Annotated in this window: 47 protein-coding genes; 12 read left to right on the top strand and 35 right to left on the bottom strand. The window is 40.9% G+C overall.

Annotated features, from left to right (window positions below; all coding sequences use genetic code 11):
- Positions 1–558 precede the first annotated feature (558 nt).
- From ACJMMI_RS09435 to ACJMMI_RS09400, 8 genes are all read right to left on the bottom strand, one after another.
- A complete protein-coding gene (locus tag ACJMMI_RS09435) occupies positions 559–1,305 on the bottom strand; it encodes a hypothetical protein (protein ID WP_405355216.1) in 747 nt (248 codons plus the stop codon).
- 113 nt (positions 1,306–1,418) lie between these two features.
- Entirely contained in the window at positions 1,419–2,609 is a 1,191-nt protein-coding gene (locus ACJMMI_RS09430; protein WP_405355215.1) for a hypothetical protein, read from the bottom strand.
- A 141-nt stretch (positions 2,610–2,750) separates the two neighbouring features.
- Complete coding sequence (mfd, locus tag ACJMMI_RS09425) at positions 2,751–6,197, bottom strand: transcription-repair coupling factor (protein ID WP_405355213.1); 3,447 nt, start codon at positions 6,195–6,197, stop codon at positions 2,751–2,753.
- A 160-nt stretch (positions 6,198–6,357) separates the two neighbouring features.
- Positions 6,358–6,954: an aminoacyl-tRNA hydrolase gene (gene pth / locus ACJMMI_RS09420; protein WP_405355211.1), complete on the bottom strand. Its 597-nt coding sequence runs from the start codon at positions 6,952–6,954 to the stop codon at positions 6,358–6,360.
- Positions 6,955–6,973: 19 nt separating this feature from the next.
- Positions 6,974–8,248 (bottom strand): hypothetical protein, encoded by a 1,275-nt coding sequence (locus ACJMMI_RS09415; RefSeq protein WP_405355208.1) that lies wholly within the window; start codon positions 8,246–8,248, stop codon positions 6,974–6,976.
- Between the two features lie 629 nt (positions 8,249–8,877).
- On the bottom strand, positions 8,878–10,167 hold the full coding sequence (locus ACJMMI_RS09410) for a hypothetical protein (protein ID WP_405355207.1): 1,290 nt from the start codon (positions 10,165–10,167) through the stop codon (positions 8,878–8,880).
- Positions 10,168–10,927: 760 nt separating this feature from the next.
- Entirely contained in the window at positions 10,928–11,887 is a 960-nt protein-coding gene (locus tag ACJMMI_RS09405; protein ID WP_405355205.1) for a ribose-phosphate diphosphokinase, read from the bottom strand.
- A gap of 45 nt (positions 11,888–11,932) precedes the next feature.
- Positions 11,933–12,685, bottom strand: coding sequence for a sugar phosphate nucleotidyltransferase (locus ACJMMI_RS09400; protein ID WP_405355203.1), 753 nt, complete (start codon positions 12,683–12,685; stop codon positions 11,933–11,935).
- A 317-nt stretch (positions 12,686–13,002) separates the two neighbouring features.
- Between ACJMMI_RS09400 and ppdK the strand changes: the two genes are divergently transcribed.
- Positions 13,003–15,630 (top strand): pyruvate, phosphate dikinase, encoded by a 2,628-nt coding sequence (gene ppdK, locus ACJMMI_RS09395; protein ID WP_405355201.1) that lies wholly within the window; start codon positions 13,003–13,005, stop codon positions 15,628–15,630.
- A gap of 544 nt (positions 15,631–16,174) precedes the next feature.
- Here the strand turns inward: ppdK and ACJMMI_RS09390 are convergent.
- The 6 genes from ACJMMI_RS09390 to ACJMMI_RS09365 all read right to left on the bottom strand — a co-directional run bounded on the left by ACJMMI_RS09390 (position 16,175) and on the right by ACJMMI_RS09365 (position 22,035).
- The gene (locus ACJMMI_RS09390; RefSeq protein WP_405355197.1) at positions 16,175–16,798 is read right to left on the bottom strand and encodes a hypothetical protein; all 624 of its coding nucleotides are present in this window, start codon (positions 16,796–16,798) and stop codon (positions 16,175–16,177) included.
- Between the two features lie 825 nt (positions 16,799–17,623).
- Positions 17,624–18,040 (bottom strand): hypothetical protein, encoded by a 417-nt coding sequence (locus ACJMMI_RS09385; protein WP_405355195.1) that lies wholly within the window; start codon positions 18,038–18,040, stop codon positions 17,624–17,626.
- A 45-nt stretch (positions 18,041–18,085) separates the two neighbouring features.
- Positions 18,086–19,273, bottom strand: coding sequence for a hypothetical protein (locus tag ACJMMI_RS09380; RefSeq protein WP_405355193.1), 1,188 nt, complete (start codon positions 19,271–19,273; stop codon positions 18,086–18,088).
- A gap of 28 nt (positions 19,274–19,301) precedes the next feature.
- Positions 19,302–20,531 (bottom strand): hypothetical protein, encoded by a 1,230-nt coding sequence (locus tag ACJMMI_RS09375; protein ID WP_405355191.1) that lies wholly within the window; start codon positions 20,529–20,531, stop codon positions 19,302–19,304.
- Between the two features lie 363 nt (positions 20,532–20,894).
- Positions 20,895–21,230 (bottom strand): hypothetical protein, encoded by a 336-nt coding sequence (locus tag ACJMMI_RS09370; protein WP_405355189.1) that lies wholly within the window; start codon positions 21,228–21,230, stop codon positions 20,895–20,897.
- 190 nt (positions 21,231–21,420) lie between these two features.
- Entirely contained in the window at positions 21,421–22,035 is a 615-nt protein-coding gene (locus ACJMMI_RS09365; RefSeq protein ID WP_405355187.1) for a hypothetical protein, read from the bottom strand.
- A gap of 150 nt (positions 22,036–22,185) precedes the next feature.
- Here ACJMMI_RS09365 and ACJMMI_RS09360 point away from each other — a divergent pair, with 150 nt between their 5' ends.
- The gene (locus ACJMMI_RS09360) at positions 22,186–22,884 is read left to right on the top strand and encodes a CpXC domain-containing protein (protein WP_405355185.1); all 699 of its coding nucleotides are present in this window, start codon (positions 22,186–22,188) and stop codon (positions 22,882–22,884) included.
- Positions 22,885–22,940: 56 nt separating this feature from the next.
- Here the strand turns inward: ACJMMI_RS09360 and ACJMMI_RS09355 are convergent, their stop codons facing one another.
- The 18 genes from ACJMMI_RS09355 to ACJMMI_RS09270 are packed head-to-tail and all read right to left on the bottom strand — an operon-like array spanning position 22,941 to position 33,270.
- On the bottom strand, positions 22,941–23,585 hold the full coding sequence (locus ACJMMI_RS09355) for a hypothetical protein (protein ID WP_405355183.1): 645 nt from the start codon (positions 23,583–23,585) through the stop codon (positions 22,941–22,943).
- On the bottom strand, positions 23,578–24,138 hold the full coding sequence (locus tag ACJMMI_RS09350) for an RNA polymerase sigma factor (RefSeq protein WP_405355182.1): 561 nt from the start codon (positions 24,136–24,138) through the stop codon (positions 23,578–23,580). The genes ACJMMI_RS09355 and ACJMMI_RS09350 overlap by 8 nt, the downstream gene beginning before the upstream one ends.
- Before the next feature lie 2 nt (positions 24,139–24,140).
- Entirely contained in the window at positions 24,141–24,326 is a 186-nt protein-coding gene (locus ACJMMI_RS09345) for a hypothetical protein (RefSeq protein ID WP_405355180.1), read from the bottom strand.
- On the bottom strand, positions 24,310–24,651 hold the full coding sequence (locus ACJMMI_RS09340) for a hypothetical protein (RefSeq protein ID WP_405355179.1): 342 nt from the start codon (positions 24,649–24,651) through the stop codon (positions 24,310–24,312). The genes ACJMMI_RS09345 and ACJMMI_RS09340 overlap by 17 nt, the downstream gene beginning before the upstream one ends.
- Before the next feature lies 1 nt (position 24,652).
- Positions 24,653–24,991 (bottom strand): hypothetical protein, encoded by a 339-nt coding sequence (locus ACJMMI_RS09335; protein ID WP_405355177.1) that lies wholly within the window; start codon positions 24,989–24,991, stop codon positions 24,653–24,655.
- Position 24,992: 1 nt separating this feature from the next.
- Positions 24,993–25,916 carry a hypothetical protein gene (locus ACJMMI_RS09330; RefSeq protein WP_405355175.1) on the bottom strand — a complete coding sequence of 308 codons (924 nt, stop codon included), beginning with the start codon at positions 25,914–25,916 and terminating at the stop codon, positions 24,993–24,995.
- Positions 25,910–26,428, bottom strand: coding sequence for a DNA circularization N-terminal domain-containing protein (locus ACJMMI_RS09325; RefSeq protein ID WP_405355172.1), 519 nt, complete (start codon positions 26,426–26,428; stop codon positions 25,910–25,912). Before ACJMMI_RS09325 ends, ACJMMI_RS09330 begins: the two co-directional genes overlap by 7 nt.
- Positions 26,425–26,553, bottom strand: coding sequence for a hypothetical protein (locus ACJMMI_RS09320; RefSeq protein ID WP_405355168.1), 129 nt, complete (start codon positions 26,551–26,553; stop codon positions 26,425–26,427). Before ACJMMI_RS09320 ends, ACJMMI_RS09325 begins: the two co-directional genes overlap by 4 nt.
- Entirely contained in the window at positions 26,553–26,912 is a 360-nt protein-coding gene (locus ACJMMI_RS09315; protein WP_405355167.1) for a hypothetical protein, read from the bottom strand. The genes ACJMMI_RS09320 and ACJMMI_RS09315 overlap by 1 nt, the downstream gene beginning before the upstream one ends.
- Before the next feature lie 3 nt (positions 26,913–26,915).
- Positions 26,916–27,347, bottom strand: a complete 432-nt coding sequence (locus ACJMMI_RS09310) for a hypothetical protein (protein ID WP_405355165.1) — start codon at positions 27,345–27,347, stop codon at positions 26,916–26,918.
- Positions 27,322–27,678, bottom strand: a complete 357-nt coding sequence (locus ACJMMI_RS09305) for a hypothetical protein (RefSeq protein ID WP_405355163.1) — start codon at positions 27,676–27,678, stop codon at positions 27,322–27,324. Before ACJMMI_RS09305 ends, ACJMMI_RS09310 begins: the two co-directional genes overlap by 26 nt.
- The gene (locus ACJMMI_RS09300; protein ID WP_405355161.1) at positions 27,675–28,034 is read right to left on the bottom strand and encodes a hypothetical protein; all 360 of its coding nucleotides are present in this window, start codon (positions 28,032–28,034) and stop codon (positions 27,675–27,677) included. The genes ACJMMI_RS09305 and ACJMMI_RS09300 overlap by 4 nt, the downstream gene beginning before the upstream one ends.
- A 12-nt stretch (positions 28,035–28,046) precedes the next feature.
- Positions 28,047–29,057 (bottom strand): phage major capsid protein, encoded by a 1,011-nt coding sequence (locus tag ACJMMI_RS09295; protein ID WP_405355159.1) that lies wholly within the window; start codon positions 29,055–29,057, stop codon positions 28,047–28,049.
- A gap of 13 nt (positions 29,058–29,070) precedes the next feature.
- A complete protein-coding gene (locus ACJMMI_RS09290; protein ID WP_405355157.1) occupies positions 29,071–29,403 on the bottom strand; it encodes a hypothetical protein in 333 nt (110 codons plus the stop codon).
- 14 nt (positions 29,404–29,417) lie between these two features.
- Complete coding sequence (locus ACJMMI_RS09285) at positions 29,418–30,395, bottom strand: hypothetical protein (protein WP_405355155.1); 978 nt, start codon at positions 30,393–30,395, stop codon at positions 29,418–29,420.
- On the bottom strand, positions 30,379–31,530 hold the full coding sequence (locus tag ACJMMI_RS09280; RefSeq protein WP_405355153.1) for a serine/threonine protein phosphatase: 1,152 nt from the start codon (positions 31,528–31,530) through the stop codon (positions 30,379–30,381). The genes ACJMMI_RS09285 and ACJMMI_RS09280 overlap by 17 nt, the downstream gene beginning before the upstream one ends.
- An 11-nt stretch (positions 31,531–31,541) precedes the next feature.
- Positions 31,542–32,789 (bottom strand): PBSX family phage terminase large subunit, encoded by a 1,248-nt coding sequence (locus tag ACJMMI_RS09275; protein ID WP_405355151.1) that lies wholly within the window; start codon positions 32,787–32,789, stop codon positions 31,542–31,544.
- Positions 32,779–33,270 carry a terminase small subunit gene (locus ACJMMI_RS09270; protein ID WP_405355148.1) on the bottom strand — a complete coding sequence of 164 codons (492 nt, stop codon included), beginning with the start codon at positions 33,268–33,270 and terminating at the stop codon, positions 32,779–32,781. Before ACJMMI_RS09270 ends, ACJMMI_RS09275 begins: the two co-directional genes overlap by 11 nt.
- A gap of 214 nt (positions 33,271–33,484) precedes the next feature.
- On the opposite strand from ACJMMI_RS09270, the gene ACJMMI_RS09265 reads away from it, so the two are divergent.
- The 5 genes from ACJMMI_RS09265 (at position 33,485) to rpe (ending at position 39,817) form a co-directional block, all read left to right on the top strand.
- The gene (locus ACJMMI_RS09265) at positions 33,485–34,882 is read left to right on the top strand and encodes a spore germination protein (RefSeq protein WP_405355146.1); all 1,398 of its coding nucleotides are present in this window, start codon (positions 33,485–33,487) and stop codon (positions 34,880–34,882) included.
- A gap of 49 nt (positions 34,883–34,931) precedes the next feature.
- Positions 34,932–35,522, top strand: coding sequence for a DUF6512 family protein (locus ACJMMI_RS09260; protein WP_405355145.1), 591 nt, complete (start codon positions 34,932–34,934; stop codon positions 35,520–35,522).
- Between the two features lie 110 nt (positions 35,523–35,632).
- On the top strand, positions 35,633–36,388 hold the full coding sequence (gene rlmB / locus ACJMMI_RS09255; RefSeq protein ID WP_405355144.1) for a 23S rRNA (guanosine(2251)-2'-O)-methyltransferase RlmB: 756 nt from the start codon (positions 35,633–35,635) through the stop codon (positions 36,386–36,388).
- Between the two features lie 27 nt (positions 36,389–36,415).
- Positions 36,416–39,145 carry a hypothetical protein gene (locus ACJMMI_RS09250; protein ID WP_405355142.1) on the top strand — a complete coding sequence of 910 codons (2,730 nt, stop codon included), beginning with the start codon at positions 36,416–36,418 and terminating at the stop codon, positions 39,143–39,145.
- 18 nt (positions 39,146–39,163) lie between these two features.
- On the top strand, positions 39,164–39,817 hold the full coding sequence (rpe, locus tag ACJMMI_RS09245; RefSeq protein WP_405355140.1) for a ribulose-phosphate 3-epimerase: 654 nt from the start codon (positions 39,164–39,166) through the stop codon (positions 39,815–39,817).
- A 597-nt stretch (positions 39,818–40,414) separates the two neighbouring features.
- Here the strand turns inward: rpe and ACJMMI_RS09240 are convergent.
- Positions 40,415–41,002: a sugar O-acetyltransferase gene (locus tag ACJMMI_RS09240; RefSeq protein WP_405355138.1), complete on the bottom strand. Its 588-nt coding sequence runs from the start codon at positions 41,000–41,002 to the stop codon at positions 40,415–40,417.
- Positions 41,003–41,167: 165 nt separating this feature from the next.
- Between ACJMMI_RS09240 and ACJMMI_RS09235 the strand changes: the two genes are divergently transcribed.
- Positions 41,168–42,037 carry a hypothetical protein gene (locus ACJMMI_RS09235; RefSeq protein ID WP_405355137.1) on the top strand — a complete coding sequence of 290 codons (870 nt, stop codon included), beginning with the start codon at positions 41,168–41,170 and terminating at the stop codon, positions 42,035–42,037.
- A gap of 45 nt (positions 42,038–42,082) precedes the next feature.
- On the opposite strand, the gene ACJMMI_RS09230 is transcribed toward ACJMMI_RS09235, so the two are convergent.
- Positions 42,083–42,295 carry a hypothetical protein gene (locus ACJMMI_RS09230; protein ID WP_405355135.1) on the bottom strand — a complete coding sequence of 71 codons (213 nt, stop codon included), beginning with the start codon at positions 42,293–42,295 and terminating at the stop codon, positions 42,083–42,085.
- Between the two features lie 11 nt (positions 42,296–42,306).
- A complete protein-coding gene (locus ACJMMI_RS09225) occupies positions 42,307–43,320 on the bottom strand; it encodes a hypothetical protein (RefSeq protein WP_405355134.1) in 1,014 nt (337 codons plus the stop codon).
- A gap of 147 nt (positions 43,321–43,467) precedes the next feature.
- Between ACJMMI_RS09225 and ACJMMI_RS09220 the strand changes: the two genes are divergently transcribed.
- From ACJMMI_RS09220 to ACJMMI_RS09205, 4 genes are all read left to right on the top strand, one after another.
- On the top strand, positions 43,468–44,724 hold the full coding sequence (locus ACJMMI_RS09220; RefSeq protein ID WP_405355132.1) for a transglutaminase domain-containing protein: 1,257 nt from the start codon (positions 43,468–43,470) through the stop codon (positions 44,722–44,724).
- 30 nt (positions 44,725–44,754) lie between these two features.
- On the top strand, positions 44,755–45,507 hold the full coding sequence (locus tag ACJMMI_RS09215; protein WP_405355130.1) for a dihydroorotate dehydrogenase electron transfer subunit: 753 nt from the start codon (positions 44,755–44,757) through the stop codon (positions 45,505–45,507).
- Complete coding sequence (locus tag ACJMMI_RS09210) at positions 45,507–46,418, top strand: dihydroorotate dehydrogenase (protein WP_405355129.1); 912 nt, start codon at positions 45,507–45,509, stop codon at positions 46,416–46,418. The genes ACJMMI_RS09215 and ACJMMI_RS09210 overlap by 1 nt, the downstream gene beginning before the upstream one ends.
- Positions 46,419–46,842: 424 nt before the next feature.
- Positions 46,843–47,547, top strand: a complete 705-nt coding sequence (locus ACJMMI_RS09205; protein ID WP_405355128.1) for a DUF421 domain-containing protein — start codon at positions 46,843–46,845, stop codon at positions 47,545–47,547.
- Positions 47,548–47,931: the final 384 nt, after the last annotated feature.

The following is a 47,931-nucleotide window of genomic DNA, read 5'->3' as shown; positions in this document are numbered from 1 at the left end:
AACTTTGCCTCAGCACACAAACAGCGACGCTGTTTGTGCCTTGCAAATTGCAATGAAAACAACTGTTCTTGGGCGTTGCCCAAACCCACGAGCCTTTAAAAAGGCTCGACCTAAATTTTATATTATTTATCCGAAGTTTTCTTTGAATTATCACTGACTTTATACTCGGACATAAAAATTTGGTCAACCTTTTTCAAAGGTTGTGGGTGTGGGCAAAGCCCACAATATTTTAGATTACGCAAAATTATGATAGCCAAATAGCTTGCTGTTTGGCGGCTTAATCACAATGGTGAAAGCCTTATAATTGCGATAGCAACATAAAAAAACATTATTATTTACTAATGAAATATTTCTTTTAAAGGACTGTCGCCTGTTTTGTCAAACTTTGCCTCAGCACACAAACAGCGACGCTGTTTGTGCCTTGCAAATTGCAATGAAAACAACTGTTCTTGGGCGTTGCCCAAACCCACGAGCCTTTAAAAAGGCTCGACCTAAATTTTTTATCCGAGCAAAAAGCCGATACCGCTGAAAAGCAGTATCGGCTTTAGTTTGCAATAATTAATGTTTAAATCTTGTACCGCCCTTTGATGAAGTGGTGTGCTTTGGAAGCTCTACATCTGCGGTGTCAAATTTTCTTTTCTTTTCCTTAGGTGCTTTGCCTGTATTGGTAGCAAACTTATATCTGCCACGGCTCTGTACTGTTGCTACAATGAAATACACAATGCCTGCAATGCCTAATACTAAGCAAGCAATGCCCACATAGAGCATCCAATGTCCGTTATCTGACTTGCTCTCGTTCTTTTTGATAAAGCTAAAGTCATCACCGTCGCTGTCTGTAAGAGAAGCATTTTTGAGGTTTGCTGAAATATCGTTCCAGTCACTCTTTGAAAGAGTTTTATCATCAATAGTATCACGACTTACAGAATACATCTGAGCAGGCGGTGCGGTTGTTTCCGGTACAGTATAGGTTGACTGTCCGCCGCCTACATAAACCTCGCCGTCATCATTGCTGTAATACGGCTTATCGCCTGAATCCGAATTATCATATGTTGGCTCAACATACGGCTCAGTCGGGTCAGGCTCAGGATAATATGTCGGCTCAGGGTCAGGGTAATATGTTGGTTCCGGTTCCGGCTCATAGGTCGGCTCCGGTTCAGGTTCGTAGGTAGGTTCCGGGTCCGGAGCAGGCTCGGTTTCAATAATTTCGCCACCGCTTTCTTCGCCCTCAACTGCACTTACCGAAAAGGCAAAAGCTGAAAAGCTGAGTGCAAATACAGAAATTAATGCAATTATTTTTCTTTTCATAACTATGGACTCCTTCCTTTGACTTAAAGAAGCGTATATACCGCAAAATTTGCAGTCTGAATATTAGCACTAAATGCCACACAAAGGCTGTGTGGCATTTTTAGTTTTAAATCTTAATTTGAAGAAGATGAACTTGATGAACTTGAGCTTGATGAACTTGCAGAGCTTTCAGGCTTTACAAAGTAAAGCTCCGGCTTGTACTGGTCAAGAACAGACTGGTTCTTTTCGCACTCTGTGTTCTTTGCAAGGTCGTCAACATACTTTGCATATTCGTCTTTCTTCATTGCAGCAAGGAGATTTGCACGCTGTGTTGCATCGTAAACATAGCTTTCAACATCTGAGTTGATGTCGCCTTTATAAATAAGGTAATACACTGCTGTGTTGCCTGTGCCAACCTTAACGGTTTTACCCTCATTTGCTTTCATCTCGTTAAGAGCAGCCTTAAGCTCATCACCGAGTGAGCTGTTAGAAAGCTCCTCTACAGCTGATGTTGTAGGGTCATCTGTAATAGAATTTGCAGTTTTGTACTTATTTACAACATCGTCAAAAGATGTGCCGTTGTTAAGATCTCTTGCATAGCTGTCAAATTCGTCTGTAATCTTCTTAGCATCCTCGTCTGAAAGTGCAACATCTGTGCTCTGGTTAGATTCATCGGTTGTTGACTCGTAAAGGTTTGCCTTGATGTATTTATAGTCTGTGTAGTTCTCTGTAAAGAATGAAATAAACTCATCATCCTTTACTTCCTTAGAACCGCCCTCACCGTAAAGCTTGTCAAAAATTGCAGAATACTTTGTGTTGTAAAGTGTTGTGCAATACTCAAAGCTTTCAAAAGAAACACCGTAAGGCTCATATTCGTCCTTATATGGCATATAATAGCCATATGAAGCGTAAGGACCTACTGTCCAGTATTCTTCGGCAGACTTCTTAGCCTGATCGGCAGTTGCACCGCTCATATCAATGCCAAGCTCCTCTACAAGGTTGTCAACAGCAATGTAGTTTAAGCACATTGTATCTGCCTCGTTTTTAATCCACTCTCTTGCAACAGCCTTGTCGCCGTCATCGTCTGTAATCTCAAGGTCGAGCCATGAATCAGAAGCCTCATCATAAGAAGCAAGCTTTGAAGCATAGTTTTTAGCCTGTGAATAGGCTGTTTTAAGTGAGTAGCTGTAAACACCGATTGGCAACTCTACTTTATCTGTTTTGTAAGCCCATTCTGCATTGAGGCTGATTGGGGTGCAGCCAACTGCTGCAACGGCAATGATCAATGCAAGTAATAATGAACCGATCTTTGCATATGGTTTCATAATATTTACCGTCCTTAAAATATTCTATTTCACCCATAAATTCGACAGGGTGCGTACTTTATGATTATACACAAAAAATTTTGCATTGTCCATATATTTTCTAAAATTTATTGCTTTTTTCGCAAAATTTTCAGACATCTATCAGATTTTAAATACCTTTTTAAGCATTTCAAGCGAAGAACCGCCGCCACATCTTATTGTAATATACGGTTTGTTGCCTGCCGAGAGCATTGCTCTGCCGTTAAGCCTTGAAAGCAAATCAATAATCTGCGGTGACTTTATCTCTTTGACAAAGAGTAAAACATTGGTGTCGGTCTGTCTGATTTCGTAAATTCCCATTGCATTTGCACAGTTTCGTATAAGTGCAATGTCAATAAGTCCGAGCACAGCCTCAGGGATTTCGCCAAAACGATCTCTGAGCTCATCCTTAACATCAAGGCTGTCCTCCTTGTTGCGTATGTCGGCAATTCGGCGGTACACATCAAGGCGTAGTGTAAGGCTTTCAACATAGCTTTCGGGAATGTGGGCATTAACAGAAATATCAATAAGACAATCAAGGTCTGCCGACTGAGTAACCTCTCCTTTTTCTTCGCTGACTGCTTCACCGAGCAATTTAAGATACATATCATAGCCGACCGATTCCATATGTCCATGCTGCTGAGCACCCATAATATTGCCCGCACCTCGCAGTTCAAGGTCACGCATTGCAATTTTAAAACCGCTGCCAAACTCTGTATATTCTCTGATTGCGGCAAGTCGCTTTTGCTGAATTTCCGTAAGCACCTTGTTTTTGCGGAAAGTAAGGTAAGCGTAGGCTCGGCGGCTGCTTCTGCCTACTCTTCCTCTTAGCTGATGCAGCTGAGAAAGTCCCATTCTGTCGGCATTTTCTATGATAAGCGTGTTGGCGTTCGGCAAATCTACACCGGTTTCAATAATAGTTGTGCAGACAAGAACATTTACCTCCTGCTCAAGCATCATTCGCCACACTTCGCTCAGTTCGTGCTCCTTCATCTTGCCGTGACCTATTGCTATCTTAGCCTCCGGTACAGCTTCAAGAATTCGTGATGCACACGATTCAATGCTTGCAACATCGTTATGCAGATAAAATACCTGTCCGCCTCGTCTTAATTCCTTGCGGATTGCCTCGTTGATTACCGCATCGTCATGTTCAAGCACATAGGTTTGTACAGGCTGGCGGTTTCGTGGAGCTTCCTCAATTACACTCATATCCCTGAGTCCGCTCATTGCCATATTTAGTGTTCGTGGAATAGGTGTAGCCGAAAGCGTGAGCACATCTACATTTTTGCAAAGCTCCTTAAAGCGTTCCTTTTGTGCCACACCAAAACGCTGTTCCTCGTCTATGATTGCAAGTCCGAGATCACGGAACTCTACATCCTTTTGTACAAGGCGATGAGTGCCAACCACCATATCAACCTCACCACGCTTGAGCTTTTCAAGGGTTTCTTTCTGCTGTTTTGTCGTTCTGAATCTCGAAAGCAGCTCTATTCGCACAGGGTAACCCTCAAAGCGTTTGCACACCGTCTGGTAATGCTGCCATGCAAGAATTGTTGTAGGGCAAAGCAAAGCACATTGCTTTGAGTCGGCAACGCACTTGAATGCGGCTCTGAGTGCTACCTCGGTTTTGCCAAAACCAACATCACCGCACAAAAGTCTGTCCATTGGCGAGGTTTTTTCCATATCTTTTTTTATTTCATCACAGCACCTTAGTTGGTCCGGAGTTTCATCATACTCAAACTTTGCCTCAAAATCGTGCTGCCATTCGTTATCATGCGAAAAAGCATAGCCCTTTGCTTTCATTCTTGCCGAATAAAGTGCAATAAGCTCCTTTGCTATGTCCTTTACAGACGCCTTTACCCTTGACTTCGCTTTCTGCCAATCCTGCGAGCCAAGCTTGCTGAGCCTTACCCTGCTGTTTTCTGACGGGCCAATGTACTTTGCAACCATATCAAGCTGAGTTACAGGCACATAAAGCACATCACCCTTTGCGTACTCAATCTTGATGTAGTCCTTTACAATGCCATGTGTGTCAATTTTGCGGATACCTCCGAAAATACCGATACCGTGAACGCTGTGAACCACATAATCACCCTGTGAAAGCTCGGCAAGACTGTAAACCGCCTGACTGTCCTTCGGAGTTTTTTTGCGTGCCTTCTTTTTAGGCACATAGGAAATATGTCCCTGTGTGATTACAAAGAATTTTTCAAGCGGATATTCAAAGCCCGCACTAAGTGTGCCGGGAATTACGAACAGAGCATTTCTCTTGATTTCTGTAAGATTTTCTGCATACTGAGCGAGAATACCGTCATTTCTGAGTGAATCGCAAAGATTTTTTGCCGCCTTGTCTGTGCCGGCAAGTACCACACCACAGCTTTCGGCGGTAAGCATACCGCTTAAGTCCTCCTCAAGCTGTTTGTAAGAACCATTCCATACAGAAAGCTGCTTTGTTGAGAATGACACAATCTTACGGAGCGGAATTTTGGTTGAGCCATGCACAAAACCCTCAAGCATTACAATGCCACGAGAAGTCATTATATCCACACATTCGGCAAAAATGAGCGAATACTTGTCAAGACCTCGGCAAAGCACACCATCCTCAAAGGCGGCCTTTACAGTTTCTTCATTTCTGAAATCCATTGCCCTGCCACGCTCAGATATATTATTGTACTCAGAAGTAAAAATCAAAGCGTCCTTGTCGATATAATCAAATAGGGTTTCCGGCTTGTCGTAAATCAGCGGAATAAACTTGTCTATATTAGAAAGCATTGCACCGCCCCTTATGCTCTCAGCCTCGGAAAGCAGGGTTTCTTTTACCTGCGGTGCTTTTTTGCCACGAACAGTTTTTGCAAGCTGTTCTATTTTGTCTGCAAGTGCCGTTTTATCCTCAATAATTACCTCCGCAGACGGAGAAAGACGGATTTCGCCGGCTTTGCCGCCTCTACGCTGAGTATCAATATCAAAGAAAGAGAGGTCGGAGATTTCATCGCCCCAAAACTCTGCACGAACCGGATTTTCAGCATCAGGCATAAAGAAATCGAGAATACCGCCCCTTACCGAAAATTGTCCGCTGCCCTCAACTGCATCAAAGCGTTCATAGCCGAGCAGGGTAAGGGTTCTAACAGCTTTTTCAAGGCTGATTTCGAGTCCCTCTTTAAGAGTTAAAACACAGTCGGATAAAAACTCCTTTGGTACGGTAAGCTGAGAGGCGGCATCAATACAGCTGACAACCACATCACATTCACCGTCAATGAGCTTTAAGAGGACTTTAAGCCTTGCGTGTTCGTACTCTCTGGAAGCACTCTGCATATCTCTGAAATTAAAATCACGCTCAGGATAAAAGTAAGCTTTAAGTCCCATACTTGCAAGGTCATTGCAAATGGTCTGAGCCTCTCTTTCATCTGATGCAATGCAAAAAGCTGTGGTACGCTTACGGCAACACAGCGAGTAAATTATATGTGCCTTGTGAACGGCAGAAAGACCTGTAGCACAAACACTGCCGCCACGCACAATGGCTTTTTCGAGCGAGTTAAAAACCTCGCTGTTTTTAAAAACATCAACTAAAAATTTCATAATTCATCTTGCTTTAATTTATTATAGAAAACAATTTTGTGTATTTGTAAAGTAAAAACTTTTTTCGGGCAAAATTCTTTCAATCTTCAAGCATAATTACCCGACCGTAATTTTTGCTTTGTTAAAGTTTTCAACATTTTTCTCTCAGAATGTTAATAACTTAATTAAACAAATTCATTGCTCTGTCAATTTTTCCGTCTGCCATAAGCTCAACGGCTTTCGCAGAATTTTCAAATACCTGTGCAAGCTTTTTCTGCTCGTCATCAGAAAATCTTGAGAGCACCCAATCAGCCAAATCCCATTCCGGTGTAGGCTTTGCTCCAATGCCAATCTTTATGCGTGGGAACATATCACTGCCACTTAAATATATAATACTCTTCATTCCTCTCTGTCCGCCGTCACTGCCCTTTGAACGAATACGCATTTTGCCGACATCAAGGGATATATCATCAAATAATACTATCACATTTTCAGGTGAAATTTTGTAGAAATTCATCGCCTCTACTACCGCCTGACCGCTGTTGTTCATATATGTGGTAGGCTTCATAAGCATTGCTTTTCTGCCTGCTATGGTACATTCGCCCACATAGCTTTTGAATTTTACTCTGTCAACCTTGCAATCAAGGCTCTCGGCTATTGCATCAATCGCAAGCCAACCTGCGTTATGACGAGTATTTTCGTACTTTTTATCAGGATTACCAAGTCCCACTACTAAAAGCTCAACGCCACCGCCAAAGCTCTTTTTCTTACCAAACATAAATACCTTCCTTTATAAATTATTCTTTTCTAAAATCAATAACAACCCAATCGTCATTGCCAAGGTGATACGGAGTACCGCAATATGGGCAGTTATGTTCTCTTGTAGCGTCAAAACTGCCGCCACAGCTTTTACAGCTTACCTTTTTAACAGAAAAGCCTGCATTTGTTGTTGCATAAATATTTTTACACACTACCATTCTGAAATCCTCGTTTTCTTTAACTATATTGCCACAGTTAAATTTCAATACCTTGGTATATACAGTAATATCAACATAGCAATAAGCACCCTTTATATTGAACGAGTTCAGTTTTACAGTTGAGTCATAATTTACATCAATTATATCTTTAAACTGATTTTGCATAGGTCTGCCGTCATATACAGCAAGATTTGTATAATCATCGCTGAAAATCATAAGCTTCATAAGATTATATATCTTGCCTAAAAAATATTCATACGAAAAATTACGGTCAAACTGTCGCATTAGCTTTGGGAGATTTGATTTTGCCTTTACATTGGAGCTAAACAAAAATACTCCTCTTACAGAGCCAAAAAGCTGGTAAAGAATCATACCGGTAATCCACAAAAGTAGACCGCAAACAGAACCGCCTACTATGCCAACCATAAAACATTCGACCCAGTAAAACAAAAAGTCTTCGTGACTTGGTGAAAGAGTTCCTAACAGACCGTTTAACAAAAACATAAAAGTTGTGAGGAAAAGCGAATTACCCGCCATCGCAGCATATTGCGTTTTTTTCACGAAATCTTCTCCGCCGGCGATAGTATTTATTGTATAAAAATTAGTTATAATCGGGTACAAATCTTCAACTATAAATCTTGTACCGCAGTTTTTACAACCGTTAAGTAAATCTGTCACCTCGCTGACAGCACCGCAGTTAGGACATTCTGCAACACCCTTTGCGTTATGATTTATAAGTCTTGTAATTGTAACATAAAAATTCTGCCAGCGTGTTGTCTTTATCTTCTGAATGTTATTTACAAAATAGGTTTCGGTGATTTTGTAGTCTTTGCAGGAAACATCACTTTGATAATCGCCTTTGTCAATAATTGTAAAGTTTTTCAATGCTCGCTTATGCGTTTTATCAGAAGCAAACTCCATTTCTTTTCTGATGTTATACTTTTCAAGTCTTCTTTGTAAATCAAGCACATTATCTACATCAATAGAAGTCATAGCAGGATATTTTTCCCTTTTATGCCACTTTACATATTGCTTTACGAAAGTATCGACAATCTCAGTGTTTTTCTCATTATCATATTGCAAATTAATATTCATTCGTTATTAACCTCACAATTTTTAGGTTCTGCTTTAAATGTTGGGGTAATATTGATAAATTATTGTTTATGCTACGGTCGGGAAATTTTTGCTTGAATTATTGCAGACTTTATACTCGAAAATAAAAATTTGGTCAACCTTTTTCAAAGGTTGTGGGTGTGGGCAAAGCCCACAATACTTTAGCTAACGCAAAGCTTTGATAGCCAAACAGCCAACTGTTTGGCGGCTTGAACACAATAGCTAAAGCTTTATAACTGCGACAGCAACACAAAACAGAAATGATATTCTTTTTATTTTTATAAATCATTTCTTATTAAAAGGCTGTCGCCTGTTTTTTCAAACTTTGCTTTAGCACACAAACAGCGTTGCTGTTTGTGCCTGAAAATTTGCAATAAAAACAGCTTTTCTTGGGCGTTGCCCAAACCCACGAGCCTTTAAAAAGGCTCGACCTAAATTTCTTTGTCCGAGCAGAAAGCATAGTCAATCTTAATACTTTTAATTCCCGACCATTACTAAGTTATTGTCGGGAACAAGAAAATTATTAGTTTGCAAACTGTCTTCTCGTAATAAAAACCATAATTTACCTCAACCATGAAAAAGAACCAATTTTTATAAATCTTGCTTTATAATCAAGCCTTTTTAAAGTCAATAACAACCCAATCGTCATTGCCAAGGTGATACGGATTGCCGCAATACGGGCAGTTATGTTCTCTGGTGGCGTCAAAGCTGCCGCCACAGCTTTTACAGCTTACCTTCTTAATAGAAAAGCCTGCGTCAGCTATTGCGTTAATATTTTTGCAAACTACAACTCTAAATTTTTGCTTTGCTTTTTTGACATCTCCGCAATCAATCTTAAGAACTGTTGCAAACACTGTAATGTCAACATAGCAATAAGGGCCGTTTATTTTAAAGCCGTTAAATTTAATGGTTGAGTCGTATTTTACATCAATTATATCTCTGAATTTATTCTGCATCGGCTTACCGTCATAGGCAGCAAGGTTTGTGTAATCATCACTGAAAATCATAAGCTTCATAAGATTTATAACCTTGCCGACAAAAAATTCATACGAAAAATTTGGGTCAATCTGTCGCATAAGCTTTGGCAGCTTTGTTTTTGCTTTTATGTGAGGGCCAAGCAAAAACAGACTTTTTATTGAGCCAAATATAAGGTACATAAACATACAAAAGCCCCACAAAAAGTATCCGCCCAGCGCACCGCCTATAAATCCGTATAAAGTGCAGATTATAATGTTCATTATGAAATCGCTGTTTTCGGGCGAAAGATTGCCGTTTTTGTAGTTTATAAAAAACATACTGCCGGCAAATGCAAGCATAGTAATCAAAACAACGGCTATAGCGGAATTTTTAATTACTTTTTTACCGCCTGCAACCTCTTTGATTGCGTAAAAATTGGTAACTTTAGGGAACAAATCGTTTAAAATAAATCTTGTGCCACAGCTTTTACAGCCTGTCAGAAGCTCTTTTATACTGCTGACAGCACCGCAGTTAGGGCAGGCTATCGCACCGTCTGCATTCTGGTTTAAAAGCCTTGTAATTGCAACATAGAAATTCTGCATCACCTTGGATTTTCTTTTCTTTTTATTGTTGACATAAACTGTTTCGATAACTTTATAATTCTTGCAGCCGATAACAGTTTTATAGTCACCCTTATCGGGAACAGTAAAACAGCGTACCGCACCGTCCTTAAAGTCACTATTCTTGGTATCAAATGTAGTTTCTATTCTTGCGTTATGCTCCTCAAGTCTTTTTTTCTGAAGTTCAAAAGCATAGTTTACATCAAGCGAACCTATTTCGGGTTCTTTTCCTGTTGTGGTCCACTCTGAATACTCATCTACAAATTTATCTATAATTATATTGCTTTCATCGTTTTTATCAAATGTTAAATTAAAAATACTCATTTTTCTTTTTATACCTCAACAGTCCAAATTACTGTTATAATTTATTATAATATACTTAGTATTGTTTTTGTTCAAAAGCCAAGTCTAAAAATTTCGGTTCTGTTTTAAATGTTGGGGTAATATTGATAAATTATGGTTTAGCAACGGTCGGGAAATTTTGTTTGAATTAGCACAGACTTTATACTCGAAAATAAAAATTTGGTCAACCTTTTTCAAAGGTTGTGGATGTGGGCAAAGCCCACAACACTTTAAGTTTATGCAAAGTTTTGATAGCCAAACAGCCCGCTGTTTGGCGGCTTGAATACAACAGCGTGAGCCTTTTGCCTGCGACAGCAACAAGAAAAAACATTCATTATATAATGAAAAATTCATTATTCCTTTTAAAAGGCTACCGCCTGTTTTGTCAAATTTTGCTTTAGCACACAAACAGCGTTGCTGTTTGTGCCTTATAAATTGTAATAATTACAACCTTTCTTGGGCGTTGCCCAAACCCACGAGCCTTTAAAAAGGCTCGACCTAAATTTCTTTGTCCGAGCAGAAAGCATAGAAAATCTTAATACTTTTAATTCCCGACCGTTACTAAGTTATTGTCGGGAACAAGAAAATTATTATTTTGCAAACTATCTTCTCGTAATAAAAACCATAATTTACCCCAACTATTGAAAAGAAGCAACATTTCTTGTTTTCAAAACCTTTTTAAAGGCGAAATGGCGGGTTATTGAAAACCCGCCTGTATAATCGCTATTTTATTTTCAATTCATTAACCAAATGCAGGTGTAAATGGCTTGTCATTGTAAATTCTTGCAATAGCCTCTGCAAATGTTGGAGCAACAGGAAGAATTGTGAACTTATCAATCATCTTCTCCTGTGGTACAGGAATTGTATCAAGAAGAACAACTTCCTTGATTGCACTATTCTGGATTCTCTCAATAGCTGGGCCTGAGAGAACTGCATGAGTAGCACAAGCGTAAACCTCAGTAGCACCGCCCTTTTCAACGATAGCATTTGCTGCGTTACAAAGTGTGCCTGCTGTGTCGATCATATCGTCAACAAGGATAACCTTCTTGCCTCTTGCATCACCGATAATGTTCATAACCTCGCAAACATTAGCCTTCGGTCTTCTCTTATCAATAATAGCAAGACCTGTGCCGATTTTTGATGCAAAGTTTCTTGAACGGGTAACTGAACCAAGGTCAGGAGAAACAACGATATACTCATCAAAGTTACCGCCGATCTTCTCTCTCATATAGTTTGCAAGGATAGGAGAACCATAGAGGTGGTCAACCGGAATGTTGAAGAAGCCCTGAATCTGGTTTGCGTGAAGATCCATTGTAAGAACACGGTCAGCACCTGCTGTTGTGATGATGTCTGCACAAAGCTTTGCTGAAATCGGATCTCTTGCCTTAGCTTTTCTGTCCTGTCTTGCATAGCCGAAGTAAGGCATAACTGCTGTGATTCTTGCAGCAGACGCACGCTTCATAGCATCAATCATAATGAGCATTTCCATTAAATTGTCATTTACTGGAGTGCAAGTTGACTGAACGATAAAGCAGTCGCTGCCTCTTACAGATTCCTGAAGAGAAACAGCAATTTCACCGTCAGAAAACTGAGTACATTCGCTCTTACCAAGCGGAACTCCAAGGCTGCCTGCAATTCCTTTGGCTACATTTACATTTGAGCTTCCGGTAAAGATTTTAATGTCTTTTCCGTGAAAATTCATTGTAATCGCTCCTTTTTACTCTATAGTTTTGTATTCTCTATTTACTTAACAGGTATATCCCCTGTCTTTTGCAATGTTGTTAAGCTCCTCAAGCTGCTGAGGGTCATTTGCACCGAGCACAGTATCACTGCACTCTGCTGTGTATGCCGAAACCTTACAGCCGTCTAAAAGCAAAAGCTTTAATGCGTCAGGCAAATAATATTCCTTAGCATTGTTGTTAGCTGAAATTCTGCCGAGTACCGACAAAAGCTTTTCTGCGTCAAACCAAAAACCGCCTGAGTTTACTTCCTTAATTTTAAGAATTTCCTCACTGCCGTCTTTCTGCTCTACAATTGACTTTACATCGCCGTTTTCGTCACGAACAATTCTGCCGTAGCCTGTCGGGTCGTCAACCATAGCGGAAATTACAGTCGCACTTGAATTTGTGCTTGTGTGCTGAGCAAGCGACTTTTCAATAGTCTTGCTGTCCATAAACGGAGCGTCACCGTTTAAGATTACCACGCTGTCGCCCTTGTGAGCCTCAAGGAAGTCCTTAGCCATCATAACTGCATGACCTGTACCGAGTCGCTCAGCCTGATAAACTGTCTGAACATTAAAATCAAGAGTTGACACAAATTCGTCAATACATTCCTTTTTATATCCCTTTACAATGCAAATGTCGCTGACACCTGCTTTTCTGAGTGAAGAAATAACCCACTCAAGCATTGGCTTGCCAAGTACAAGTGAAAGAGTTTTTGGCTTGTCACTCTTCATACGCTTGCCCTCGCCGCCCGCAAGAATAATCGCACAATTACTCATATGTAATCTCCTTGTTATTCTGTTATTAGGTGTGCGTATCATTAATATACACGCACAACAAGACATATTAATATTATCGCATAAAAAATACAAAATTCAAGAGTATTTTACAAAAAAACAACATTAGGACTAAATTTAAACGATTTATACAATATTAATGGAATAAAAAATTGAATTTTATAGGAAAAAATTTTTAAAAATCTATAGCTATTTTAAACAAACTTTGCTATAATTATGTGTAGGCTTATACAAGCGGGCGAATTTTGCTTAATTTTCGCCACAGCCGTATAAATTATTATTTTAGGAGGATTACCAAAATGGCAAACAAATGGGTATACCTTTTCTCAGAAGGTAATGCTAACATGCGTGAGCTTCTTGGCGGTAAGGGTGCTAACCTTGCAGAAATGACAAGCTTAGGACTTCCTGTACCACAGGGCTTTACAATTACAACAGAGGCTTGTACTCAGTACTATGAGGACGGCAGAGAGATCAACGAAGAAATTCAGGGTCAGATCAATGAGTACATCGGTAAGATGGAAGAGATCACCGGCAAAAAGTTCGGCGACTTAGAGAACCCACTTCTCGTTTCAGTTCGTTCAGGTGCTAGAGCATCAATGCCCGGTATGATGGATACAATCCTCAACCTTGGTCTTAACGAAGAAGTTGTAGAAGTTATTGCAAAGAAGTCTAACAATCCTCGTTGGGCTTGGGACTGCTACAGAAGATTTATTCAGATGTATTCTGATGTAGTTATGGAAGTTGGTAAGAAGTACTTTGAAGAGCTTATCGACGAAATGAAGGCTAAGAAGGGCGTTACTCAGGACGTAGAGCTTGACGCTGACGACCTCAAGGAGCTTGCTTCACAGTTCAAGGCAGAGTACAAGGCTAAGATCGGCGTTGACTTCCCTGACGATCCTAAGGAGCAGCTTATGGGTGCTATCAAGGCTGTATTCCGTTCATGGGATAACCCAAGAGCTAACGTATATCGCCGTGATAACGATATTCCATATTCATGGGGTACTGCTGTAAACGTACAGTCAATGGCATTCGGTAACATGGGTGACGATTGCGGTACCGGTGTTGCATTTACAAGAGATCCTGCTACCGGTGAGAAGAAGCTCATGGGTGAGTTCCTTACAAACGCACAGGGCGAAGACGTAGTTGCAGGTGTTCGTACACCAATGCCAATCGCTCAGATGGCTGAAACATTCCCGGAGGCATTTGCTCAGTTCCAGACTGTATGCAAGACTCTTGAGGATCACTACAGAGATATGCAGGATATGGAGTTCACAGTTGAGAACAAGAAGCTCTATATGCTCCAGACAAGAAACGGTAAGAGAACAGCTCAGGCTGCTCTTAAGATTGCTTGTGACCTCGTTGATGAGGGCATGAGAACAGAGGCAGAGGCAGTTGCTATGATCGACCCTCGTAACCTCGACACACTTCTCCACCCACAGTTTGATGCTACTGCTCTTAAGGCTGCTACACCAATCGGCAAGGGTCTTGGTGCTTCACCTGGTGCTGCTTGCGGTAAGGTTGTATTCACAGCTGAGGACGCTGAGGCTTGGAATGCAAACGGTGAGAAGGTTGTTCTCGTTCGTCTTGAAACTTCACCTGAGGACATCACAGGTATGAAGGCTTCACAGGGTATCCTCACAGTTCGTGGTGGTATGACATCTCACGCAGCCGTAGTTGCTCGTGGTATGGGTACTTGCTGCGTATCAGGTTGTGGCGACATCAACATGGATGAAGCTAACAAGAAGTTTACACTCGCTGGCAAAGAGTTCCACGAGGGTGACTACATTTCAATCGACGGTTCAACAGGTAATATCTATGACGGTGTTATTCCAACTGTTGATGCTACTATCGCTGGTGAGTTCGGCAGAATCATGAGCTGGGCTGACAAGTACAGAAAGCTTAAGGTTAGAACAAACGCTGATACACCTGCTGACGCTAAAAAGGCTCGTGAGCTTGGTGCTGAGGGTATTGGTCTTTGCCGTACAGAGCATATGTTCTTTGAAGAGGACAGAATCGCTGCATTCAGAGAGATGATCTGCTCAGATACAGTAGAAGAGAGAGAAGCTGCTCTTGAGAAGATTCTTCCATATCAGCAGGGCGACTTTGAGGCTCTTTATGAGGCACTTGAAGGCAACCCAGTTACAATCAGATTCCTTGATCCACCACTTCACGAGTTCGTTCCTACAGAGGAAGCTGATATTGAGAAGCTTGCTGCTGCTCAGGGCAAGAGCGTTGACACAATCAAGGCTATCATTGCTTCACTCCACGAGTTCAACCCAATGATGGGTCACCGTGGCTGCCGTCTTGCAGTAACATATCCTGAAATTGCAAAGATGCAGACAAAGGCTGTTATCCGTGCAGCTATCAATGTTAAGAAGGCTCATCCGGATTGGACAGTTAAGCCTGAAATTATGATTCCACTCGTATGCGAGGTTAAGGAACTTAAGTATGTTAAGAAGATGGTTGTTGAAACAGCTGACGCTGAAATCGCAGCTGCAGGCATCGAGCTTGAGTACGAAGTTGGTACAATGATCGAGATCCCAAGAGCTGCTCTTACAGCTGACGAGATTGCTACAGAGGCTGACTTCTTCTGCTTCGGTACAAACGACCTTACACAGATGACATTTGGTTTCTCAAGAGATGACGCCGGTAAGTTCCTCAACGCTTACTATGATGCTAAGATCTTCGAGAACGATCCATTTGCTAAGCTCGACCAGACAGGTGTTGGCAAGCTTATGGAAACAGCTATTAAGCTTGGTAAGCCAGTAAACAACAAGCTCCACGTAGGTATCTGCGGTGAGCACGGCGGTGACCCATCATCAGTTGAGTTCTGTCACAAGATTGGTCTTGACTATGTATCATGCTCACCATTCCGTGTGCCAATCGCAAGACTTGCTGCTGCTCAGGCTGCTATTGCTGAGATGTAATTTAGTCATTAGTGTACTAATTATATAGCATAAATATTTTGGGCTGTCCCGTTTTGGGACAGCCCTTTTGTTGTAAAAATTTATGTGAAACATTAGTAACGGTCGGGAAATTTTGCTTGAATTATCACAGACTTTATACCCGAAAATAAAATTTAGGTCGAGCCTTTTTAAAGGCTCGTGGGTTTGGGCAACGCCCAAGAAAAGTTGTTTTTATTACAAATTTTCAGGCACAAACAGCGTCGCTGTTTGTGCGGTAAAGCAAGGTTTGTCAAAACAGGCGACAGCCTTTTAAAAAGTAATGATTTAATAAAGAATAATAACGGATTTTTTGGTATTGCTATCGCAATTATAAGTCTTTCCCCATTGTGTTCAAGCCGCCAAACAGCAAGCTGTTTGGCTATCAGAAATTTGCGTTAGCTAAAGTATTGTGGGCTTTGCCCACACCCACAACCTTTAAAAAGGTTGACCAAATTTTTATGTCCGTGCATAATGTATGTACTAATTCAAGCAAAAATTTCAAACATTCTATTACACAACCATAGCCTTACAAAGTTATTTCTCCGGCAAAATTTGAATTATACTTTGCCATCAAATCTTTATTAAGCGTTTTTGAATAGTATTTTGTTTTGCCCGATACAATTTTTTTGCCCGGCTCAAAAGCACAGGTTACATAACCATACATACCAAACAGCACAGCAAGCTTTGCCGAATATTCATCAACAGCATAAATTCGGTAATTATGTAAATCATAATAAACAATGCTTTCGGTATCAATCTGAGCAAGCAGACTGCTACCGCTATATATCTGCTCTTTTCCGCCTTCTTTGCCAAAACCAAACGAAAAGCAGTCATATGTCATTCCTTTATACTGCATCTGTTTAAAACTATAGCTTTTTAATCCGCCGCCCGATTCAGTGTGATATACTACACCCGATTCAACTCCGTTGCACAATATAATGTACGGTCTGAACGGCTTTTTGACATTAAGTATATCTATGTTTTTGTGTCCGATCGCAATGTTATCGGTCAAAAATTTTCCGCCGACATCAGCCTCTATCGAAACCATACTACCCTGCACCGAAAAACCGCCGACTGCATTTTGCCCTCTGTATACAGTAAACTCCGCTGAATACAGTTCCTTTATATCTTGCCTTATATCAATTATCATTAACTATTCCTCACAGTCATATTGCAATAAACCGCCTGAGTCCTATTTCGACAAATATTACGGTAAAACGGACTCATAAATACACCTTATCATTTTAACATAGCTATAATTTGCTTTCAAGATGTACTGAATTTAAATTTATTTTGAAAAATGCAAAAAATCTAAGTTTATTGATTTAAAATAATTAATAAGCTAAATTGGTTATGTTTTAAATGTTGGGGAAACATTGGTAAATTATTGTTTAGCAACGATCGGGAATTTTCTTTGAATTATCACTGACTTTATACTCGGAAATAAAAATTTCGTCAACCTTTTTCAAAGGTTGTGTGTGTGGGCAAAGCCCACAAATACTTTAAGTTTATGAAAAATTCTGGTAGCCAAACAGCTTGCTGTTTGGCGGCTTGAACACAATGGCGAATGCCTTATAATTGCGATAGCAACACCAAAAGCCATTATTCTTTATATTTATTAATTAAGTACTTCTTTTAAAGGGCTACCTCCTGTTTTGACAAACCTTGCTTTAGCACACAAATAGCGTTGCTGTTTGTGCCTGAAAATTTGCAATAAAAACAACCTTTCTTGGGCGTTGCCCAAACCCACCACCCTTTAAAAAGGGTGGACCTAAATTTTATTTTTCGAGCAGAAAGTCTTTAATAATTCAGGCAAAAATTTCCCGACCGTTACAAAGCATAATAACCCCAACCTTTGACATTACCTCACTACAAACAAACTAAATTTAAAGACCGACTCGGTATTACACCAAAGTCGGTCTTTTTTAGGGAGAGAGTATATAAAAATTTGCAAACTCTAAATCTTATTAATTTCTTATGAACATACCCTGCATACATCCATAGAATAAACCATATTGTCTTTAGCTACCATTGTGAGAGGCATCTGAGGCAAAAACCTGTTGAATCTCACAAGGAAACTTTCTTCACCGCCATCGTGAAGACCTGTTACAATTCTTGAGGCATTGCATTTTTTAGCAAATTCAGCCGCTGCCTTGTCAGTATTCTTATCAAAAAGAACCGTCATATCAGCACCAAACTTTTTAGAAACCATATTAAGGTATTCAATCTGCCACGCTGCCTCGGTATAATCGTGAGTAGGTTCAAGTACCGAAAGTACTCTCAGCTCGCAATCCGTATCGTCTGCAATCTGCTTTGCAACCTTAATAATTCTGTCGCAATCAAACTGCATTGTCACACACGCAAGCACTACCGCACGCTTTTCCGTATCCATTTTGTCACCTCCAAACTCTTCTGTGCGTAAGTCGCATTGCACAGTTTATAAATCGTTGTTCAGATAATCCCACAAACGCTGGGCATCTGCCTGACCATTGTATATATAATCCAAATCGGTACCATGTAAATTAAACATATCTCTGCCAACGAGCAGTCCGGTACCGAAGTCGTTGTAATCGTTCCTTGCACTATACATTACTATATAGTGATTGTCTGCATATATGAATGACGGTCTGTAAAGTCCACCGCCGTCCCATGCTGTGTAATCTTCAGACGGAGAAGCTACCTTCACGCCGGTTTCCCAGTTCAGTCCGTCCTCTGACGCTGAAAAGTACAGGTTCATATGCTTTCTGTCTTTTTTATCGGTTGTTGCACAGCCAAGCAGCTCATAACCACGGTTGGTTTTGATTATATCGGCGTGCCATATATATGCACCGTCTTCAAAAGAAAGGTCAGTCTGCACCGGGTCAGACCATACTCCGTTTCTCAGTTCTCTGTAGCAAAGCTGATAATGACCGATATACCATACTTTATATGCACCGTCATCACGAATTATGGCAGGACTCACCATATCGTACTTTTCTTTTTCGTAGGTTTCAAAATATACAAGCTTGTCGCTCCAGTTGTCACCGTCATATGAATATCTCATATACAATGCCATATAGTCGGTATCGTAGTCGGTGTATCTCCAGAATAATTCAAGTCGGTCAAGCTCCTCATTATATACAAGGTGGCTGTCCGAATTATATCTGACCGATTTTTTATAATTTGCAAGCGGCGGTTCAGTATATTTTACCTCTGAATAATTAATTAAATCGTTTGTACCCACAATCTGTGGATTTTCGTAATAATCGTTACCCTTAGGATAAGGTGTGTAAGAAAGCCAAAATCTGTAGCCGTTCCACTCCTTGCCCAAATCAATAAGCTTTGGGTGGTAGGCATTGTTCGGATAATAGCTTTCTATGTAGCTGTCTGAATTCACTAAATTTAGTTTGCTGACTGAATTTGTACAAAAATCAAAATCAGGCTTAAATTCTGTTTTTTCTTTTTCCTGAGTATTATTACTCAATTTGTTTGTTTGCTTGCTAACCACAGCAGTCGGCTGCTGAGTTTCGGTTGTCTGTGTTGTACCTTCCCCTGTACTTTCTGACACCGCATTGTCAGCGGAACAGCCTGCAAAAACAGTGGCAGTCATTACTGCCGCAAGCATTAATGCAAGTATTCTCTTCATAATTACCCTTTCTACATTAAATCAGTCGTTACTCAAGCTCCTCTGTTTTAAATCCTTTTTCACTGATTTCAGGTTCGCTTGTCAAATCCTTGTACTGATTTATGAAATTCCAAAACTTCTGAGCACTATTTGCTCCATCATATACATAATCGCAATTTGTACCGTAGAGATTATACATATCCTTACCAAACAGAAGTCCCACGCCAAAATCCTTTGCGTCGTTTCTTCCGCCATAAAGCACATAGTATATTCCGTCCGAATACATAAAAGTTGATCTGTAAAGTCCGTTGCCATCCCAATCGGCATCGTTGCCGGTAGGTCTGAGAACTGTTTTTGCAGTGTCCCATTTCAGAGCATCATTTGTTTTAGACTTTGCATAGTAAAGGTTCATATGCTTTCTGTCTTCTTTATCTGTGGTTGCACAGGTCAGAATTTCGTATTTATCGCCGTTTTTAATCACATCAATATGCCAGGTGTAAGCGTCATTTTCATATGGCAAATTGCACATTCTGATTTTTGACCATTTGTCATCCTTAAATTCACGATACTTAACCTTGTAGGCATTTACATACCACACCTTGTATGTATGATCTTCATATACAATAGCGGGACTCACCATATCTTCCTTGATTCTGTCATAGGTTTCAAAAAAGATTTCCGGCTCTGTCCATGTGTCGCCGTCATATGAATAGCTCCTCAGAAGTGAGGCATAATCAATATCATAGTCGGTGTATCTCCAGATGATTTCCATTCGGTGAAGGTCGTAATTATATACAAGCTCACTGTCCGAATTAAAGCGAACCGCCTTTTTATAATTGAGAAGTACAGGCTGAGAAAACTTGATTTCGGAATAGTTGATTAAATCGTTTGACGCAACAACATGCGGATTTTCAAACTCATCATTACCTTTCGGATACGGAGTGTATGACACCCAATATCTGTAGCCGTTCCAGCCTTCCTCGCCCATATCAAGCACCTTTGGATGATAAACATTATTAGGATAACATTCCTCCTGATACTCATCAACGCACTTGAGGTCAAGCTTAGAGGGTGAATTCTTGGTAAGCTCAAAGCCTGTCATATCAACATTTGGAGAAGTGGTCATTTCTACCGGTTTTTTGTTTAAAACAGTTGACGCCATAGTATGAGTAGTACCGTATTTTAAATTATCTGTAGTATTAGGTACATTATATGCGGCAAAAACAGAAACACCGGCAACTGCCACAGCGGTAACAAATATCAATACAAACCTTTTCATTAGTAAAAAGTTGCTCCTTTACTTTTACAAATCAACAATAACATACGCAATTTGTATTACATACATTAATACATATACTATATATCCATACGGCAGTTTTGTCAAGTAAAAAAAGCCAAAAATTACACTAATTTACAACTATTATGCAAAAATCAGGTTTTTTATGATATTTATACTTTTCTGACTGTATAAATATGATAGCCTCTGTATATGATTATAGTATATTGACCTTGTGAATTTAAGGTGAATTTTGGCATAAATAAAATTTATTTTATCGCCCTCATTCACGCTTATATATAATAGCACACTTATAAAGACAAAAGCGTGACGGTTCTGTTTTAAATGTTGGGGTAATATCGATAATTATGGTTTAGCAGAAAGTTTCGGATAAATAACAAAAAATTTAGGTCGAGCCTTTTTAAAGGCTCGTGGGTTTGGGCAACGCCCAAGAAAGCTGTTTTCATTGCCTTTTTTATTGGGCACAAACAGCGTTGCGGTTTGTGTGCTTAGGCAAAGTTTGATAAAACAGGCGACAGCCATTAAAAAGAAATACTTCATTAATAAATAATAAAGAAGAATGGCTTTTTGTGTTGCTGTCGCAATTATAAGGCTTTCGCTGTTGTGCTCAAGCCGCCAAACAGCAGGCTGTTTGGCTATCAAAGCTTTGCATAATGGGAAAGTATTGTGGGCTTTGCCCACACCCACAACCTTTGAAAAAGGTTGACCAAATTTTTATTTTAGAGTATAAAGTCTGTGCTAATTCAAACAAAATTTCCCGACCGTTGCTAAACCATAATTTACCCCAACATTTGATTAAGAACCCAAATTTTTGCAAATAAAAACTGCCACTCATACTTGAATGGCAGTCTGTGATTATGTTTAGTTAAAATCAGAATAATTCTGTGTCGTCTGTTTCTGAATCAGCGTCAAGGCTCTCGTTCTTAGCATCTCTCTGAGAAAGCTTGTTTACATAAGCCTTTAAAGCTTCCATTTCCTTGTCAACAGACTCTTTGGTTTCTGCCTTTTCTTCTGCTTTTGCAGGCTGTTCTGCCTCAGCCTTTTCCTCAGGCTGAGCCGGGAACGGTGAGCTTTTGTACTCATTTTCATTTGAGCAGGCAACAGTAATATCCACAACCTCGTCATTCTTGAACTCAGGCTTTGGCTGAGTTTCAGGTGTGCCGTAAAAAACATCGTTTGAGCTGTCAACAATCTGACGGTAGCACTCTCTTGCCTTTGCAATCTTAGCCTTTGAATTTTCAATTACTTCAAAAAGCTTTTTCTGCTGCTCCTCAGAAACGCTCTCGCCCTTCTTGGCACTTTCATAGCAAGACTTGCCAAGAGCAATATATGCTCTGTTCATAAGCTCACTTTCACACTTCATAATAAGGCGGAGGCGGTTAAGCTTTGCATTTGTACGGTTTTTTTCAACAATATTCTGAGTAACACTTGAAATAGTATCGGCAGCAGTATTGACTGTGCCCTTTACAGTATCAAAAAAAGTCATAGCAATATCTCCTTTAACGCAACAATGCGGATTCGTTTTTATATCACTATTATTATGACAGATATTAATGATAAAATCAATATTTTTTTTGAATTTGCTTGTTAAAAATGTACTTGTTTGATATAATTATCTTGAAAGAGGTGTTGAAATATGTCGGACAAGGTAATAAAGGCAATAGTGTGTCCGGGTTGTGGAGAGCTTAGCAAGGCAGAAATCCACACAAGCATAAATCCTGCACGAGATAAAACAATCCGCAAAAGGGTGCTTGACGGGGAACTTTTTGAGTTCCGTTGCCCATCCTGTGGCTACACCGCCAAGCTTAACTATCCGCTTTTATATAATGATATGAAAAACCGCTTTATGGTTTATCTGATTCCGAAAATCGACCGTTTTCAGCTTTGTGATAATGAGCTTGAAAACAAGTACAGCAATCTTCGCAACATCAACAAGAGAATTGTACCAAGCTTTAACTCATTTAAGGAAAAGCTGTTTATTTTTGAGTCGGGACTTGACGATATGGCTGTGGAACTTACCAAGCTTGCAATCAGCCAGACTGTGTCAAAAAAGCTCAACAATGTAGATGTATCCGAGGGCTACCTGTCGATGTATGACAGAGAAACCAACACAATGGGCTTTACATACTTTATCGGCAAGGATAAAGAGCCGTATGTGCAGACCGCAAGACTTGAAATTTACGGCAAATCAAAGGGCATTATAGATAAATTTGCCTATAAGGACAAAAAGCTCAAAGGCTTTATCAAGATTGACAGAGAATGGGCAGAAAATGTCCTCTACCGCTACAAGCACTTCCGCCATATGGAAAAAGTCAGAAAACTTAATGAAGATTAATCATAACAAGCGTCACCCCTGTGTTTTTACACAGAGGTGATTTTTTCTGCCATCTGTTAAAAATCAGAATATTGAATTACTTTAATAATACTGTTTAAATCGACGCCTTGATTAAGGTATATTGAATACGAATATTCCTCAGACTGCCATATTGCCAAAGAATATTCATCTTCGTTTCCTTTAATAGTTATATTGTCGCCATTTATAGATTTATTTAGTATTACAGAATACTCTCTGTAATCTCCCGAAATATCTTGATTTCCCACAACCTTTCTGTATGTCAGCACATTATCATTACCGCTGTAATCAATCTGAGCAAATTCATTCCAGCACCAGCTGTACTCAGATGAAGATACATTAAACGGAATATAGTTTATATCATACACTTCAAAGCCTGCTTTTTGAGATAACTCGCTTGCAGAGTTACATTCAATTACATCTGCCGACGGACCTTCCACATCAATATCTATGTTAGGATTAGTATGATTTACACTTAAAATATTCTGAACAACAATACTGCCAACAATCAGTAATGCAATGCACGCAGCAGCAGAAGCAATCCTTTTCCACCTTGAAAGGCTTAAAATTTTGCGATTTTTTAAATTCTCATTGTTTGCAATATTATTGAGTATTCTTACACGCATTTCATCTGAAACTTCAACTTTTTCCATAATTTTATTATATGAATTCTGTTTATTCAAAATCATACGCCTCCTGCAAAATATTTTTCAGTCTTTCTCTTCCCCTTTTTAGGTCAGACCTTATACTGCTTTCGTTTCTTCTTAAAATTTTGCTGATTTCCTTGATTTTATAGCCTTCCTGATAGTACAAATGTATTACCTCTCTGTACTTATCAGGAAGATTTTTTACTGCGTCCCAAACAAAAGCAAGGCTTTCGTCTTCATATACAGCAAGATTTTCTTCCAGTTCGTCTGATTCTCTGATTTTATTATAATCAATCTTATTCTTGCTAATATTTGCCGCAACTCTTAAAAGCCACGCCTTTTCGTGTTCATCACTTTTAAAAGCAGGAAAAGACTCCATATACTTTATAAGGGTATCTTGAAGCACATCTTCCGCATCGCTAATATTATGAAGATAAGAATACGCCAGTCTTAATATTGAATTGCCATAAAGATTCATTGCTCTTTCAGCTAATGACACCGTTTGTGCTTTATTGGTATTGCTTTCTGTAACGGCACCGTTTGCCGGTGTTTGTTTAGCAACAGTATTACAAATATAATCAAACAACATTTTCAGATTATATCTGAAAGAAGTTGCATAAGAAAAACTGACGCAAGGCTTGTCATAGCGTTGAAGATTTCCCCTGCAAGCACCCTCATTCTTATGGCGGCATCACTTGCCTCGTCAAAATCATATTTGCTCTCGCTTGCAAACTGCGACTTCATTCTGTTGTAAATCTCATCATATGTAATCGTCAATGTTTATTACCTCCTCTCTTATACTGTTATTGCAGGTGAATCGAATTCGTAGTTTCGGCTTTCGCACAGCAACCACCTCTGCCTTTACCTGCGGATAATCAGCTAAGCTCTGAGCCATCATCAGATTGATTTTTTCGGTATAATTTTCTTCGTCAAATGCCTTTTTATAAATTTCTGAGCCAAGCCCTCTGTTATATACAAATCCTCCAAGCTTTGCACACACGCAGATATAAGCCTGCTGTAAAAGCTCCTCATCACCCGAAATATGAATATATCTTCCGCCACTGTCCACAGCAATGTCGCCGTCTTTTATCAGCGTATCCAAATCAATCACCCACCTTTACACCGTTGATATACACAGAGCCGTCATTTTTAAGATACACCTCAGCACCGCCCTTAGACCTCAAAAGAATTTCACCTGGCTGTACAGAGGCAATTTCGGAAATCACCCCCACACAAACCTCCTTGTCGGCAAGCGGAAGTACAACCGCCTTTTCGCTCACAGGCGGAATTGAAAATACGCCATAAGGTGTAACACACTCAAGCCCTCTGTGAAGTCCCGATGCCACAATCTCTGTATTGCCAATTTCACTCACCACAACATTTCCACTTGTCGCTGTAGGCTTGTTAATCGTATTTTTACTCAAATTTTCCGTAATCCACATATTAAATCTCCTTTCTAAGTGTGACGGTAGTTTTTTCACCCCTGTTGTTTGCAATGTATTTCAGCTTGTGAATATAAAGTCCGTCAGCCTTGCCAAGAATCTCATCATCAATACTTGCCCTATTGCCTGCCTCGCAATTAAGCCTGTACGGACATTCAAGCACCACCTCATATGCGTTGCGGTTACTGTTTTTAATAATTCTGTCGGCAGTACCCACCGAACCGCCGCCCGTCAGAGCGTCAACATAGCGTCTTTTTACAAGTCTTTTGTCGGCAAGGTCATTTTTAATCGTACTTCCGTATCGGTTCTCCTGCTTAATTCTCAGCTTAACCTCAGAAACCACCTTATAGCGTTTAATCGTACTCTTGACTGCGGTGTAGCTGCAACCGCCAATGCCAAAGCAGAGCCTTTCGCCCTCTGCATCGCCGTTGAGAATCACCCTGCCGTCACCTGTAATTCTCGGCATTTTCCCATATTTGTTCATACAGTAATTTTCAAGTACCTGCCACTCGCTCATACCCTTGCTTATTCTCACATAGCCAAAATACGGCTCATTGTCGCCGACATATTCCGCAAAGCCAAACGGTTTTAAATGCCTTTCAAAAATAACAGATGATGACGCATTAAAGTACACACAAGGCTCAGCCTCGTTGTCAAGCAAAATTCCTGCCATACTCCTTACAGAAATTACAACGGTAATTTTTTCACCGCTTTTCTGCGTTGTAATTTCATCAATCTGCCCTTTGAACACAAGCCTTTCTCCGTCATAGCCATACAAAAAGTCGCCGTCATCGCAACCGCTTATATACGGAATTTCAACCGTTATGCTGTCGGCAGGCACAGAAAATTCGCTGTTATACACCACCGAAATCGGCATTGGCAAGGCAAGCATACCACCGCTTGTGCTAACCTCAAACCTCAACATATCTTAATCACCCTGCCTTTTATAATCGGCTCGTCAGCCTGCTTTATCCAAGGGTTAAGCTCTAAAAGCTTTTCAATCTCAACTCTGCTCACATATGAAATATCCCACAAGCATTCCCCGACATTTGCAATATATGTGCCGACTGTCGCTTCCTTTTCCCTCTCCATTACTTCTCTGAAAACAAAGCTGTATGTAAGCATATCGGGCACAGGCTCACCGATTACAGCAAGCCTTTCAAACACCGCATACACAGGCTTTACAAAGGGCAGAGCAAGCACACCCACTCCGCCCTCTTCAAATATCTGCCAAAGTCTTGCAAACTGTTCGTGGCAGTCCTCACCGCAAAGCTGACCTTTGCCTTTTATAAGTCTGTTTTTTCTGCCGAGATTCTGCACATATGCGGTGCTGTTCGGCGACTCAAGCTCTCGTATGTTTTTTTCACACTCAAAGCTTATCTCCTCAGGATTGTATTTCCACTCATAGGTTTTAAACCTCATCGGTACAAGCGTCATCTTTCCTTCGCCTCGTCTTCCTCTGAAAAGCCATGACTGTAGCGTCTGCTCTCCCTTTCAAGCTCCTCGCTCACAGACTCTGCCTGTCCTGCATTTTCCGTAAAATCGTTTTCTCTCATAATCATTATGAAACCTCCCTTTTCTCACAGCCGAGCACCATTTTAAGCACCGAAAAATCACCCGACTTGTGCCTGCTCCATGCACTCTTTACAGTGCAATTTCTGTAAAGCTCCGACTTGTCCCCGTTTTTAAGCTCAATACTCTGCATATAGCTTTCCTTTAAGAAGCCGTCACTGCTCGGCACATTCATTTCAATGGTAACTATGTATTCGTCCTTTGTGTGCGGACATTTTACTTCATCGCTTAAATACTGCTTAACTCCGTAAACAGAGCTGTTTTTCTGCGTTTCAACGCTTATAATTCCTCCGAGGATATTGCCGTTTTTCAGTACGGTAATATCCTCTCCCTTTAAAAATTCCCTCAAGGCTTAAACCTCCTCGCACAGGCAAAATTCCATATTGAATTCTACCTTTCTGTAAATTGAATTCATATCCGCATCAAAATCAATAGCCGATACTGAAACCTCCGAAATAATCTTCTCGGTATCCGCCTTTTTAAGCCCCTGCATAAGCTCACAGGTAATTTCAGACAAGCCGTTGCCGTTTTCATCTGCCGGAGCATAAACAAATATCTGCACCCTTGCCGAAAACTGCTCTCCCTTTACAGAGGGCGAAAGATAGTCACCCACAAATCTTTTTGAAAGTGCCGTATCGGTAACCGCAACCACCGCAAGAAAACTGCTCAGATTTACCTCAACGCTCTGACTCGTATGCTCTCGGATAAATTTTACGCCTTTAAGCTTTTCATTTAGCTTAAGCCTTGCAATAATTCTGTCAAGTTGTGTAGTTATCTGATTCATACTCATCCTCCAATATCTCACCCAACGGTGCAAGCACAGCATATGTATATATTCCGTACTTGCCCATTCGGTAAATATCGTATCTCCTAACAATATATTTACCGTCTGCCGTCTGTATTACGCTTTTGTCGCAAATAAGCTTTACCTCAGGCTTACCAATGTATAAATATCTGTTTTTCCTGATAAAACCTGCCGTTTTTCGCTCAATAAAGCTGTTTTTATTACCGCTGTTTCTGTACGGCTGAACAAATGCCTTTGTCTTTTTATTATCCACCAAAACATCCATACCGTATCTGTCAATAAGCTTTTGTACCTTGCCGTAAATTTTCAAATTACCACTCTCCCAAACAAGAATCTCTCCTGCTTTACCAAATCGGAGCATTTTGCAAGCTGATCCTGCCAAAGCTTTTCAGCTTTTTCTGCCTCATTTGCAGGAGATGTCACCATAACATCTCCTGCTTTAAATGAAGAAGCCTCGTCCTTTCTGCACATAGCGTAAAGCCTGTAGGCATACACCGCACACAAAAATTCAACTCTGCGTTCATCACTTGCCGAAAGCTCTTTTGCGGTAATTTTTGAATACACATAGGCACAGGCGTCATCAATTACACAACGCCACTTAATTGCGTCATCACTCTCAATGCCTGAAAGCAGTTCAAACTTTTCTACAATATTGCCCGTATTCAAAGCGTCACCTCATCAATAAGATAAAGTCTTTACTGAGTCTGCAAAGATTTTAGAGAAACCGGCTGTACAGGTAATTGCCGCACGCTCAAGCTGACGGTCAATAAGCTTGTCGTAGTCGGTGTTTACATTGCCTGCCTGCACCATTTCAAGGGCACAGTTCTTGTCAAGACCGATAATCTTTTTATCGCTCATCTCAGGAGCATGGAGAAGTGACGCACCAAGCGGAGTAATCATTCTGCCGGTAGCCTGAAAATCAAGACCTGCGTTAGCGTCCTTCATCTCGCTCATAGAAAGTAACTTCTGCATTGCCTCGGTAGGAGCAATAATAGTGTTAAGTTCATACGGAGAAAGCTTTGACCAAAGCTTTAAAAGGTCGGCATAATCAATAGCACCGCTTGAAGTCACAGCAATGTTTTCGGCAGGATTTGCGTTGCCGTCACCGTTTACAAGCACACCGATAGCGTCTTTAAGCTGAGCTCTTGCAATGTACTCACCAATTCGTCTGAGAGTTACCGTAAACAAATCAATACGCTGAAATCTCACCGCCTCATAGCTTGCCACAAGCATTCTGCCACGCTTATGAAGCTTTACAAGATTTTCTCTTGTCTTAATTTTTGTCTGCGGAATCACAGCACCCTCGCCCACAGGCTTTAGGGTCTTGTCATCGTCAGACATATCCGACTCAATACTTCTGTAGTCCATACCGTCAATATTTGTAACGGTTGCCACAAGCTGAGGAAGAATATCTGCTCTCTCCATACCCTGTCTTACCGCTCTGCTCACATACTCAGGGAAAAGTGCCGCCGAGTCTGAGCACTGGAAAAACTTCTCAACGCAGTCGCTTGCCGAACCGTTCACCTTAATATCAAAACGCTTGAGCTGTCGTGAAAAAGCGTCAAGATTTTCAAGTGAAGTGCCTTTGTAATTTTTTGATGGGTCAAGTGCCTCAAGCACATCTGTAAGTGTCTTTCCCTTTGCCTGATACATACCTTTTTCGATTGTTAAATTTTCAAATTTTGCCATAATTTTTGCCTCCTTAAAGAATAAAACCAACTGAAGTGGCTGTTGAATTTACTACAAGATACTCCCTGCCCGATGTTGACACCGCAACAGTATTGTTTTCTCCTGTCGTAAGCTTTTTGTAGCCTGCCGCAATCTTTGTCTTAGCCGGCATACTGATATATCCGCTAAGCTGTACAACAGCGTAGCCGTCCCTTACTGAAAGGCACACTCCACAGAACACCTCACCGCTTGCACAGGCAGTCACCTTGCCGTCATCTGTCATTTTTACAGCAGCTCCTACCGTTACATTGCTGTCAGCCTCAAATGTGACAGCGTTTTCACCATATCCGTTAAAAGTTACATTCATAATTAAAACCTCCGTTATATTTTAAAATTGCCGTTTACATCGGCTGTTGCAGTGTCTTTCTGCTTGTAAAGCTGAGGAACTGACGGCAAAATGCTGTCTGCCCTCTTTTCAAAAGCGTGCTTAAATTCCTTGAGCTGAACAATGCTCATTCCCTTTGCCACGCTCTCCATAGTATCCCTTGTAATATCAGGCTGTACAATAGCCGATAATCTCAGCACCTCGCTTGTAAGGCTGTCACGATAATACACACCGTCAGCCGCACTCTTTTTAAGCTTGTCTATGTAAGAGCAAAGCCTTTTACATTCCTCACCGCTAAGGCTCGTACCTTTTTCGGTCTGAATACTCTTTAAAATTTCCTCCATTTTCATTTCCTTTCCCTTATAGCTTTTCATTACTCCGGCACTTTTCTGAGCAGGCACAGCCACAAAGCTCCACTCGTAAGCGTCATAAATACCCATAAGCTCACCGCAGCACAGCTTGCCCGAATAGCTTTCACCCTTTATGTGCGAGCAATGATTAATGTTCTCTCCGCAAATACTGCACCTCACATCACTTGCGGCACAGCCAATGCTGACCTCCTTTAAAATACCGCTGTCAATGGCAAGAATAATTTCCTCGTTGCCCTTGCTTTTCGGAATATATGCCCTTGCGGTAAGTCTGAAATAATCGTCACCCGTTGCGGTCTTTCTGCCGTCAACACTCTCTACCGAGCAGGCAAAAATCCTTGCCGTCTGATTTTTGGCAGTGGGCGAGTGATCAAAAATTCCCGTCTTGCCCACAAAAAGCTTTTCAAGCTCAAAAAGCGACTCCACAGTAAAGCGTTCGTTGTCCCTGTCAATGTCATTGTCGCAAAGCACCACGCCGAATACATACACCTCGTCCTTAGTAAGCTTTCTGCGTGAATACGCATTAATAAGCTTTATTTCCTCATCGGTCACAACAGCCCTGTTATCCGCAGTTTCATTTATTTCCTTTTTAATCTGTCCTGTCATTTTTCACCTTACCTATTTCAACTTCAATCTGTTCTGCCCTTGTGTTGTTAAGTCTTGCATTAGAAAGCTGAACAGCGTCCTGCATATTAATATCGTCCCACTCCACAGTAAATTTGCCGGTATAGCCCTCAAGCCTTAAAACAGTTTTAATCACCTTTGCAATAATCGGGTTAAGCAAAGTGCGGTAATACTCAAGCTCACTTGTCAGAATATCCGCCTGCTGTTCGCTCATTCTCTCGGTACTTGACCAAGAAAAGCCAAGCAAAAACGGTGGCAATCCAAGCTTAGCAACAATCTGCTCAAGCAAATGCTTTATCGGCACATCACAGTCGGGTATCTGATTTTCAGCACCAATCACCTTTACCGACACATCACCGACCGATACAAAGTCGCACACGCTCTCGCTTCTCATTGCCTTGCTCCATTCGTCTGCAATAAGCCTTGCACTGTCCTCGGTAAATACCGCATTGTCACTCGGCTTGCAGGTAACGGCAAAACGCACATTGCCTACCCTTTCCCAGTTTGTCTTTATAGACTCAAAAATTTTGAGAAGCACAGAGCTTACGAACGGCAGACCTTTCAAAAGTGAACTGCCTCTTACCGTACCCGGCTCAGGATTTAAAAGTGTGGCAAACACAAGGTTTGAGTACCTTACAGGGGTAGAAACTCCGTTGCCTTTTGTACAGATTACAAGGTCAAGCGGTGAACTTCCCTCTCTTATCTCAACATCATCAACACTTGCATTATACAAAGCAACAATTCTCTTTCCGTCACGGGAAAGCACCATTTCACCCACAGCCTCGCCATAAGTCAAGAGCGACTCCATATACGAATACACAAAGCCGTTAATGCCCGTACCTGTACCGTTGGTGCATACATTTTCCATAAAGTCATCAATAATATGCTGGCAGCGGCTGTCTTTTGCCTTAACCTTAAAAGTACCGAGCAGTCTTATCAGCTTGCAGATTGCAGCGTCAATCACCGGCACAGAGGCTCTCAAGCTTCTGTACAGCTCACGCTCAACCGCCGTACTGCTCACATCTGAAAGCATTGCAAATGACGGGCTCACCTTTCTCGACACAGTCTGCAAAGCCGTACCCTTGTTCTCCTTTTTCTTGCGTGAAAATAAATTCACCCACACACCTCCTATCTTCTGAGGGCAAATACCGAAAAGCTTTGCTTGCTCTGCGATATTGATGCCACAAAATATCTTATATCGTCCATTGAATGGTCATTCTCCTTAATCGGCACATCTGTACCGTTTTTTGTATCCCACCTGTAAAGTGCAAATTCCCGCCTTGCATCTTTGCAGGTGGTGCAGATTTTAATTCTGCCGTCCTTTAGTGCCTGACTTACAAGCCTTATGCCGTTGATTACATTGTTTTCGGCGGGCACAACATTAAATTTTCGGTGTCTGCGTATCACCTCAATAAAGCTTGCGGCCGACGGGTCAACCACCACCTTGCTTATTTTTCTGTCGCCAATAAGCTCCTCAAGCTTTGAGTAATGCTCCTCATCTGTACGCTGAAAGCCCTCTTTGCGTGAGTCAAAGTAGTATTCCTTAATTCTGTACCACACAGAATTTTTCTCACCCCACAAGCCGAACGAAGCCGGATTTACAGTACCGTAATCGCAGGAAACCGCATAATCGTCAAAGCTTACATCGGGTACTTCGCAGTACATTTTTTCGTCCTCCATAAACGGATAAACCGCACCATGCACCGCAACCCACCTGCCAAGCACAAATCGCTGATAAAACACTCCCGAATACAGCCCCTCATACCGTTGCCGCACCTCCTTTGAAAGCGAGGGATTGTCCTCCATAGTAAAATGCAGGTACAACGCATTTTTGCTTTTCGCTTTCTGTATCCATTCGGTGTAAAACCAATGTCTTGGAAATTCTGGATTACAGTTAAACCAAAACTTTGAGCCGTTCACCAAGCATCTTGCAAGTGCCTGCTCCACAAATGAGCGTGGCATAAGTGCAACCTCATCAAACAGCACACCGCACAAGGTCATACCCTGAATGAGCGATGCCGAGGATTCGTCCTTGCCGCCGAACAAATAAAATCTGTTTTCAATCTCACCATACCGCACAGTAAGCAGATTTTTTGAGATTTGCTCACTGCACTCAAAGCCAAGGCTTTTAAGCACGGGAATAATCGGAGTAATCATATTTCTGCGTAAAGAGCGAATTGTCTTTCCGCAAAGTGCAAAATCCGAATTTGCAAAGCTGTAAAAGCTCCAAGCAAAAAATGAAATGCTCATACAAAAGGTTTTACCCGAACGCACCGCACCGTCGCAGATTACAGCGTCCATATCCTTATACTCGCTTTCTTTGCACCACCACGAAAGCACCTTTAGCTGTTGCCTTGAAAAAGTTTTAACTTTCATTGCAGTCACTTCTCAAAGCCCTTGCACCGTTTGCAATAGCGTCATAAAAAGGCATTGCCCTGTCCTCTTTTTCGCTGTCAGTTGTCAGCTTTTCAAGAGCCTTTAGTCTGTCAAAAAACTTGATTTCCATTGAGCCGTCCTTTGGTCTTTTAATTTCCGACACCATAAAAAGGTCCATATGCTCAAGCTGTTCACTTGAGGGATTGTCCATATACAAAAGTGACACAGCGTCAGAAATTTTGCCAAAGGCAAGTCTGCGATAGCCAACAGCGGCAATTTCCGAGAGTGAATTGGTACGGCATTTGCCGAGCCTTTTAATTTCATTTGCAATGTCATCTCTGCACAAAAGCTCTTCACCCGATTTTTTCGGGTTACGCACAAAGCCGGCATTAAATGCCGCTTCATCGGCACTGCCACAGCTGACAAAGCAGTTGCAAAAGGCTTTTTCTCTGGCTGTCAGTTTTTTAGATTTATTTTTCATAAACACCTCCGCTGAAAGGATTTTTTATAACCTCCTTTCAACCATACATATAAAAAACTCAAAAATTGCATAAATTAGGCTAATTTTTCAAAAAATAATTTAAAAAATTTTTATTTTTCTTGTTTTGGAGCAAAACAGGCTTGTAAGCCGAGAGAAATAATTATTATTTATTTTTTCAACTGCCACCTTGCCACCAAAACAAAACGGAGGAAATATGTTTACAACCGATTACAAAACCAATCTCGATATTCTCTCATCTGCTCTGCGTAGCGACCAAAGCTTTGACCTTGTAAAGCGTGAGCTTGTCGTACTAAACCGCAAAGCAACTCTATTTTTTATAGACGGTCTTTTAAAAGATGACATCACCGAAGAAATTCTTGAGTTCTTTTATAAAAATGTAAAAGAAGAAAACTTTAAATCCGCCCTCTATTTCTCTCAATCATCAGTTCCATATGTTGAGGTAGAGGTATCCTCTGACCTCAAAAAAATTTGCACAGATGTTTTAAGCGGAATTTCCGCTCTGTTTATAGAGGGATTTTCCGAGGTTATCCTGCTCGACACTCGCACATACCCACAGCGTAGCACAAGCGAACCCGACAATGACAAGGTTCTGCGTGGCAGTCGTGACGGCTTTGTGGAAACTCTCATCAACAACACTGCCCTTATCCGCAGACGAATCCGTGACACAAACCTCACCGTAAAAGCCTACTCGGTAGGCACTCAGTCACACACAGATGTTGCCGTTATATATATGGAAAACAAGGTTGACAAAAAACTGCTTTCAAACCTTGACAAACGCTTGAAATCAATCAATGTTCCCTCTCTTACCATGAATCAGCAAAGCCTTGTGGAGGCTCTCTATAAAAATCTCTGGTACAATCCCTTTCCAAAGGTCAAGCACACCGAACGCCCTGACACCACAGCCTCAGCCATTCTTGACGGCAACATTGTAATCCTCGTTGACAATGCACCCTCTGCCCTGCTTTTGCCAACCTCTATTTTTGATGTACTTGAAGAGGCAGACGATTACTACTTTCCACCCGTCACAGGCACATATTTAAAGCTTGCACGATATTTCATCACCATAGTAACCGTATTTATCACCCCTTTATGGTTGCTTGCCCTGCAAAATCCCGACTACTGTCCCGACTTTTTTCGCTTTGTTCTGCTTGACGAACCTCAAAACATTCCTGTATTCTGGCAGCTTATACTAATGGAGGTCGGCATAGACGGACTAAGGCTTGCCGCACTCAACACGCCAAATGCCCTTACAACACCGCTGAGTATCATAGGTGCTATTGCTCTGTCCGAATTTGCCGTGGATTCAGGGTGGGTATCAATGGAAGCTATCCTATATATGGCACTTGTCACAGTGGCAAACTTTACTCAGCCAAACTTTGAACTCGGCTATTCGCTAAAATTCTGTCGAGTATTGCTTCTCGTTTTCACCTATATATTTAATGTATGGGGATTTGCGATAGCATTTGTAATCAATCTGGTTTTGCTCTGCACCAACCGAACCCTCTCAAACAAAAGCTACCTTTACCCACTCGTTCCGTTCAACGGCAAAGAATTCCTGCGTAAAATTCTGAGAATACGCAACCCACGCTAAATCATTAGCAAATATATTTCTGCATATATTTTACAAACGAGGTGATTATATGCAGAAAAAACTGATGTACTTTGAAATTGCAGGAATTTTATTCATAGTAATAATGTCCGTATTTATGCAAAATCTGCTTGAGCTTAGCGGTCACACTCTAATCGGCATAATGTTCGGCTCTGTAAATGACAGCATTTGGGAAATAGAAAAAACTCTGCTCTTTCCCTATCTTCTGTGGGCAGGCATTGAGCTTTTGTGTGTAAAAGTGCCGTTTCGCAAATTCATAGTAGCCAAGGCAATTTCGCTTTGGAGCTTTTGTTTTTCTTACTCCGCAATGTGCCTGCTTTTTTCTCTCACAGGTGCAAAAACTCATTTTCTGCCCGAATTTACCGCTGCACTCATCTGCTGTACTTTTGCACTCTTTATTTCCTACCGCTTAACCACAGGCAAAGCAAAATGCGAGGTACTGTTCTACCCCGCATTCTTTATGCTGCTGCTTTTTGTGGTTTTATACTGTTCACTCACACCGTTTCCAATGCACAATTACCTTTTTATGGACAGAACCACAGGACTCTACGGCATAATTCCCGAAAATTTTGACAAAGGTGCGGTATATCTCGACAGCTTTTTTTCGCTAAGCTATTCCTAAAACACCCATTGTGTGATATAATAATTTGATGAGCGTCTGAAAGCCGATATTTTTGTGTGCTTTCAGATACTCAGAAAATTAGATTATCAACAAAGCGAGGAAAGCTTTATATGAATAACCGAAACAACGAAGCAGAAGTAAAATCTGATGTTATAGCAGGCAGAAATCCTGTAAGCGAGGCTATCCGCAGCGGCAGACCGATTGACAAAATCCTTGTTGCAAGGGGCGAAAAAAGCGGTGCTGTTGTGGGCATTCTTGCCAAAGCCAAGGACAAGGGCATACTTGTAAAGGAAGTTGACCGCACAAAGCTTGACTACATCAGCGGAAATGAAAATCATCAGGGCATTGTTGCCTTTGCCGCAGTAAGAGAATATTCTACAGTTGAGGATATTTTAAACTACGCTGCCGAAAAGGACGAGCCGCCGTTCATTGTAATTCTTGACGAAATCGAAGACCCCCACAACCTCGGTGCAATCATTCGTACCGCAGAATGTGCAGGTGTGCACGGTGTAATAATTCCAAAAAGAAGAAGCGCAGGACTTTCCTACACAGTAGGCAAAGCCTCGGCAGGTGCAATAGAATATATGCGTGTTGCCAGAGTAACCAACATTGCGTCCCTCATTGACGACCTCAAGAGCAAGGGCGTGTGGGTATATGGTGCAGATATGAACGGTACAGATTACCAAAAATGCAATTTTTCGGGAGCATGTGCAATCGTAATCGGCAACGAGGGCAAGGGAATTTCCCGACTTGTGCGTGAAAAGTGCGATGTTATCGTATCTTTGCCAATGAAAGGACAAATTAATTCCCTCAACGCTTCTGTTGCCGCAGGCATTATAATGTACAGTGCAATGAAAGACAGATAAACGCTTTTTGTTAAAGGAGTGATAAATTTGCCGACTAATTCAAATAACGATAACAGCAAGCTTATTGACCGTGACCGAGAGGTTGACGAAATCTTAGAGGAATCGCAATACCTTTTGGATCAGGAGCAAATGGAGCTTACTGCCCAGAAATACAGAGCAAAACAGCCTGTAGCTGAAATTTTCAGCAATGCCGACAAAAAGCCGAGGCTTGAAAAAACCAATCCGCTTGATGTCGATAAAGAACAGACTGTAAACGAAAACGAAATTTCAGGCGATAAAACCGCCACTACCTTGCAAGCAGAGCTTGTGCTTGAGGGTACGGACGAGGATTACCCCGCACCGCAAAAGCCGGAGCCGGCCGCCGAGGAAAAAGCTGAGGAAAATACGGAAAGCAAACCCGAGGATACTATAAAGGAAGAATCCGAAGCCGCAGAATCCACAGCAGAACAGCCAGACGATGAAAGCGAACAGACGGAGGCCGAAGATGACGAGGAAATCGTCACCCTCACCCCCGAGTATTCAGAGGGAACAACCTTTTCGCAGGATATTTTGTCAGAGGTTGACCAGTTCAACGAAACCGACTCAAACATAACGAGCATACATACTATAGATATAGACATAACGGATGATGACACCAAACCGCCGAAAGCACCGGGTGAACCGCAGGGACAGTTCGACGAGCTTTTAAAAAATCCCGAACCTGATGTTAAACAGCACAAAAAGGTAATTGCCAAAGTGCCTGTTTATCGCAAGGACGGAGAGCAGAACACCCTCAATGTAAAGGCGGGTAAATTCTCCGAGGTTGTCGGTTTTGAATACGAAGAATACATTCGTTCTAAAAATCCGTCAGTTATTGCCCATGTAATAAAGCCCGACACCAAACGGACGGTAGTTGTTGAAGAGGACGATGAGCCGGAACCACTTGACTTCCACTCAGCCTCAGAAAAAATTATGTCGAGTCTTGTGGGATTTTTCTCAAAGGATACCTCAGACGATAACGACACACCCGTTAAGGAAACCGAGGTTGTCGATGATTATATGGGCGAAGATGATGAAAAGAGCATAATGCACGAGATTAACCTCAATATTAAAAAGCTCTTTGGCAGAACAATGCTCACAGGCGGACTTGCCCTTGTGTCAATCATCATCACAGTATTAGTACGGCTTTTCCCACAGGCAATATGCAATACAATCTTTTTTGCACCTGTTGCCTATGCGGTAATCAACTTCTTGCTCATCGGTTTTTCAACCTTTGTAAACCGAGTATCCATAATGAGCGGATTAACACCGCTTGTGCGGTTCAAAGGAAATTCCGACACAGCCGTTGCCCTTGCCGCAGTAGCCTCTGTAGTGCAGACCGTAGTATCGTTCTTCTGTCTGTACGGAGTCACCACCTTTGATATAAACTACTACACAGTAATTGTGCTTGTTGCATTTTTTGCAAATAACTTAGGCAAGCTGTTAATGGTACTGCGAGTTAAAGAAAACTTTAAGTTTACCGCTTCTGACGGTCAGCGGTATGCCGCTAAGATATACAACAACGAATCTGTTGCTTCTCAGATGATGAGCGGCACAGCGGTTGACCGCCCAATTATCGCTTATCAGCACCGCACAGGTTTTCCGTCAAACTTCCTAAAAATTTCCTATGCACCTGACCCAAGCGAGGATCTTGCCTCAAAGCTTGCTCCTGCCACAGCAGTCATAGCATTTGTGGTTGCCCTGCTTTACGGCATATTCTTTGGCACTCTTTCGGGTGCAGTTGATGCCTTTGCACTTGTGTGTGCCGTATGCGTACCGGTTTCAACACTGCTTGCAGTAAATGTTCCGCTGTACAACCTTTGCAAAAAGCTTTTGCCAACGGGCGCAATGCTTTCCGGCTATCCGTCCGTTAAGCAGTTCTGCGACAGCACAGCGGTTATGATAGACGCAAACGAACTTTTCCCTGCCAACGCAGTATTTCTTGACGGCATCAAAACCTTTGAGGACTACAATATAGACGAATCCCTTTTGTGCGGTATCGCAATTCTGAAAGAAGCACAAAACCCGATTGCAAAGGTGTTTGAAAAGGTTGTTGATGAAACCGAGGGCGATCTGCCTGAGGTTGAAAGCGTTCTTTACGAGGACGAGCTTGGTCTTGTCGGCTGGGTAAACGGTGAGCGTATTCTCGTGGGCAATCGTGAGCTTATGACAAAGTACAGTGTAGAAACCCCAAGTATAGAGTACGAGGACAATTACATTCAGAATGGCAAGCAGGTAACCTATGTTGCCAGAGCCGGCAGACTGATTGCAATGTTTGTTACCCACTACATTGCCGATTCAATCCTTATGCCTGAGCTTCACAGAGCAGAGGCAAACGGAATCAGTATTCTCGTTCACTCCACCGACTGCAACATCACAAACGATCTTATCTGCAGCCTGTACGATATTTTCTACCGCACAGTCAAGGTACTTCCGACAGGTCTTGGCACAGTTCTAAAGGAATGTAAGTCAACCTTTGAGGAAACCTCAAGAGCCTACCTTATTACCAACGGCAAAACAAGCGGCTTCTTAAAAGCCGTATCGGGAAGCGTGCAAATCAAGCGTAATATTTCGCTTTCAATAGTAATTCAGCTTATTTCGGTAGTTTTAGGTGTACTGCTCACCGCCACCCTTGCACTTTACGCAGGCGTAGGCGTGCTTGGCACACTTGAAGTACTCATATATTCAATGTTCTGGGGCATTGCCACACTCGTTGCTCCGCTTATACATAAAACCTGATGAAAGGAAGTTTGCAAAATGAAAATTGCTCCTTCACTCCTCTCCTGTGACTTTGCCAAAATGGGAGAAGAAATTAAAAAAATGGATAAATGCGGTGCAGATTATATGCACCTCGATGTTATGGACGCACACTTTGTGCCAAACCTAACCTTTGGTGCTCCGGTAATCAAGGCGGTAAGAGGCTACACCGAAAAGCCTTTTGATGTACATCTTATGATTTCAGAACCGTTAAAGTACATTGATGATTTTGCAAAAGCCGGTGCCGATATAATTACTTTCCATGTTGAAAGCGACTCAGACATTGACAAAACCATCGACAAAATCATTGAAAACGGTGTAAAGCCGGGTCTTGTAATTAAGCCAAACACACCCGCAAGTGCTGTTTTTCCTTACCTTGACAAGTTGTTTATGGTGCTGGTAATGACAGTTGAGCCGGGTTTTGGAGGTCAGAGCTTTATGGCTGATATGCTCCCAAAGGTACAGGAAATCAAAGCCGAGTGCAAAAAGCGTGGACTTGATGTTCTTATTGAGGCAGACGGCGGAATCGGCAACGCTACAATCAAGCAAGCGGCAGATGCCGGCGTTGATGTATGTGTTGCAGGCACAGCGGTGTTCAAAGCCGAGGACAGTACAAAAGCCATTGCAGACCTAAAAGCCATTGCAGAAAATTAAATATATAAACTTGATTTTTACAAAAGCAAGAACCACCATTGTCAGAAATTTTCGACAATGGTGGTTCTGTTATTTTCTTTAATTTTTATAAAGTCAATGTAAATAGATGGGTAAATTATGGTTTGTAACGGTCGGGAAATTTTACTTGAATTATCACAGACTTTCTACTCGGATATAAAATTTAGGTCGAGCCTTTTTAAAGGCTCGTGGGTTTGGGCAACGCCCAAGAAAAGTTGTTTTTATTGCAATTTGCAAGGCACAAACAGCAACGCTGTTTGTGTGCTAAATCAAAGTTTGACAAAACAGGCGATAGCCTTTTATAAAAGAAATAATTAGTTTTTTCATTATATAATGAATTGTTTTTCTTGTTGCTATCGCAATTATAAAGCTTTCACTGTTGTGATTAAACCGCCAAACAGCAGGCTGTTTGGCTATCAAAACCTTGTGTTAGTTTAAAGTATTGTGGGCTTTGCCCACACCCACAACCTTTGAAAAAGGTTGATCAAATTTTTATGTCCGAGCGTAAATTCTGCAATAAGTCAAGCAGAAATTTCTCGACCGTATCAAAAATAAATTATCACCACCCCCAACATTCAGTCAATATTTTTTCAAATAATCGGTCTTATCTTTCTCCGTAATTTTTCTTATTACTCTGCAAGGATTGCCTGCCGCTATTACTCCGGACGGAATATCCTTAGTAACAATGCTGCCGGCACCGATTATTGTATCATCACCAACCGTTACACCGCCAACAAGCTTCACATCACCGCCAAGCCATACTCTTTTGCCTATGGTCACAGGTTTTCCGTAACAGCCTCCGTTAATTCTTTCTTCTGCGTCTGTAGCATGGTTAGCCGCATATATTCCGACATTTGGACCTATAAGAGTATTCGCACCAATAAATATCTTGGCACAATCAAGAATAATACAGCCAAAATTAATATACACATCATCTTCAATAGTAATATTCTTGCCGTACTCACATTTAAAATCAGGCTCAATCCATACATTTTTGCCAACCTTTTCAAAAAGCTTTTTCATAATACCTTCTCTGAGGTCTGTTTCATCATCTTCGGTTTTATTATATTGCCTAAAAAGCTTTTTAGCATATACTCTTCGTTTAAAAAGGTCAGGGTCAAAATCGTTGTACATAATACCCACTCTGATTTTATCCCATTCAGTCATAAAAACACTCCTTTGTAATTTATTGTTGATTTTATTTTAAACATTAGCGTAGCATATGTCAAGAAAATTCATTACCATACGGCTTAAACTTTTATGTATATTATTGACAATATACGCAACCGGTCTTATAATTATTGTAAAAATTGCATTATAGGAGGGCTTACTATGCCACTAATTGAGGGAAAATGCAAAAACTGCGGAGGAAAGCTCAGCATTGCAGACGGCAAAAACGGAATATGCCCGTTTTGTGGCACAAGCTACATTGCCGAAGATGTAATAAATTACAATAACTACAATATAAACAACGCAACCCTGAGCATTGACCTTACCGACACAATAGAACAAAAGCTTGACAATGCCGACACTTACCTTGAAAAATTCAAGGACTATGCAAAGGCATACGAAATTTACAAGGAGGTCACCGAGCTTACGGCAAATGATTATCGTGGTTGGTGGGGACTTGTACGAGCCAAAACCGAGGACTTTACCAAAGCAGAAATCGGCTCTGCCACAATGCAGCAACTCACCACATACGCAAACTATGCTATTTCAGTTGCAGACAAAAGCAAAAAGACCATATTGCAGCAAACTTTTAATGCTTACCTTACAAAAGAGGAAAAGCGGAAAAATCAAAAAACATCTGAATTACACACAGCAGAAAAGCAAATTGAAGTAATCAAAGAAAAACAGGTAAAAGTAAACAGCGAATTAGATGCCGTAAAACAGCAGAATGGCACAGCCAACGCAAGATTAATCATAATAAAGGAATTTTATATTAATCTAATTCTTATTTGTGCCACTATAATCCTGTTTTTGTTTTTCGCAATAACACAGTTTACGGCTCTCCTTGTGTTTTCTGTCCTCTCTTTGGTGGGTACTGCCGCAATGCTGATTTTTACATCACAGCAAAAAGATACCGCCAATAAATGTGTTAATATTATCGCTAAAAAGGAAGAAGAACTTAATCAGCTGTCCTCAGAAATCACAACATTACAAAGCAAAATATCCGAAATAAAAACAAGCCTATCGGCATAAAACACACCTCTGCCAAATTTTTGACAGAGGTGATTTTTTGCTTATTTAGTTGCCCCACACAGCAAGCACAGCGTTAAAATATTCCTCACTAAGCTGTTCTTTAAGAATTTTTCTGTCCTCGTCACAGTCAGTATATGAATTTCTGACATTATCGCCAATCTGCATCTCAACCCCGTTATAGCATAAATACTGTTGCCTTAACACACTTACACTCTCGTTTGTGAGATTATCAAGTGTAATTTTTTCTTTAATTTCCAAGTTATCACCCCCTACATAATATAAACAGCGGAAAACACAAGACTTTCATCTTCGACAACATTGGCATTGCCAACGCTTGTAAATGAAACCCAAGTGCCGTACAGTTTACAATAATATTCCTTGTTTTTATTATCCGCAACCGGCATAAAAAGTTGTCCGCCGTTATGTATTTTAAAAGGCAGTCCCGAAAATCTGATAAAACCACCTTGCGGTATAATTCCTGCATTAAATGATATATTAAATGTAATCGTCACAGCATTGTTGTTTTTCACATAATTAAAGCTTGCAGACTTAATCACAGATTTTGCAACATCATCAATACAGCTAAGATTGCCCTTGCCTTGCTCAAAGCTTGTTTTATCCGCCTTGCTTTGCATTGCGTTATACACAGTTCCGCTTGTAACATAGTTTGGGCTGTTAAGTGACAAAGTGGTATCAAACGGCATTTTGTCAAGCTTATTTTTTATGTATTTATCAGTCTGAGCCATAGTATAAGCGTCGGTAATTCCATAGCCTGCAAGCGTGGCTGCCTTGTCGGCTTTCCTTTCAAGGTCGCTTTTTTCAATAATTTTTACATTATTTTCAATCTGCGTATTTTGCTCGGCGGTCTTGTCAAAAAGCCTTTTTACTTCGTCACGCAAAGCCAAAGTTTCGCTGTTCGGATTTGTGTACTCCTTGTCCTCCACAGGTAAAGACTCACCTGCAAACAGCCTTATAATTTCCGTCTGCAAAACGCTTTCGCCGTTTCTCAGTTCAAGCTGAAGTTCAACCCAACCGTGGCAGAAAATATCATTCTTTCCGATTTCCCACACAATATATGTGCCGTTGTCAATACGCTCAACAGTTTGCGGTGCAACGGAATTTACGCTTCCGTCAGCAAACCTAAGATGAATCGAGCAAGCGTTTGAATCGCAGTAAAAATTCTTTACCGTAAACTCAAGCGTACTCACAAGGTTTTCACCAACAATTCCTATGTAATCCTTCTGAAAATTTCCTTCATATTTTTGTTTATTAAATATAATCAATATATTCACCTCCGCCAATACATATAAAAACTTAATAAGTTGCACTAATTGCAACAATTTTTAAAAAAATAAATTTTGAATTGACTGTACAGCCAAAATAAAGTAAAATTATAAATAGTATATTTAACTTAACAATGAGATGATTTTTTGAATATAAGCAAAACTCACCTTTCTGTAAAAAAGGCGGTTGCCCTTGCTTTGCCTGTTGCAGTCTGTCTTTCATTTTCGGGATGTTCGCTTTTTAACAATCTTTTTAGCGTAAATCCTCAGGTGTCAGACAAAAGCGAAGCCTTGCTTGAGGAAATTCCCACTCCAAAGCAAACATCATACAGCTACAAAGCAATTACAAATGAGAATACCAAAAATCTGTATGCTCAGATTGAAAATGAATGTCAAAAGCCTGCACCCGACCAAATCAAATGCACAGGCAAGCTTTCCGAAAAGGATATTTACGAGGCAATCGTTGCTTTTAAAAACGACCACCCCGATGTATTCTGGCTTGACAACACATTTACTTACTTCCACGCTGACGGCACAACCTATGTTGAAATTTCCTATATAGTTACAAACTCAGAGCTTTCCGAGCAACAGGAAACCTTCAACACAGCCGTTGAAAATTTTATCAACAATGCCACTATGTATTCCTCGGAATATGAGCGTGAAAAGTATGTAAATGACTATATTGTTGAAAATTGCGTATATGACGATGTTGCCGCCGAAAATGACAATACTCTTGGCAATGCAAGCACAGCTTATGGCGTACTTGTTGACGGCAAGGCTGTCTGCGAGGGATATGCCAGAGCATTTCAGCTTTTATGCAACAAAATGGGCATTGAGTGTGTAAGCGTAGCGGGAATGACTGGAAATGTCGGTCACGAATGGAACTGTGCCAACATTGACGGAAACTGGTATCAGATAGATGTCACCTGGAACGACACAGGCAACGATATAGACAAGTATTATTACTTCAACCTTACCGATGAAGAAATGTACTATTCCCATAATGTTGACGATTTGTTTGCAGATATTGACGAAGATAACTACCATTCAGACAGCAACATCTTAGGCAACCTATTTGTGCCAAAGTGCAACTCAACCGAGTACAATTATTATCAGCAAACCTCCCCTACACTCTACGGCTTTAACGAGGAAAACGACAGCATAATTACTGACGCTCTCGTTAATTCGGCTCGTAACGGAGAAAAATATTTCAGTATAATAATTGACCCAAGTCTTGATTACCAAGATACCTATCAGACTCTTGTAAATGACGCGTATGTTGTAAACTACATTGAAAAAGCCAACGATATTCTATGGGGAGAAACCAAGCTTGACACCACAAGCTACGCTTATTCCCACGAACCTTTAAGAGTTATGACTATAGAATTAAATTATATAGACTAAAACTATTCTGTTGCAAAAGGAGAGAAAAATATGAAATACGATGTTAAAGCCTTTGAGCTTTTATCAAATGAAGAAATTGCAGACGGAATTTTTGATATGCGTGTAAAAAATGACGAGCTTGCACCACTTGCAAAGTGCGGTCAGTTTGCCCATGTATATGTTCCGTCAAAAACCTTACGCCGACCAATTTCTGTGTGTGACAGCGAAAACGGCGTACTCCGCCTTGTTTATCAGGTAAAGGGCGAGGGCACAAAAATTATGTCACAAATGAAGAAGGGCGAATCTGTAGATATTCTTGCACCGCTCGGCAACGGCTTTACCATTGAAAAAGGCAAACGCTACTGCTTAATCGGCGGCGGCATCGGTGTGCCCCCAATGCTCTACACAGCAAAGCAAACCGAAAATCCGCTTGTAATCACAGGTTTCCGTAATAAAGACCTTATCATCTTGCAGGACGATTTCAAAAATGCAGGAGCAGAGCTTGTCCTCACAACCGATGACGGCAGTGCCGGCGTACATGGCTTTGTAACCGATGTACTCAAAGAGAAAATCAACGAGGTTGACGAGATCTGTGCCTGTGGCCCTACTCCGATGCTCAAGGCTATTGCCGGGGTTTGCAAGGAATTTAACAAGCCTTGCCAGATTTCACTTGAAGAAAGAATGGCTTGCGGCATAGGTGCCTGCCTTGTTTGTGCTGTTAAGGTCAGAAAGAACGGCGAAGAAATTATGCAGCATGTCTGCAAAAACGGCCCTGTATTTAACGCTGAGGAGGTTGTATTTTAATGGCTGATTTATCTGTAAAAATTGCCGGAGTTGAATTTTCAAACCCATTAATTGCCGCTTCGGGCACATTTGGTTTTGGTAAGGAATACGGTGAATTCTACCCGCTTTCAAAGCTTGGCGGTATTTCCTGTAAGGGTATCACCCTTAAAAGGAGAGATGGCAACCCGTCACCTCGAATTGCCGAAACCCCGTCAGGTATTTTAAATGCCGTAGGACTTCAAAATCCGGGTGTAGATGTATTTATAAATGACGATCTTCCCTGGCTCAAACAGCAAAATACAAGAGTAATTGCCAACATTGCAGGCAATACTCCTGAGGAATACTGCGAAATGGCAGAAAAGCTCTCATCAACAGATGTTGATATGATTGAAATGAATATCTCCTGCCCAAATGTAAAAAGCGGCGGTGTACAGTTTGGCACAAGCTGTGAGTCTGTAGGCTCAATCACAAGTGCGGTAAGAAAGCATTGCACAAAGCCCCTTATTGTAAAACTCAGCCCAAATGTTACCGACATTGCAGAAATTGCAAAGTCAGCCGAAGCAAGCGGTGCAGATGCAATCTCTATGATTAACACACTCACAGGTATGCGAATCGACATCAACACCAAGCGACCTATTATCCGCAACAACACAGGCGGAATGAGCGGCCCGGCTATCTTCCCTGTTGCCGTAAGAATGGTATGGCAGGTTTCAAATGCCGTAAACATTCCAATTATCGGTATGGGCGGTATCAGCACATGGCAGGACGCAGTTGAAATGATGATTGCAGGTGCAAGTGCATTGCAGATTGGCACAGTATTCTTCTCAGACCCATACGCACCGATTAAAATTGCCGAGGGTATGAACGAATACCTCGACAAAAACGGAATTAAGAGCGTAACCGAGCTTACCGGCACAATTAAGCCTTGGTAATTTTTTTACTAGCAGATAGTTTGCAAAATAATAATTTTTTAGTTCCCGACAATAACTTAGTAATGGTCGGGAATTAAAAGTATTAAGATTGATTATGCTTTCTGCTCGGACAAAGAAATTTAGGTCGAGCCTTTTTAAAGGCTCGTGGGTTTGGGCAACGCCCAAGAAAAGTATTGTGGGCTTTGCCCACACCCACAACCTTTGAAAAAGGTTGACCAAATTTTTATTTTCGGGTATAAAGTCTGTGCTAAACCAACCAAAATTTCCCGACCGTTGCTAAACCATAATTTACCCCAACTATCGATTAAGAACCAATTTGTATTGCTTAACTTTTGCGAAAAGCTATCCTTATTTGCCAAACTTTCAATAAACACGAATAATTTATAAAAAAAGTTCCATAATAACCACAGCACAGGAGGTTATTATGGAATTTTTTCGTGTTTTTATAACCGCACCAATTTCGCTTATTGTACTGTTTCTGCTTGCAAAGCTTATGGGAAACAAGCAGATGTCAGAACTTAATATGTTCGACTATATCAACGGAATCACAATCGGCTCAATCGCCGCCGAGCTTGCCACAGGTGAATTTACCGATATTTATGACGGCATAATGGCAATGGTAATCTACTCGCTTGTTGCAATTCTGCTTACATTTCTCTCTCAAAAGTCTTTATTTCTCAGACGCTTTATAACCGGCAAGTCAATTATAATTTTTAATAACGGCAAATTTTATAATAAAAATCTCAGCACAGCCAAAATAGATATAAACGAAATACTTGTAATGTGCCGTTCAAAAGGCTACTTTAATTTCGATGAAATTCAGACAATAATTCTTGAAAGCAACGGTCAGCTTTCAATTTTGCCAAAGGATAAAAATCGCCCTCTTACTCCCGACGATATGAAAATTACAGTTTTGCAGTCCGGCATTGAAGCGGTGGTTATTCAGGACGGCAAGGTACTTGAGAAAAACCTGAGAGCCACAGGCAATAATATGGAATGGCTTAAAAAGGAACTTAAAAAACAGCATACAAGCATTAATGAAATTTTTATCGCATTTTGCGACAACAACAACACTTTAAAGGTGCATAAAAAAGAAAATTCGCACCCGACAAACGATATTTTTGATTAAATTTTAAAAAAATGCTTAAATTTCTTAAAATCACCAATATTTTGTCATACTGTTGTCACACTTCATATGGTATTATATATGTGTAAGGTAAAAACAAACAAACCTTACATCAAATAGCTAACAACTCAATTTTTTCATAGATTTTTTCCTCTCTCTTTTTATTCATAAGCATTAAGCCTGACATTTAGTCGGGCTTTTGCTTTTTGCAAAAGTTTTCAACATTTTGCTATAACAGTGTTAAAAGTGTAAATGTCAAGTGAAAATGACGAAAAACGCTCATTTAAAATGTACAATTATGAGCGAAGAATCAGTCATCAGAATCATCAAAGATTTTTCTGCCCTTGATGCGGTAGGAATTTCCGGTAATTTTGATAACTTCGCAGT

Source organism: Ruminococcus sp. (assembly GCF_045129435.1).
Lineage (GTDB): Bacteria > Bacillota > Clostridia > Oscillospirales > Acutalibacteraceae > Ruminococcoides.
This window is presented reverse-complemented; position numbering and strand designations above follow the sequence as displayed.

Excerpts from the sequence above, each read along its gene's own strand:
- ACJMMI_RS09385 (WP_405355195.1), bottom strand. The coding sequence starts at position 18,040 with ATGGATACGGAAAAGCGTGCGGTAGTGCTTGCGTGTGTGACAATGCAG.
- ACJMMI_RS09260 (WP_405355145.1), top strand. The coding sequence starts at position 34,932 with ATGCAGAAAAAACTGATGTACTTTGAAATTGCAGGAATTTTATTCATA.
- mfd (WP_405355213.1), bottom strand. The coding sequence starts at position 6,197 with ATGAAATTTTTAGTTGATGTTTTTAAAAACAGCGAGGTTTTTAACTCG.
- ACJMMI_RS09365 (WP_405355187.1), bottom strand. The coding sequence starts at position 22,035 with ATGACTTTTTTTGATACTGTAAAGGGCACAGTCAATACTGCTGCCGAT.
- ACJMMI_RS09285 (WP_405355155.1), bottom strand. The coding sequence starts at position 30,395 with ATGACAGGACAGATTAAAAAGGAAATAAATGAAACTGCGGATAACAGG.
- ACJMMI_RS09360 (WP_405355185.1), top strand. The coding sequence starts at position 22,186 with ATGTCGGACAAGGTAATAAAGGCAATAGTGTGTCCGGGTTGTGGAGAG.
- ACJMMI_RS09410 (WP_405355207.1), bottom strand. The coding sequence starts at position 10,167 with ATGAGTATTTTTAATTTAACATTTGATAAAAACGATGAAAGCAATATA.
- ACJMMI_RS09430 (WP_405355215.1), bottom strand. The coding sequence starts at position 2,609 with ATGAAACCATATGCAAAGATCGGTTCATTATTACTTGCATTGATCATT.
- pth (WP_405355211.1), bottom strand. The coding sequence starts at position 6,954 with ATGTTTGGTAAGAAAAAGAGCTTTGGCGGTGGCGTTGAGCTTTTAGTA.
- ppdK (WP_405355201.1), top strand. The coding sequence starts at position 13,003 with ATGGCAAACAAATGGGTATACCTTTTCTCAGAAGGTAATGCTAACATG.
- ACJMMI_RS09270 (WP_405355148.1), bottom strand. The coding sequence starts at position 33,270 with ATGAAAAATAAATCTAAAAAACTGACAGCCAGAGAAAAAGCCTTTTGC.
- ACJMMI_RS09265 (WP_405355146.1), top strand. The coding sequence starts at position 33,485 with ATGTTTACAACCGATTACAAAACCAATCTCGATATTCTCTCATCTGCT.
- ACJMMI_RS09330 (WP_405355175.1), bottom strand. The coding sequence starts at position 25,916 with ATGTTGAGGTTTGAGGTTAGCACAAGCGGTGGTATGCTTGCCTTGCCA.
- ACJMMI_RS09295 (WP_405355159.1), bottom strand. The coding sequence starts at position 29,057 with ATGGCAAAATTTGAAAATTTAACAATCGAAAAAGGTATGTATCAGGCA.
- ACJMMI_RS09375 (WP_405355191.1), bottom strand. The coding sequence starts at position 20,531 with ATGAAAAGGTTTGTATTGATATTTGTTACCGCTGTGGCAGTTGCCGGT.
- ACJMMI_RS09210 (WP_405355129.1), top strand. The coding sequence starts at position 45,507 with ATGGCTGATTTATCTGTAAAAATTGCCGGAGTTGAATTTTCAAACCCA.
- ACJMMI_RS09320 (WP_405355168.1), bottom strand. The coding sequence starts at position 26,553 with ATGATTATGAGAGAAAACGATTTTACGGAAAATGCAGGACAGGCAGAG.
- ACJMMI_RS09350 (WP_405355182.1), bottom strand. The coding sequence starts at position 24,138 with ATGTTGTTTGATTATATTTGTAATACTGTTGCTAAACAAACACCGGCA.
- rlmB (WP_405355144.1), top strand. The coding sequence starts at position 35,633 with ATGAATAACCGAAACAACGAAGCAGAAGTAAAATCTGATGTTATAGCA.
- ACJMMI_RS09335 (WP_405355177.1), bottom strand. The coding sequence starts at position 24,991 with ATGTGGATTACGGAAAATTTGAGTAAAAATACGATTAACAAGCCTACA.
- ACJMMI_RS09310 (WP_405355165.1), bottom strand. The coding sequence starts at position 27,347 with ATGAATCAGATAACTACACAACTTGACAGAATTATTGCAAGGCTTAAG.
- rpe (WP_405355140.1), top strand. The coding sequence starts at position 39,164 with ATGAAAATTGCTCCTTCACTCCTCTCCTGTGACTTTGCCAAAATGGGA.
- ACJMMI_RS09215 (WP_405355130.1), top strand. The coding sequence starts at position 44,755 with ATGAAATACGATGTTAAAGCCTTTGAGCTTTTATCAAATGAAGAAATT.
- ACJMMI_RS09415 (WP_405355208.1), bottom strand. The coding sequence starts at position 8,248 with ATGAATATTAATTTGCAATATGATAATGAGAAAAACACTGAGATTGTC.
- ACJMMI_RS09275 (WP_405355151.1), bottom strand. The coding sequence starts at position 32,789 with ATGAAAGTTAAAACTTTTTCAAGGCAACAGCTAAAGGTGCTTTCGTGG.
- ACJMMI_RS09390 (WP_405355197.1), bottom strand. The coding sequence starts at position 16,798 with ATGATAATTGATATAAGGCAAGATATAAAGGAACTGTATTCAGCGGAG.
- ACJMMI_RS09240 (WP_405355138.1), bottom strand. The coding sequence starts at position 41,002 with ATGACTGAATGGGATAAAATCAGAGTGGGTATTATGTACAACGATTTT.
- ACJMMI_RS09290 (WP_405355157.1), bottom strand. The coding sequence starts at position 29,403 with ATGAATGTAACTTTTAACGGATATGGTGAAAACGCTGTCACATTTGAG.
- ACJMMI_RS09400 (WP_405355203.1), bottom strand. The coding sequence starts at position 12,685 with ATGAGTAATTGTGCGATTATTCTTGCGGGCGGCGAGGGCAAGCGTATG.
- ACJMMI_RS09380 (WP_405355193.1), bottom strand. The coding sequence starts at position 19,273 with ATGAAGAGAATACTTGCATTAATGCTTGCGGCAGTAATGACTGCCACT.
- ACJMMI_RS09325 (WP_405355172.1), bottom strand. The coding sequence starts at position 26,428 with ATGACGCTTGTACCGATGAGGTTTAAAACCTATGAGTGGAAATACAAT.
- ACJMMI_RS09405 (WP_405355205.1), bottom strand. The coding sequence starts at position 11,887 with ATGAATTTTCACGGAAAAGACATTAAAATCTTTACCGGAAGCTCAAAT.
- ACJMMI_RS09205 (WP_405355128.1), top strand. The coding sequence starts at position 46,843 with ATGGAATTTTTTCGTGTTTTTATAACCGCACCAATTTCGCTTATTGTA.
- ACJMMI_RS09435 (WP_405355216.1), bottom strand. The coding sequence starts at position 1,305 with ATGAAAAGAAAAATAATTGCATTAATTTCTGTATTTGCACTCAGCTTT.
- ACJMMI_RS09235 (WP_405355137.1), top strand. The coding sequence starts at position 41,168 with ATGCCACTAATTGAGGGAAAATGCAAAAACTGCGGAGGAAAGCTCAGC.